Source organism: Citrobacter sp. Marseille-Q5395 (assembly GCF_947057495.1).
GTDB lineage: Bacteria > Pseudomonadota > Gammaproteobacteria > Enterobacterales > Enterobacteriaceae > Citrobacter > Citrobacter murliniae.
In genome coordinates this window covers 1-57671 of the sequence record NZ_CAMSEL010000013.1, presented here as the reverse complement: position 1 = coordinate 57671, position 57671 = coordinate 1, and the positions used below count along the sequence as shown (strand labels likewise).

Annotated in this window: 57 protein-coding genes (1 of these 57 running past the window's edge); 19 read left to right on the top strand and 38 right to left on the bottom strand. The window is 47.9% G+C overall.

The genetic code is table 11. The annotated features are described in order from the left end of the window. The 14 genes from OH663_RS15750 to OH663_RS15685 all read left to right on the top strand — a co-directional run. Nucleotides 1-1777, top strand: partial view of a conjugal transfer protein TraG gene (locus tag OH663_RS15750; RefSeq protein ID WP_001163195.1) — the 3' portion only. Its footprint begins 221 nt before the window's first position; the window shows 1777 of its 1998 coding nt (coding positions 222-1998); its start codon lies off the left edge, out of view; it ends in the stop codon at nucleotides 1775-1777. After that, a complete protein-coding gene (locus OH663_RS15745; RefSeq protein ID WP_000085131.1) occupies nucleotides 1774-2250 on the top strand; it encodes a ribbon-helix-helix protein, CopG family in 477 nt (158 codons plus the stop codon). The genes OH663_RS15750 and OH663_RS15745 overlap by 4 nt, the downstream gene beginning before the upstream one ends. Beyond that, a complete protein-coding gene (gene trbB / locus OH663_RS15740) occupies nucleotides 2247-3317 on the top strand; it encodes a P-type conjugative transfer ATPase TrbB (RefSeq protein WP_023093367.1) in 1071 nt (356 codons plus the stop codon). The genes OH663_RS15745 and trbB overlap by 4 nt, the downstream gene beginning before the upstream one ends. After that, complete coding sequence (locus OH663_RS15735) at nucleotides 3314-3700, top strand: TrbC/VirB2 family type IV secretion system protein (RefSeq protein WP_000150010.1); 387 nt, start codon at nucleotides 3314-3316, stop codon at nucleotides 3698-3700. Before trbB ends, OH663_RS15735 begins: the two co-directional genes overlap by 4 nt. Further along, the gene (locus OH663_RS15730; RefSeq protein ID WP_003092280.1) at nucleotides 3697-3966 is read left to right on the top strand and encodes a VirB3 family type IV secretion system protein; all 270 of its coding nucleotides are present in this window, start codon (nucleotides 3697-3699) and stop codon (nucleotides 3964-3966) included. Before OH663_RS15735 ends, OH663_RS15730 begins: the two co-directional genes overlap by 4 nt. 12 nt (nucleotides 3967-3978) lie before the next feature. Next, nucleotides 3979-6429: a conjugal transfer protein TrbE gene (gene trbE / locus OH663_RS15725; protein WP_000933135.1), complete on the top strand. Its 2451-nt coding sequence runs from the start codon at nucleotides 3979-3981 to the stop codon at nucleotides 6427-6429. Further along, nucleotides 6426-7169: a P-type conjugative transfer protein TrbJ gene (trbJ, locus tag OH663_RS15720; protein ID WP_003092277.1), complete on the top strand. Its 744-nt coding sequence runs from the start codon at nucleotides 6426-6428 to the stop codon at nucleotides 7167-7169. The genes trbE and trbJ overlap by 4 nt, the downstream gene beginning before the upstream one ends. A gap of 12 nt (nucleotides 7170-7181) precedes the next feature. Next, a complete protein-coding gene (locus OH663_RS15715; protein ID WP_431614247.1) occupies nucleotides 7182-7394 on the top strand; it encodes a hypothetical protein in 213 nt (70 codons plus the stop codon). Then, on the top strand, nucleotides 7391-8758 hold the full coding sequence (gene trbL / locus OH663_RS15710; RefSeq protein ID WP_023093366.1) for a P-type conjugative transfer protein TrbL: 1368 nt from the start codon (nucleotides 7391-7393) through the stop codon (nucleotides 8756-8758). Before OH663_RS15715 ends, trbL begins: the two co-directional genes overlap by 4 nt. An 18-nt stretch (nucleotides 8759-8776) precedes the next feature. Beyond that, nucleotides 8777-9481 (top strand): conjugal transfer protein TrbF, encoded by a 705-nt coding sequence (trbF, locus tag OH663_RS15705; RefSeq protein ID WP_001211312.1) that lies wholly within the window; start codon nucleotides 8777-8779, stop codon nucleotides 9479-9481. Further along, on the top strand, nucleotides 9478-10470 hold the full coding sequence (gene trbG / locus OH663_RS15700; protein ID WP_000776560.1) for a P-type conjugative transfer protein TrbG: 993 nt from the start codon (nucleotides 9478-9480) through the stop codon (nucleotides 10468-10470). The genes trbF and trbG overlap by 4 nt, the downstream gene beginning before the upstream one ends. 2 nt (nucleotides 10471-10472) lie before the next feature. Beyond that, nucleotides 10473-11753, top strand: a complete 1281-nt coding sequence (locus tag OH663_RS15695; RefSeq protein WP_003092274.1) for a TraB/TrbI/VirB10 family type IV secretion system protein — start codon at nucleotides 10473-10475, stop codon at nucleotides 11751-11753. Then, nucleotides 11750-11995 carry a DUF2274 domain-containing protein gene (locus tag OH663_RS15690; RefSeq protein WP_000108283.1) on the top strand — a complete coding sequence of 82 codons (246 nt, stop codon included), beginning with the start codon at nucleotides 11750-11752 and terminating at the stop codon, nucleotides 11993-11995. The genes OH663_RS15695 and OH663_RS15690 overlap by 4 nt, the downstream gene beginning before the upstream one ends. 374 nt (nucleotides 11996-12369) lie before the next feature. Next, a complete protein-coding gene (locus OH663_RS15685; RefSeq protein WP_015063151.1) occupies nucleotides 12370-13551 on the top strand; it encodes a tyrosine-type recombinase/integrase in 1182 nt (393 codons plus the stop codon). A 24-nt stretch (nucleotides 13552-13575) separates the two neighbouring features. Here OH663_RS15685 and OH663_RS15680 read toward each other — a convergent pair whose 3' ends face one another. The 25 genes from OH663_RS15680 to trhI all read right to left on the bottom strand — a co-directional run bounded on the left by OH663_RS15680 (nucleotide 13576) and on the right by trhI (nucleotide 35772). Continuing rightward, on the bottom strand, nucleotides 13576-13920 hold the full coding sequence (locus OH663_RS15680; protein ID WP_015063150.1) for a hypothetical protein: 345 nt from the start codon (nucleotides 13918-13920) through the stop codon (nucleotides 13576-13578). Beyond that, complete coding sequence (locus OH663_RS15675; RefSeq protein WP_015063149.1) at nucleotides 13856-14764, bottom strand: hypothetical protein; 909 nt, start codon at nucleotides 14762-14764, stop codon at nucleotides 13856-13858. Before OH663_RS15675 ends, OH663_RS15680 begins: the two co-directional genes overlap by 65 nt. 10 nt (nucleotides 14765-14774) lie before the next feature. Then, nucleotides 14775-15734, bottom strand: a complete 960-nt coding sequence (locus tag OH663_RS15670) for a DNA replication terminus site-binding protein (protein WP_015063148.1) — start codon at nucleotides 15732-15734, stop codon at nucleotides 14775-14777. After that, nucleotides 15724-16332, bottom strand: a complete 609-nt coding sequence (locus OH663_RS15665) for a hypothetical protein (protein WP_015063147.1) — start codon at nucleotides 16330-16332, stop codon at nucleotides 15724-15726. The genes OH663_RS15670 and OH663_RS15665 overlap by 11 nt, the downstream gene beginning before the upstream one ends. After that, a complete protein-coding gene (locus tag OH663_RS15660; protein WP_015063146.1) occupies nucleotides 16325-16771 on the bottom strand; it encodes a hypothetical protein in 447 nt (148 codons plus the stop codon). Before OH663_RS15660 ends, OH663_RS15665 begins: the two co-directional genes overlap by 8 nt. Nucleotides 16772-16787: 16 nt before the next feature. Beyond that, nucleotides 16788-17324, bottom strand: coding sequence for a hypothetical protein (locus OH663_RS15655; RefSeq protein WP_015063145.1), 537 nt, complete (start codon nucleotides 17322-17324; stop codon nucleotides 16788-16790). 73 nt (nucleotides 17325-17397) lie between these two features. Continuing rightward, nucleotides 17398-17655, bottom strand: a complete 258-nt coding sequence (locus OH663_RS15650; protein WP_015063144.1) for a hypothetical protein — start codon at nucleotides 17653-17655, stop codon at nucleotides 17398-17400. A gap of 7 nt (nucleotides 17656-17662) precedes the next feature. Beyond that, complete coding sequence (locus OH663_RS15645; protein WP_223203164.1) at nucleotides 17663-18199, bottom strand: hypothetical protein; 537 nt, start codon at nucleotides 18197-18199, stop codon at nucleotides 17663-17665. Between the two features lie 109 nt (nucleotides 18200-18308). Continuing rightward, nucleotides 18309-18578 carry a hypothetical protein gene (locus OH663_RS15640; protein ID WP_015063142.1) on the bottom strand — a complete coding sequence of 90 codons (270 nt, stop codon included), beginning with the start codon at nucleotides 18576-18578 and terminating at the stop codon, nucleotides 18309-18311. A gap of 408 nt (nucleotides 18579-18986) precedes the next feature. Next, complete coding sequence (locus tag OH663_RS15635) at nucleotides 18987-19943, bottom strand: hypothetical protein (protein WP_022652178.1); 957 nt, start codon at nucleotides 19941-19943, stop codon at nucleotides 18987-18989. Nucleotides 19944-20119: 176 nt separating this feature from the next. Next, nucleotides 20120-21055, bottom strand: coding sequence for a hypothetical protein (locus tag OH663_RS15630; protein WP_022652177.1), 936 nt, complete (start codon nucleotides 21053-21055; stop codon nucleotides 20120-20122). A gap of 73 nt (nucleotides 21056-21128) precedes the next feature. Continuing rightward, on the bottom strand, nucleotides 21129-22049 hold the full coding sequence (locus tag OH663_RS15625) for a hypothetical protein (RefSeq protein ID WP_022652176.1): 921 nt from the start codon (nucleotides 22047-22049) through the stop codon (nucleotides 21129-21131). 77 nt (nucleotides 22050-22126) lie between these two features. Further along, entirely contained in the window at nucleotides 22127-23062 is a 936-nt protein-coding gene (locus OH663_RS15620; RefSeq protein WP_015063138.1) for a hypothetical protein, read from the bottom strand. A 67-nt stretch (nucleotides 23063-23129) separates the two neighbouring features. Further along, complete coding sequence (locus OH663_RS15615; RefSeq protein ID WP_015063137.1) at nucleotides 23130-24008, bottom strand: hypothetical protein; 879 nt, start codon at nucleotides 24006-24008, stop codon at nucleotides 23130-23132. 77 nt (nucleotides 24009-24085) lie between these two features. Further along, nucleotides 24086-24610 (bottom strand): hypothetical protein, encoded by a 525-nt coding sequence (locus tag OH663_RS15610; protein ID WP_015063136.1) that lies wholly within the window; start codon nucleotides 24608-24610, stop codon nucleotides 24086-24088. Between the two features lie 273 nt (nucleotides 24611-24883). Further along, entirely contained in the window at nucleotides 24884-26116 is a 1233-nt protein-coding gene (locus OH663_RS15605) for a DUF7146 domain-containing protein (protein ID WP_032610499.1), read from the bottom strand. Between the two features lie 114 nt (nucleotides 26117-26230). Continuing rightward, nucleotides 26231-26452, bottom strand: coding sequence for a hypothetical protein (locus OH663_RS15600; protein WP_015063134.1), 222 nt, complete (start codon nucleotides 26450-26452; stop codon nucleotides 26231-26233). A gap of 70 nt (nucleotides 26453-26522) precedes the next feature. Then, entirely contained in the window at nucleotides 26523-28535 is a 2013-nt protein-coding gene (locus tag OH663_RS15595; RefSeq protein WP_015063133.1) for a vWA domain-containing protein, read from the bottom strand. 77 nt (nucleotides 28536-28612) lie between these two features. Then, nucleotides 28613-29740: a DUF3150 domain-containing protein gene (locus OH663_RS15590; RefSeq protein ID WP_015063132.1), complete on the bottom strand. Its 1128-nt coding sequence runs from the start codon at nucleotides 29738-29740 to the stop codon at nucleotides 28613-28615. A gap of 71 nt (nucleotides 29741-29811) precedes the next feature. Next, complete coding sequence (locus tag OH663_RS15585; RefSeq protein WP_032610391.1) at nucleotides 29812-30081, bottom strand: hypothetical protein; 270 nt, start codon at nucleotides 30079-30081, stop codon at nucleotides 29812-29814. 38 nt (nucleotides 30082-30119) lie between these two features. Next, complete coding sequence (locus OH663_RS15580; RefSeq protein ID WP_022652173.1) at nucleotides 30120-31172, bottom strand: ATP-binding protein; 1053 nt, start codon at nucleotides 31170-31172, stop codon at nucleotides 30120-30122. 59 nt (nucleotides 31173-31231) lie between these two features. After that, entirely contained in the window at nucleotides 31232-32218 is a 987-nt protein-coding gene (locus tag OH663_RS15575) for a hypothetical protein (protein WP_022652172.1), read from the bottom strand. A gap of 60 nt (nucleotides 32219-32278) precedes the next feature. Beyond that, a complete protein-coding gene (locus OH663_RS15570) occupies nucleotides 32279-32656 on the bottom strand; it encodes a hypothetical protein (RefSeq protein WP_022652171.1) in 378 nt (125 codons plus the stop codon). A gap of 58 nt (nucleotides 32657-32714) precedes the next feature. Continuing rightward, complete coding sequence (locus OH663_RS15565; RefSeq protein ID WP_040115163.1) at nucleotides 32715-33590, bottom strand: hypothetical protein; 876 nt, start codon at nucleotides 33588-33590, stop codon at nucleotides 32715-32717. Between the two features lie 373 nt (nucleotides 33591-33963). Continuing rightward, nucleotides 33964-35772: an IncHI-type conjugal transfer helicase TrhI gene (trhI, locus tag OH663_RS15560; RefSeq protein ID WP_015063127.1), complete on the bottom strand. Its 1809-nt coding sequence runs from the start codon at nucleotides 35770-35772 to the stop codon at nucleotides 33964-33966. Nucleotides 35773-35954: 182 nt separating this feature from the next. Here trhI and OH663_RS15555 point away from each other — a divergent pair, with 182 nt between their 5' ends. Beyond that, entirely contained in the window at nucleotides 35955-36827 is an 873-nt protein-coding gene (locus OH663_RS15555; RefSeq protein ID WP_015063126.1) for a hypothetical protein, read from the top strand. Between the two features lie 28 nt (nucleotides 36828-36855). Here the strand turns inward: OH663_RS15555 and trhN are convergent, their stop codons facing one another. From trhN to parM, 11 genes are all read right to left on the bottom strand, one after another. Continuing rightward, the gene (gene trhN / locus OH663_RS15550; RefSeq protein ID WP_015063125.1) at nucleotides 36856-40032 is read right to left on the bottom strand and encodes an IncHI-type conjugal transfer protein TrhN; all 3177 of its coding nucleotides are present in this window, start codon (nucleotides 40030-40032) and stop codon (nucleotides 36856-36858) included. An 18-nt stretch (nucleotides 40033-40050) separates the two neighbouring features. Continuing rightward, a complete protein-coding gene (gene trhU, locus OH663_RS15545) occupies nucleotides 40051-41106 on the bottom strand; it encodes an IncHI-type conjugal transfer protein TrhU (RefSeq protein WP_022652170.1) in 1056 nt (351 codons plus the stop codon). 11 nt (nucleotides 41107-41117) lie between these two features. Continuing rightward, complete coding sequence (locus OH663_RS15540) at nucleotides 41118-41249, bottom strand: hypothetical protein (protein WP_022652169.1); 132 nt, start codon at nucleotides 41247-41249, stop codon at nucleotides 41118-41120. A gap of 1 nt (nucleotide 41250) precedes the next feature. Next, the gene (gene trhW / locus OH663_RS15535) at nucleotides 41251-42759 is read right to left on the bottom strand and encodes an IncHI-type conjugal transfer protein TrhW (RefSeq protein ID WP_015063123.1); all 1509 of its coding nucleotides are present in this window, start codon (nucleotides 42757-42759) and stop codon (nucleotides 41251-41253) included. Continuing rightward, nucleotides 42746-43258 (bottom strand): IncHI-type conjugal transfer protein TrhF, encoded by a 513-nt coding sequence (trhF, locus tag OH663_RS15530; protein ID WP_015063122.1) that lies wholly within the window; start codon nucleotides 43256-43258, stop codon nucleotides 42746-42748. The genes trhW and trhF overlap by 14 nt, the downstream gene beginning before the upstream one ends. A gap of 278 nt (nucleotides 43259-43536) precedes the next feature. Next, on the bottom strand, nucleotides 43537-47835 hold the full coding sequence (rsp, locus tag OH663_RS15525) for an IncHI-type conjugal transfer protein RSP (protein ID WP_040115165.1): 4299 nt from the start codon (nucleotides 47833-47835) through the stop codon (nucleotides 43537-43539). A 120-nt stretch (nucleotides 47836-47955) separates the two neighbouring features. Continuing rightward, nucleotides 47956-48513, bottom strand: a complete 558-nt coding sequence (locus tag OH663_RS15520; protein WP_022652167.1) for a hypothetical protein — start codon at nucleotides 48511-48513, stop codon at nucleotides 47956-47958. Nucleotides 48514-48515: 2 nt separating this feature from the next. Further along, nucleotides 48516-48950, bottom strand: a complete 435-nt coding sequence (locus OH663_RS15515) for a hypothetical protein (RefSeq protein WP_022652166.1) — start codon at nucleotides 48948-48950, stop codon at nucleotides 48516-48518. After that, a complete protein-coding gene (locus tag OH663_RS15510; RefSeq protein ID WP_015063118.1) occupies nucleotides 48940-49392 on the bottom strand; it encodes a hypothetical protein in 453 nt (150 codons plus the stop codon). The genes OH663_RS15515 and OH663_RS15510 overlap by 11 nt, the downstream gene beginning before the upstream one ends. 564 nt (nucleotides 49393-49956) lie before the next feature. Further along, nucleotides 49957-50634 (bottom strand): hypothetical protein, encoded by a 678-nt coding sequence (locus OH663_RS15505; protein ID WP_015063117.1) that lies wholly within the window; start codon nucleotides 50632-50634, stop codon nucleotides 49957-49959. A gap of 26 nt (nucleotides 50635-50660) precedes the next feature. Continuing rightward, on the bottom strand, nucleotides 50661-51695 hold the full coding sequence (gene parM / locus OH663_RS15500; protein ID WP_015063116.1) for a plasmid segregation protein ParM domain-containing protein: 1035 nt from the start codon (nucleotides 51693-51695) through the stop codon (nucleotides 50661-50663). 372 nt (nucleotides 51696-52067) lie between these two features. On the opposite strand from parM, the gene OH663_RS15495 reads away from it, so the two are divergent. The 4 genes from OH663_RS15495 to OH663_RS15480 are packed head-to-tail and all read left to right on the top strand — an operon-like array spanning nucleotide 52068 to nucleotide 54757. Continuing rightward, a complete protein-coding gene (locus OH663_RS15495) occupies nucleotides 52068-53015 on the top strand; it encodes a metallophosphoesterase (RefSeq protein WP_015063115.1) in 948 nt (315 codons plus the stop codon). Further along, nucleotides 53015-53854, top strand: a complete 840-nt coding sequence (locus tag OH663_RS15490) for a hypothetical protein (protein WP_015063114.1) — start codon at nucleotides 53015-53017, stop codon at nucleotides 53852-53854. The genes OH663_RS15495 and OH663_RS15490 overlap by 1 nt, the downstream gene beginning before the upstream one ends. Next, nucleotides 53847-54368 (top strand): hypothetical protein, encoded by a 522-nt coding sequence (locus tag OH663_RS15485; protein ID WP_015063113.1) that lies wholly within the window; start codon nucleotides 53847-53849, stop codon nucleotides 54366-54368. Before OH663_RS15490 ends, OH663_RS15485 begins: the two co-directional genes overlap by 8 nt. Beyond that, a complete protein-coding gene (locus OH663_RS15480) occupies nucleotides 54365-54757 on the top strand; it encodes a hypothetical protein (RefSeq protein ID WP_015063112.1) in 393 nt (130 codons plus the stop codon). The genes OH663_RS15485 and OH663_RS15480 overlap by 4 nt, the downstream gene beginning before the upstream one ends. 185 nt (nucleotides 54758-54942) lie before the next feature. On the opposite strand, the gene OH663_RS15475 is transcribed toward OH663_RS15480, so the two are convergent. Both OH663_RS15475 and OH663_RS15470 read right to left on the bottom strand, forming a co-directional pair. Further along, nucleotides 54943-55947, bottom strand: coding sequence for a ParB family protein (locus OH663_RS15475; RefSeq protein ID WP_040115168.1), 1005 nt, complete (start codon nucleotides 55945-55947; stop codon nucleotides 54943-54945). Further along, nucleotides 55944-57197 carry a ParA family protein gene (locus OH663_RS15470; protein WP_015063110.1) on the bottom strand — a complete coding sequence of 418 codons (1254 nt, stop codon included), beginning with the start codon at nucleotides 57195-57197 and terminating at the stop codon, nucleotides 55944-55946. The genes OH663_RS15475 and OH663_RS15470 overlap by 4 nt, the downstream gene beginning before the upstream one ends. Between the last annotated feature and the right edge of the window lie 474 nt (nucleotides 57198-57671).

Here is a 57671-nt window from a genome sequence, read left to right as displayed (position 1 = left end):
AGGCGGTGCGATTGCGGGTGGTAGCGGTTTGTTCGCTTTACTCGTCGCCATCGCCATGTCGGTATGGCGTTCTCGGCAGTCGCGGCTGGTTACGACTTATGGTTCGGCACGCTGGGCCGATGCCGTCGACATCCGCAAAGCTGGACTGACCCTCCCGGCGGGCGTCTTCCTCGGCCAACACGACGACCAATACCTCCGACATGAGGGGCCGGAACATGTCCTGAGCTTCGCACCCACGCGCTCGGGCAAGGGCGTGGGCTTGGTGGTGCCTACGTTGCTTTCGTGGCCGGCGTCCGCCGTCATTCACGACATTAAGGGAGAGAACTGGAAGATCACGGCGGGCTGGCGTTCGCGCTTTTCGCACTGCCTGCTTTTCAACCCCACCGATAGGCAGTCGGCCGCCTACAACCCGCTGCTTGAAGTCCGGCGCGGCGCACATGAAGTGCGCGACGTGCAGAACATCGCCGACATTCTGGTTGACCCTGAAGGTGCGTTAGAGAAGCGCAATCATTGGGAGAAGACCAGCCACGCGCTACTGGTCGGTGCAATCTTGCATGTTCTGTACGCAGGCGAGGACAAGACGCTGCGCGGCGTCGCCAACTTCCTCAGCGACCCGGCGTGTCCGTTCGAGCTGACGCTGCACCGGATGATGACGACGAAGCACCTGGGCGATGCGCCTCACCCGGTTGTCGCATCCGCTGCCCGCGAAGTGCTCAACAAGTCGGACAACGAGCGATCGGGCGTGCTCTCCACCGCCATGTCGTTTCTCGGCCTGTACCGCGACCCGACCGTGGCCGAAGTCACATCGCGCTGCGATTGGCGCATCGCCGACCTGATTTCCGCCGAGCACCCGGTATCGCTCTATCTGGTGGTGCCGCCCTCCGACATAAGCCGCACCAAGCCGCTGATCCGGCTCATCTTGAACCAGATCGGGCGGCGGCTGACCGAATCGCTCGACGGCAGCGATGGCATCGCGCGCCGGCACAAGCTGCTGCTGATGCTGGACGAGTTTCCGGCGCTGGGTCGCCTCGATTTTTTCGAGTCCGCGCTTGCCTTCATGGCCGGCTACGGCATCCGCAGCTTTCTCATCGCTCAAAGCCTGAACCAGATCGACAAGGCGTATGGGCAGAACCATTCCATCCTCGACAACTGCCATGTCCGGGTGACTTTCGCCACCAACGACGAAAGGACGGCGAAAAGGATTTCCGAAACCCTCGGCACCGCCACCGAGCTTCGCGCGCAGCGCAACTACGCGGGCCACCGCCTCGCTCCGTGGCTGGGGCACCTGATGGTGTCGCGTCAGGAAACTGCACGTCCGCTGCTGACGCCCGGCGAGGTGATGCAGCTTCCACCTGAGGACGCCGTAGTCATGGTGTCCAGCGTTGCCCCGATCCGCGCGAAGAAGCTGCGTTACTACGTCGACGCCAATTTCAAGGATCGCGTCCTGCCACCGCCCGTGCTCGCAGTCGGGAGGTACGCCGACGCGCCGCCAGCCCGCCCCGACGACTGGAGCGGCTTGGCGATCCCGGCCGTACCTACGGCGCCGACCTCGGTATCCGCCGATGGTCCGGGCGGCACCGATGACGGCGGCCCGCGCCGCCAGCTCGAACTCTCCGAAACCGTCGCCTACGAGCCCGAGTTGGACGCGTGTGCGAACGACCTGGAGCTGCTCGATGACGACGACCTGGCGCTCCCGCTTCCCGGCCAGCTCGACCCGGCCATGCAGCGCACGGCCCGGCTGGCTTCTCTCGACCCCAACGACGGAATCGACCTATGAGCCAATACCGCCTCAATCTTTTCATCCAGCCCGAGCACGCCAAGCGCCTGGATGAACTTGCCGCCAAGAAAGGCGTGTCCAAGTCCTCCATCGTCGCAGCGGCCTTGGCGTCCTGGCTGTCACCCGATGCGGGCGACCAGCGTGAGGCCGCCATTGCCAAGCGGCTGGATCGACTGTCGCGGCAGACCGAACGCATGGAGCGCGACCAGAACATCCAGATCGAAACGCTGGCGCTGTTCATCCGCTATTTCTTGACCATCAGCACGCCGGTGCCAGAAGCCCACAAGGACGCGGCCCGCGCCCAGGGCAAAGCGCGCTTCGAGCAGTTCGTCGAGCAGTTGGGTCGCCACCTGCTGCGTGGCCGCAGTCTGGTGCGCGACGTGGTGGAGGAACTGCACCCCGATCCGATGCGGATGGATGACGCAGCAGCGATGGCGTCCGCCGATGAGCGAGCTGCAGAGCGTGCGTCATGAGTGCCGTTCCGCAGATTCCGCCTGAATCTCGCTCATCCGCCGCGGCGTCCCAGGATCGCCGCATCCAGATGCTGCGCACGGCGATGGGGCCGCTGATCGCCGCTGCGCTCGAAGATCCGGATGTTGTGGAAATCATGCTCAACCCCGATCGCACCCTGTGGGTGGATCGGCTGTCGTCGGGTCGCTCGCCGCTGGGCGTGGAGATGCCCGAGGCCGATGGTGAACGCATCATCCGCCTGGTCGCCGCGCATGTCGGCGCGGAGGTGCATCGCGGCCAGCCGCTCTTGACCGCCGAGTTGCCGGAAACCGGCGAGCGTTTCGAGGGCATCCTGCCTCCGGCCGCCCCGGGGCCAGCCTTCGCGCTACGCAAGCGGGCCGTGAGCATCATCGGCCTGGATCGCTACGTGGCCGACGGCATCCTGACCGCCGGGCAGGCCGAGTTCCTGCGCCGCGCCGTGCGCGAGCGGCAGAACATCCTGATCGCCGGCGGCACCAGCACCGGCAAGACCACGCTGGCGAACGCGCTGCTGGCCGAGATCGCCGCCACAGGCGACCGCGTGCTGGTGCTCGAAGACACCATCGAGCTGCAATGCGCGGCCCGCGACCATGTGCCGCTGCGCACCCGCGCCGGCGTCGTCACAATGACCGAGCTGGTGCGGGCCACGATGCGCCTGCGGCCTGACCGCGTGATCGTCGGCGAAGTGCGTGGCGGCGAAGCCCTGGACTTGGTGAAGGTCTGGGGCACCGGCCACCCCGGCGGCATTGCCACCATCCATGCCGGCTCCGCCTTGGGCGCACTGCTGCGTCTGGAGCAACTGATCCTCGAAGTGGCAGTGAATCCGCCCCGCGCCCTGATCGCCGAGGCGGTCAACGTGGTGATTCACATCGCAGGCCGTGGCCGCAAACGTCACGTCGAAACCATCTCCCGTGTCGTCGGCTTCGACGGTGCGGGCTATCGCCTGACAGATGCGCTGGAAACGCCGTTTCCCGAGCTGCCGCCGGTTCCTCTTGCAGCCGCTGCCGCTGCGCCTTCCTCGACCCCTGACCAACCTGGAGAACTGCCATGACGCACGTTGATGCTTTCCGTCTTTCCGTAAATCCTATTTCTCGCCTGTCCAGCATGGCGCGGCTGCGCCACCTGGCCCGTCCCGCAGGGCAAGGGCTGCTGCTGGCCGCGCTGATGCTGTTGCTGGCGGGCACGGCGCAGGCCGCCGGTTCCTCGATGCCGTGGGAAGGGCCGCTGACCTCCATCCTCGAATCCATCCAAGGGCCAGTCGCCCGGATCGTGGCGGTGATCATCATCATCTCGACGGGGCTTGCGCTGGCGTTCGGTGATACCAGCGGCGGCTTTCGCAAGCTGATCCAGATCGTGTTCGGCCTGTCCATCGCGTTCGCCGCGTCCTCGTTCTTCCTGTCGTTCTTCAGCTTCTCCGGAGGGGCCGTCGTATGAGTAAGGCCACCGATCTTCCGGGCTTTGAAGTGCCGCTGCATCGCTCGCTGACCGAGCCGATCCTGCTGGGCGGTGCGCCGCGCACCGTGGCGATTGCCAACGGCACGCTAGCCGCCGCCGTCGGGCTGGGCCTGCAACTGTGGATTCCCGGCGTGGTGCTCTGGATCGTCGGCCACTCGCTGGCCGTATGGGGTGCGCGCGTCGATCCGCAGTTCATGCAGGTCTTCGCGCGGCATATCAAACACCGCCCGCTTCTGGACGTGTGAGGGGAGGACGCCATGCTGAACCTTGCCGAATATCGTCAGCGCCCGGCCTTGCTTGCCGACTGGCTGCCCTGGGCCGGGCTGGTCGCGCCGGGCGTTGTGCTGAACAAAGATGGTTCGTTTCAACGCACGTTCCAGTTTCGCGGCCCCGACTTGGACAGTGCGACACAGGGCGAGCTGATTGCCACGTCGGCGCGGCAGAACAACGCGCTTCGCCGTACCGGGTCTGGCTGGGCCTTCTATATCGAGGCCGAGCGGATGCGGGCATCGAGCTATCCGCAATCCTCCTTTCCCGAACCACTGTCCTGGCTGGTGGATGAGGAGCGACGCGCGGCGTTCGAGGAGTCGGATGGCCATTTCGAGAGCGTCTATCACTTCACGTTGCAACACCTACCGCCGCAAGAGTCTCGCGCCCGTGCGGCTGGGATGCTGTACGAGAACCGGCCCACTGAGGGTGTGGACTGGCGTGGTCGGCTTGATTCCTTCGTGGCAGAGACCGATCGCGTGTTCGACCTGCTCGATGGTGTGATGCCGGAGATTGCCTGGCTGGACGATAGCCAGACGCTGACCTACCTGCATGCCACAGTCTCCACGCGGCGCTATCGCGTCGGCGTGCCCGACGTGCCGTTCCATATCGACGCACTGCTGGCCGATGCCGCGCTGGTCGGCGGCCTGGCGCCCATGCTGGGCGATCAGCACCTGCGCGTGGTGTCGGTACGAGGCTTCCCGACCTCGACCTGGCCGGGGATCTTGGACGACCTCAACCGCCTGGGCTTTGCGTATCGCTGGAGTACGCGCTTCCTGTGCCTGGACAAAGCCGAGGCGGAACGGGAATTGGGGCGCTTGCGGCGCCAATGGTTCGCCAAGCGCAAGAACGTCATCGCGCTGCTGCGCGAAACGATCTTTCAGCAGGAAAGCCCGCTGGTCGATACCGATGCCAGCAACAAGGCCGCCGACGCCGATGCCGCCTTGCAGGAGCTGGGCAGCGATCAAGTCGCCTTCGGCTACCTCACCGCCACGGTGACGGTGCTCGACGCCGACCCGGCCGTGGCCGACGAGAAGCTGCGCATGGTGGAGCGCGTCATCCAGGGCCGGGGTTTCGTGACCATCCCCGAAACCCTCAACGCAGTCGATGCCTGGCTGTCGTCCGTCCCCGGCAACGCATACGCGAACGTGCGTCAGCCCATCGTTTCGACGCTGAACCTGGCGCACATGATGCCGATGTCAGCGGTATGGGCTGGGCCGGAGAAGAACGAACACCTCGATGGCCCGCCGCTGATCGTCACCCGCACCGATGGCGCGACGCCGTTCCGGCTGGTGACGCACATCGGCGACGTGGGGCACACCCTTGTCGCCGGGCCGACCGGCATGGGCAAGTCGGTGCTGCTCGCCATATTGGCCATGCAGTTCCGGCGCTACTTCGGCTCGCGGATCTTCGCCTTCGACATGGGGCGCTCGATGCGCGCCACCATCCTCGGCCTTGGCGGTGAGCACTACGACCTCGGTGCCGATGGCGGCATCGCCTTCCAGCCACTCGCGCGAATAGCCCACGAGGGCTACCGCACCTGGGCCGCCGAATGGGTGGAGGGCCGGCTGCTGCACGAAGGCGTGACGGTCGGCCCGGACGAGAAGGCTGCCATTTGGTCGGCGCTGCGAAGCCTTGCCGGTGCGCCAGTGGAGCAGCGCACCATGACCGGCTTGTCGGTGTTATTGCAGTCCAACGCGCTGCGCCAAGCGCTCGCGCCCTATGTGTTGGGCGGCGCCCACGGCAAGCTGCTGGACGCTGACCACGACCGGCTGGGCATGGCCGACGTGCAGGGCTTTGAGATGGAAGAACTGATGCACAGCCCCGCCGCCGTGCAAGCAGTGCTGCGCTACCTGTTCGCCCGCTTCGACGAACGTTTTGACGGCGCGCCCACGCTGCTGATCCTCGATGAAGCGTGGCTGTTCCTCGATGAGCCGTCCTTCGCGGCCCGCATCCGGCAATGGCTCAAGACGCTCAGAAAAAAGAACGTCAGCGTCATCTTTGCCACGCAGTCGCTGGCCGACATCAAGGACTCGACCATCGCGCCAGCCATCATCGAAAGCTGCGCGAGCAGGATCTTCTTACCTAACCCGCAGGCCACCGAGCCGCAGATTCGCACGATCTACGAAGGCTTCGGCTTGAACAGCCGCCAGATTGAGATCGTGGCGACCGCACAGCCCAAGCGCGATTACTACTACCAGTCGCGCCTCGGCAATCGCCTGTTCGACCTCGACCTGGGGCCTGTCGCGCTCGCATTCGCGGGCGCATCCACCCCTCAAGACCAACGCGATATTGACCGCGTGCTGACGCAGGCCGGCGCTCCCGGCTTCGCCGGCGCGTGGCTGCGCCATCGCGGCCTCGGCTGGGCCGCCGACCTGCTGCCGTCCGCTCCGGCGGCAGCTTCCTTTCTCGCTTCTCAACCGCTGGAGGTTTCACCATGAAGACCAAGCCCCGTTTGCTCTCTGTCTCACTCGCTGCCGTGCTGTCGGTATCGCTGCTGGCCGTGCAGCCCGCATCCGCGCTGACGGTGTTCGACCCGTCCAACTTCGTGCAGAACACGCTGACCGCCGTGCGCACGCTGGAACAGATCAACAACCAGATCAACCAGCTTCAGAACGAGGCGCAGATGTTGATGAACCAGGCCAGGAACCTGGCAAATCTCGACTTCAACATCGTCAACCGCCTGCGCTCGACGCTCGCCACCACCGAGCGCCTGATCGCCGAGGCGCGCGGCTTGGCCTACGACGTGCAGAGCATGGATGCCACGTTCGCCCGCCTGTACCCGGAACAGTACGCCGCCACCATCAGCGGCGACCGCATGGCACAGGACGCCCGCGAACGCTGGCAGAACACCTTGAACGGCTTGCACACCGCGATGCGGATGCAGGCGCAGGTGTCGCAGAACCTCGCCCAAGACGAAAGCGCGCTGGCCGATCTCGTGAGCCAGAGCCAGTCGGCCACCGGCGCGCTGCAAGCGATGCAGGCGACGAACCAGCTCCTGGCTTTGCAGGCCAAGCAGTCGATCCAGGCGCAGCAGCTCCAGATCACGCAAGACCGGGCCGCTTCACTGGAACTGGCGCGGCAAGCGGCGGCTATGGAGCGCGCCCGCGAAGTGCGGCGGCGCTTTCTGGGCACCGGCACGCCGTACACGCCGCAGTCCGTCAACTTCTATAACAACTGACCGGAGGCGGCCATGCGATGCGCTTCCGTCCTGATGGCCGTGGGCGAGGATGCCTGCCGCGCCGCCGCTGAAGCCTTCCGGCGGCGCTTCTTCGCCGGCCATACCGGGCCGGATGAATACAACTCGCTGGCTGAACTCCCGCCGATTCCGCCGAGCTTCGATACGCCCGCAGATGAATTGCCAGAGGGCGCCGTTCCGCTCACTCCGCCCGAGGATTCGCCATGAACGACGTGACCATCATCGACCGTTTCCTCGATACGTTCTCGCGCTACATCGACTCGGGCTTCGGCTTATTGCAGGGCGAAGTGGCATTTCTCACCGCCACGCTCATCGTCATCGACATGACGATCGCTGGCCTGTATTGGGCCATGAGCCACGCCACCGGCCAGGGCGACGACGTGATCGCCAAGCTGCTGCGCAAGGTGCTCTGTGTCGGCGCGTTCGCCTACATCATCGGCAACTTCAACTGGCTGGCGAGCATCGTGTTCCGCTCGTTCGCCGGCTTGGGAATTACCGCTACCGGCTCGGCCATCACGATGGAGAACTTCCTTCAGCCGGGCCGGCTGGCGAAGACCGGCATCGACGCAGCCGCGCCGATTCTGGAACAGATCGGGGACATGGCTGGGTTCCCCGAGGTGTTCGTGAACATCGACCCTATCGTGGTTCTGTTCATCGCCTGGCTGGTGGTGATCCTCTGCTTCTTCGTGCTGGCCGTACAGCTTTTCATCACGCTGATCGAGTTCAAACTGACTACGCTCGCCGGCTTCGTCTTGATCCCGTTTGCACTCTGGAACAAGACCTCGTTCCTCGCGGAAAAGGTGCTAGGCAACGTGGTGTCGTCAGGCATCAAGGTCTTGGTGCTGGCCGTCATCGTCGGCATCGGTTCAGGCCTGTTCGCCGAGTTCCAGGTGCATCCCGACGAACCATCCATCGACCACGCGCTGGTCGTGATGCTGGCCTCGCTCGCGCTGCTGGCGCTGGGCATTTTCGGCCCCGGTATCGCCACCGGCCTGGTGTCCGGTGCGCCACAGCTTGGTGCGGGCGCGATGGCTGGTGCTGCGGTCGGGGCTGTCGGCACCGGCGTTGCCATCGGCGCCGCCGTAACGGGCGTGGGCGGCGCCGTCATGGCCGGGGCACGAATGGCCCCGGCGGCCGCAAAGCTGGCCGGTGCCGGTGCGCGTGCCGCGACTTCGGCGGCCGGCAGTGCCCGATCGGCGTTCCAGGCCGGTTCCGCTGCGGCCGGCGGCGGTGCCAAGGGCGCGGCGGCTGGCCTCGGCAATGTCGCCAAGACTGGCGCACAAGCCGCAGGCCGCAGCGTCACCTCTGGTGCTTCCGCTGTTGGGCAGAAGGTGGCCGACTCCTTCCGCGCTGGCTGGAACGGCACAGAAGCCGGCAGCGACGGTGCTGGCCCCGGCCAGACCGCAGACGGCACCGCAGGCTCGCAGAAGCAACAGCAACCGGCCTGGGCCAAGCGGATGCACCGCCGCCAGCAGGCTACCCATGCCGCGACCACTGCCGCCCACACGCTGCGCGGCGGCGACGGCGGCGGCTCCGGGCAAGGCCCGAGCCTGCGGGATTCCGATACCTAACCTTCAAGGAGAACACCCATGCGATTCAAACGACCGCAGGTGCGCTACGCCGATACGCCGCAGCCTGCCACCCCGTATCAAGCCGCCGCCCAGGTGTGGGACGACCGTATCGGCTCCGCCCGCGTGCAGGCGAAGAATTGGCGCCTGATGGCCTTCGGCTGCCTAGTGCTCGCGCTGTTGATGGCCGGCGGCCTGGTGTGGCGCTCGGCGCAGTCCATCGTGACGCCCTATGTCATCGAGGTCGATCAAGCCGGGCAGGTGCGCGCCGTGGGAGAGGCCGCCACGCCGTACCGGCCCGGCGACGCGCAGATCGCGCACCACCTGGCGCGCTTCGTGACGCTGGTTCGCTCGCTGTCCATCGACCCCATCGTGGTGCGGCAGAACTGGCTCGATGCCTACGACTACACCACCGACAAGGGCGCGGCGGTGCTCAACGACTACGCCCGCACCAATGACCCATTCGCCCGCATCGGCAAGGAATCGGTAACGGTGCAAATCACCAGCGTGGTTCGCGCGAGCGACACGTCTTTCAACGTGCGCTGGACAGAGCAGCGCTATGTCAACGGTGCGCCCGCCGGCACCGAACGCTGGAACGCCGTGCTTTCGACCGTCCTGCAAACCCCGCGTACTGAACAGCGCCTGCTCAAGAACCCATTGGGTATCTACGTCAACGGCCTGTCATGGAGCCGCGAACTGGATTCTTCCGAAGGAGCCAAACCATGAAACTTCGTTTCCGCCTTTACGTTGTTCCTTTGACGCTGCTGGCCCTCGCGGGCTGCGCCTCGCAGGGGAAGCCGCCGCCATCCATCTCGCTCGACGAGACGGTGCTGGCCCAGCCGTTGCCCGAACCGCCCAAGCCCGTCGAAGTCGTCGCCGTCCCTGAACCGCTGGCGCTGCCGGCGCAGTTGAAGCCCCTGCCGGAACTCGATGAGGCCCCCGTTGCGCCGGAGCCGGCCGACGAAAAGGTGCGCGTTTCCCGTGCCAATGCAGAAGCGCGTATCGCGCCTACCCGTGAGGGCTACGTCAACGCGATTCAGGTGTGGCCGTTCACCGATGGCGCGCTTTATCAGGTCTATGCGTCGCCGGGGCGCGTGACGGTGGTTTCGCTTCAACCGGGCGAGGAACTGGTAACGGTCGCCGCCGGCGATACCGTGCGCTGGATCGTGGGCGACACGTCCAGCGGCGGCGGGGCCGATCTGCGCGTCAATGTGCTGGTCAAGCCTATCCGCTCCGGTCTGAAAACCAATCTCGTCATCACCACCAGTCGGCGCACCTACCTGCTGGAGCTGACCTCGACCGAGAGGGCATGGATGGCGTCGGTGTCCTGGGACTATCCGAAAGACCGAATGCTCGCGTTGCAGCGCCAGGCGCAGGCAGCGCAGGCAACAACGCCTGTCGATACGGGCCTGTCGCTGGACAAGATCCGCTTCCGCTACGCGGTATCGGGCAGCAACCCGCCGTGGAAGCCTCTGCGCGCCTTCGATGATGGAGAGAAGGTCTATATCCAGTTCCCGCCGGGCATCGCCCAGGGCGAGCTGCCGCCGCTGTTTGTCATCGGCGCGCAGGGCGACGGGCAACTGGTGAACTACCGTTTTCGCTCGCCGTACTACGTCGTGGATCGCCTGTTCGGCGCGGCCGAACTGCGGCTGGGCGGCGATGGCGGCGACGTGGTGCGGATCGAGCGCACCGATGGTGTTGCACGGAGGAACTGACCATGAGCCAGGATGACACTCCCGACCTTGCCGCGCCGCAGGCGGACAAGGTGGCGCCGGAGGCAGTGGCGCTGCGCGCCCAGCCGCGTCCAGTCACACGCCTGAACCGGCGCTCGCTGGCCATCCTTGCCGGCGTCCTAGCGGTCGCCGTGCTCGGCGCGCTGATGTGGTCGCTGCAACCTCATCGACGCAGCACAGGCGAGCAGACCGAGCTTTACAACGTCGATCGCGTGTCAAAGTCGGAAGGACTGGATGCGCTGCCGACGGACTATTCCAAGCTGCCGCCGGCGTTGCTGCCTGCCGTTCCCGAACTAGGGCCACCGCTGCCGGGCGATCTTGGCCCGGCTATCGTGAAGTCGCAGCAACCGGCGACGGCTGCCTACGCGGCCCCCGGTCACGACCCGAACGATGCCCTGCGAAAAGAAGCCGAGGCGGCCGCGGCCTCGTCCGTGTTCTTCCGCTCGGGTGGGCAGAATGCGGCGCCGGTAGCGCAGACACAGGTGGCCGCTGCGCCGGGCTTCGCCGCCAATGCGGCGTTTGACCCGCTGGCGGCCGGGCCGGCCTCCACGGCGGCCCAACCTGCTGACCCGACAGCGGTGCAAAACCGGCAAGACCAGAAAGAGGCTTTCATGAAAGCTGGCCCCACTGAAACCCGTAATTCCGGCAATCTGACTCTGCCAATTTCGCCGTATCAGGTTATGGCCGGAACAGTGGTCGCAGGTGCCTTGGTGACGGGCATCAAGTCGGACTTGCCCGGCGACGTGATCGCCACGGTGACGGAGCCGGTCTATGACACAGCCACCGGGCGCTTCCTGCTGATTCCGCAGGGTTCGCGCATCCTGGGCAAATACAACAGCCAGGTCAGCTACGGGCAGAGCCGCGTTCAAGTCGTCTGGAACCGGATCATCCTGCCGGACACGTCTTCGCTCACGCTCGACAACCTGGCCGGCACCGACCCAGCCGGCTATGCCGGGCTGGAGGACGATGTGGACTACCACTGGGGCCGCATCTTTGCCGGTGCGGCACTCACCACGCTGCTGGGCGTCGGTGCCGAGCTGGCCGCGCCGGAGAACCGGCAGGATGGTGATCGCGTCATCATCGCTGGGCGCGACAGCGCGCAGGACAGCATCAATCAGGTCGGCCAGGAGATGACCCGGCGCAACCTCAACATCCAGCCGACCTTAACGCAACGGCCGGGCCTGCCGGTTCGCATCATCGTCAACCGGGATCTGGTGCTGCGGCCGTACCAGCCGCTGTTCTTCAACCGGGGGACTTCACGATGAGCACGACCAAGAAGCTGCGGCTCGGCCCGCTGCCGAAGACCGAGAGCACCAAGCTGACTTTCGTTTGCCCGACCAGCTTGAAAGTCGACCTCGACCGCTACGCCGCGCTACACGCGCAGGCGTATGGCGAGGCCGTTGATGCGGCGACGCTGATCCCGCATATGCTGGAAGCGTTCATGGCGGGGGATCGAGGATTCAGGAAGGGCACGGCGACCCGCAGCACACCACCGAAGCCGCCATGATTGCACCGCATGCTATTCAACGGCATCCATCGAACGCGCAGCCCAGGCTGCGCGTTCTTCATTCTGGATGCCGCCGAGCCTGTTGGGCTATGATGATGCGACAGGCCCGCCGTTCCTCGGCAATCCAGCACTACACAGTGCGATGCGGCTTTCTCTCCCAACGCTCCTATGTCGCTCCTAGCCGACAACGCCGCTCTTCTTCTAAGCGGCCCCGAAAGGAGCTAACCTACTGTCCCATATACGGTTTCAAGTCCTTCTTGATTTGCGCGAAAGAATTGACACCGGCACTTTTTTGTTGCCCGGAACCTGTTCATAAGCAGGTACCGCAATGCTAAAATGGCTGTAAATAAAAACAGTGTATTCAGGTGGACACAATGAATAGCCAGCCAGTAACCAGACGGTTTGCAGACAACGATCTCCATCAACAATTGTCTACGGTTAAAGTTAATGACAAGCAACTGATGCGCCTCATCCGCTATTTTTCTCACCTGAAATACCATACGGCTAAGACGTATCTCCATTGGCTGCGTTCCTGGAATGAGTGGTATCAGGCAAATGCAGGAAAGGAGGTGAACGAAGATTGGCCCGCCAGCTCTCTCCCGGTGACTGAAACTCCACTGCTGGCCTATTTAGACCATCTTCAGAAGTCACTGTCACGAAGCAGTATTAAAGGGTGCCTGCATGCCCTGAACAGTATCCAAAGGAAAGCACTCGATCAGCCTGGGATCATCACATCTGAAGTGGGTTATATTCTTGCGGCCCTCGAACAGGCTGAAGCCCGAAAGCAGAAAGTTACCCGCCAGGCTACGCCATTCATGGTGACGGATCTAAAGGCATTGATTAAAGCACACAGTACGACGCAGTCGGTGCGCAAACTCCGCGACCTTTGCCTAATTTGGACAGGGTTTGAAACACTGCTTCGCTCAGCGGAGATCAGGCGAATTCGGATGGAAGACCTTGTGCTGGATGAAAAGACCGGCAGCTTTACCTTGACGGTATACCGGACAAAATCCACTGTCAGTACCCTGCTCACCTATCATCTGACCCCTAACCTCACAGCCACACTGAGAAGGCTGATGGGTATGGTCGGAAGGGATCAATACAGCCATCCGAAGGACTATCTCTTTCAGGCCGTTAACTTTCAGGATAACGGATATATGCCACCTGAATGGGGTTTACGAAGCCAGGGTAACGAAATCAATGCGCTGCTGAGAAACCATAACATGCCCTATCTGCCTACCCGAACCCCGCTCGGGGGAAATGGCGAACCCATTCCCGTCGAGGATGAGGGTATGCTTAGTAAGAACACGCTACTCCGGGCCTTTGAAGCGCTTTGGGAAGAGCTTCATCCGCAGGAAACGGGCACCCGATGCTGGACCGGTCACAGCGTCCGCGTAGGCGGTGCCATCGAACTTGCTCATGCCGGGTATACGCTCTTGCAGATCATGGAGATGGGTAACTGGAGCAACGCGGAGATGGTTTCACGCTATATCCGTAACATTGAAGCTGGTAAAAAAGCGATGACGCAATTCATGCGCGGAGCGCTGGATGAGTAGCGCCCATGCGGGCGCTGCTGAGGGTTATTTCTTACGGAAAGGATTAAACCGGTTCAGATCCTGAAGGGCGTCTTTCGGCGGCAGCATACCTGTGCGTTTCATTTTATAAACGCCGTTAAGCTTCATAGTTTGCACACCCAAGTTTAACAGTGCCACCAGCTTAAGCGTATACAGAAACGTGAATGCCGGGGCCATCTGGATAAAAATAAACAACAAACCGGCACACATCACCCTCAGCCACGCCGCATATTCCATGCTCAGCGGTCGCTTAAAATAATGGATTTCCAGTAATCCCACCGCCTTGTTACTGATCCACACCGCTGCCAGTGAGAGTAACAACACGATGCACACCATAATGCCCAGTTCCATGATCCTCACTCCCCGTCGTTTTTATATTTTGTGTTTCTGATTTGCCTGCTTTGGTTTTGTTTTTCGCCTTCTTTTTGGGTTTGATATGGTGGAACAGGAAACAATCCACCAGCACCCAGCCATTGGCATACCGGGCCAACAGCAATTTCTGCCCCGGATAATGAGCATGAAAAAGCATTTTCACATCGGCGGTATTCATGATCTGTTGCTTACGCTTCAGCTCCTCCTCAGGCATCTCATATTCCTGAATAAATGGTGATGACAACCGCTGGCGAAGCATACGAATAGCGCTGGCATTTTCATCGTGTTTAGCCAGACGGCCAAAACGCACAAGCGCCTTATGAGACACCTGGACAGGTCCCAGATGGGAATCAACCAGTTCATACTGCCAGAAATATCGCAGATCCACTTTCACCCAGCTGATACTGTCTTCCTGTGCAGCTTTCATTATGGTTCCCGACATCGGGACCATTGTCAGTTTGGTCAGACGCATGTGAATATAATCAGCCAGGGTCCTGAGGGACTCCGGTACATTATTGTTCAGCAGAAGCTGCTGAAGCCCCGGGGTCGACGTCTGCCAGCTCAGGTTGCGGCCGTCAGGTAAAAATTCAAAGTTTTGATCCGCTGGCGCCGATTTCGCATTGTTTTCCTTCCTCATGAGAAAGTAATGGCCACACAGTAACTCGGACCGTACCTTATCCTCTCCCGGGTCATGTCGGGCTTTACTGAGATCCACCGTCAATACAACACGGTTAATAGCGTCCTCGTGGTATTTTTTCACCCAGACACAGACACGATAAAGTCTCTCATCGAGCTTCTGGCTGGTAGTGGAGATCCATTGCATGCTTTTCTCCTCAGACCTTACTCATAATGAAAATGCCAAGATCCGCACCGGGTACAAGCTCCGTGTAGCTATGGTTGATCCTTCGTGCATTTGACGGTGCGTCATCCGACGCAGGCACCCAGTTCTGAAGACCTTTAAATGCTGGCTTTTGTCCAACAGCGAAAATGGGCAGTGAGGCTTTCACCACCTTGTAATCCGTCTCGGCGTATTTGCTACTTCCACGCTCCGTGCCTTCAGGACGGTATGAGAACAGATGCGCGATCGGAACCGGGAAGGTATTGGTCCGACAAAGACGTAACGCATCCCCGTCTTGTAGGACCTTTCTTTCAAGTAATGCCTTCGCCCTATCGATGTTCGCAACCACTGTCAGGTCAGTGGTCGCTGGCGATTTGACCGCTGCCGTACGACGCTTATCCAGCATCGCGATGAGCTCACTGGCGTTGGTTTTTACCTGGTTCCGGTTTAGTCGCCAGCAAAAAGTAACTTTTTTAAGCCGTGCCTCCACAAACATAATTTTGCGAGTAGACGCCACTGTCACAAGGCCGGGAAGTTTACGGTGAACTTCCTCAAAGCGGATGTGTTTCTCATCATTTACCCTTTTCATAGCTGAGGCAAAGTCAGTTTTGGCGTCGTTGATATCGCGAATAATTCTGCTCAGCAGTTCGGCACCCTCAGGAACAATAATCAGCCCCGGATATTTGGTCGTTACTTTCGTTGAATTCCTGCTGAGTACATCGATGTCATCGATACAAAAATCCTGAAATACACGGATAATGTCATCTACAGAGGCATCAGAAATAGTACTCACCTCAATTGGGGTAACCTCTTTCAGCCGCTCTTCGTGGCGCGTGACGGCCCCCACAGTCATCAGTTCCGCCATCACCGGCTGATGGTTATTCAGAAAGGCTCTGAGCTGTTCAATTCGCTCCAGAATCCGATCACGGTAGAAAGGTAAATTTTCACTGGACATTCATCACTCCGGTTTCAATAAAACAGCGCAACACCGTTACATCCTCAACCACTTCTGAAGATGCGATACGCAGCCGGTAGCTGTACTTTTCCAACACCTTCCGCAGTTCATCGGAATTGCCTGTTGTATAAAGGGGCAGAGGTTCAGCCTGCTGGCCGTCATGCCTGAAACAACGATTAAGGTCGGACAAAAGGCCAAAACTGACAGGCCTGTGTTGCAGATTGATACGCTGCCAGTCCAGCGGTACACCGAACTTCACCCACCAGCCCAGTCCAATAAGTTCATTTCGTATACTCTGCACATTACCCAAATCCGATACTGTAACATCCGGGATAACGCCATTACCTTCCACCAGCAAATGCATCACGCTCTTAAAATCAGGCTGACGACACTTTCTGGCTTGCTTCAGAATGGTTCGGATCGAACGCAAACACTGACGAGAATGCAAATTACGACGTTCAGCCGAACTAAGCCATCTGTTGATGAGTTCATTCGAATACGCCACCGGGCATTCCCCGAGGCCTGACCTTCCGTTTTCACGGACATACAACAGACAGGAGGTAGCTGCACTCACTACAGCGTCATATTTTTCATTCATGTTTACCCCCGTTAATATCAGAAATCTGGTTATCCGGAGTCAGGAACAAAGGCTGATAATGCAAGCGCCACGGATAATGTACCGTTAGGCCATCCGTGCCAATACGGTTCAGCCTGTAGCGGCCGTTCATTCGATCAACAGACCAAATGCCGGGAACTACAGGACGGCTCCACCGACAAACCGGTAAACCTCCGAGCTGAAGGGTATTCACCAGCCCTTTATCAATCTCGGTCACGCGTACCTTCAACAAGAAGCATAACCAGGGAGAGCACCAGATAAACAGCCAGACGGGCGCTAGGACAAACTTGTTTAGCAAATGCCCTGTCATCAACATCGCAGATAACAGCATAAAACTGATGATCAACCAAAAAACCATCCATCCTAACCAGGCTCGTGTCTCACAAAGTTTCCATTCCAACAGGTAAAGTCGCTTTTTCATCCAGAGCCCCCGGAACTCAGTGAATGACTGAGGTGTGCTGCATCAAAATAGGTGTGCGTGGCAAGATCTCGTTTCGCCACAGCTCTTGCGCTGACGTCCATCCATGGAGAATTCCGTTGCCACAGTGTGAATTGAACGCCATTACCTCATCATTTAGCTGATAGACAAGCCTGTCTGGCATCTCAAGGTACTCAGGCAGAGAAAGCAGTACGCCGTGGATCATTTCGCCAGTCAGCCTGGATAACGTCTCTTCTTCGTCGAGATTTACTGTTGGCATTGCAGATAGTGGGATAGAGAAACAGCAGAGATCCATACCCACAGCGTCATAACCAACATCAAAACCATCATCATTAAGCACAAATCGAAAGATAGCCTCAGGTGCCTGACCCAACTCGGGCATCGGTGCTTCAGGCACCTCTGTGCCGGTAAAATATTTTTCGGTCCAGTTGCTAAAGGGACTGGTAAACATCCAACAGAGCAGCGACAACGCAATGTCCGTTTTGAGTACTCGTTTCGTGCCAGACGCTCCAAAAGGATGAAGATTGCTTTTCATGATTTACCTGTAGATTGCTTTATTTACAGCTATTTAAACACATTCCGGATTTTCCCCAATAGGTTGCAAAACGCTAAAATTCGCAGATGCTGGTCCCCTTCTGTTTTAGTCGATGCTCAAGATAGATGCTGGCCAGATCGAGAGGATGATTTTCTTCGAGGCATGCCCGAACGAGATCTTCAGTTGATACAGATTCCAGTCCCCGGGTTTCAAGAATTTCTTTCGCCGTCGTCAGCGCCCGGGAGGCACTTCGACTTAACTGAATTTTCACCTGAGAACTGCTTTCACACAGGGTGTCAGCTGGTACGGTCTGTGAATCGGTATTGTACATAGGGGTATCACTCCATATCAGGGATCGAATGAAAATTGACTGCAAGAGACGTCTCTGGTTCACCGTTTTCCACAGTGCTTAGCCAGGTTCGGGCAGGAAGTTGTTGCTCACAGAGAAGCAGGTAACCTTCGCCCATAAGATGCTTTTGTCCCAATGCATGCAGTAGATCCCCTGAATATGGACCCAGAGCAGTTTGGGTATAAAACAACGCGCCTGCGGGTATTTTTTTAGACAACATGCTCATTAATACGATCTTCTCGTCCTCATTTTCGGGTAAAACGAGGATTATCCTGAACCCCTTGTTAACGTGTGATTGCAGACCTGCAACCAGCGACCGAAACCTGAGCGCATAAATGACCATCCTGAATCGGGTCATTAACAGTGTTGTAGCAGCAAAAATAACGACGACTGAGCCGAATTTTGACCGGTAAAACCACCAGTTCAGGCCACCGGCCACAATCAAAACAACCAGAAGCACAATGCTTCCGTAAAAAAATGCAGCCGGGAAACGGGTTCTTTTTCCTTCGAGGAGCGCCGACGCCATTATTACGCCCGTGATGCAGTACACAACCCAGTCATAGAACGATTCAGTCATCATTAGGTGCTTGTGTCTCGTATTGTTATAAAATCGGACGCCTGCCTTTATAAAGCCCTCAGCAATCGTGTCCCATACAGCCATAGACTTCGCTAAAATTGTCGCAACTGTCTGTTGTCACAAAGAGTTCCCCACGGCCTAAACGACGCTGTAGATCGGCCTTTACTTCAGCTGCCGGTTTGAGAAAAAGATACTCCAGCTGTGAGTCACTTCCCGAAGAAAGCAGCAACTCAATACTGAAATCAACATGCCGATAAGAGAACTGGCTTTGGTCGTGGGAAAAGACCGAGTTCACAGGGATATTGCTCAGACTTATGGTGGCAGGCATAGTCACTCCTTTGTTTTAAACAGTATACAAATCTCTATCGTTCCATTTTTCGGATAAGAGACCTATTTTCGCGAAACTAAAACAAAGTAAGTAAATTTTATTTATGCAGTCTCCAGCATGTAGACTGATTGCGGCCGGAAACGGAAACACGTGTCAAAAAATTGAAACTAACCGGAGCAGGAAAGGAAGCAGCAGAAAGAGTGTAATTTTGGATTGGAGTTGATGCGGAAGGTAACGGATGGTTTATGAAGAGCTGTGACCGGAGAGCAATGCAGTTAATCATATCGGTCAATGAGTACGTTGAAATATAGCGGATTAAAGAACAGATTTGAGGAATAAAAAAAGGCACGGATAACCGTGCCTTCTTGGGAGTATAAAAAACTGAAGATATAAAACTATCTTCAGCACTCATGCCGCAACGGAGACTTTAACCTCTGTAGCGGGGATGAGTTTACGTAATGTGGAGAATACTTCATAAATTAGATCCTGACGGTCATGGATTTTAACCCGGCCACCAGTCAATTCAGATACATTCACCCCTTGGTAAAGTTCATTAACGACTTCACCATCTTGATCAAGGACTCGAACATGAGCAACCATATGAAAGTAAGATTTTGCAGCATAACTTTCATAAATATCAATAATCGATTCATTATTACGACGTAAAACTACTTTGCCGGACGGCAGCGTTGTTTCATCCATATAACAATCGGTTAATTGATCGTCGAAATCGTCCTCTTGAAGTGAAATATGCAGACTCAGTTCGTCGGTAATTCGACGTGAATATGAATACTCACTAAATGTATAAGCGGCCATGCTTATATCACTGAAAGTGCGATAAGCATCATGAAGACCGGATGTTATTTCATCTGATACATAGTTGATAAGCCCAATAAAATGCGTATTCCAGAATTGTTCCAGTGCAAAACGGGCGATTAAAACCTGTCCATCAACTTCCATCAGTTTTTTGTATTCTTCACGATCATAGCCACCAGGTTGTGTGCTATCCGCAGAAAGACTTAGGATATCACAACAGACATCATCGTATTCAAAGCGGCTAGTCGCGTAGTGTTTACCAGAGATATCCAGATACTGACCGGAAACTTGGTCGAAGACCTCAAGGAAGTAAACCAGGCGCTTCTTGAGGGTATTAGCATCCAGTCCATCCAGTTGAGTAGCATTAAGCGTTTCCGCATAATGGTCCACAGACTGTCTTAATTCACTGGCTGATATACTGCAAGAAAAAGAAACCTCGTCGCCCTGGCAGTGAGAGACATTGATATGAATCTCTGTCTCATCAAAATCAATGCCAATGTCTGCCAGTACTGCACGAACGTAGTTTTGATTATCAGTATAATTAGTCATTTTCACTTCCTCAGGAAAATTGAAAGGAAGTGCCCCATAGGGGAGCAACTTCCCCAGTGGGTGGATAAAAATATGTTTTTCTAAATCATTCTATCCTGCCAGTTAAACAGGAAAGTGAACGCAATCATTTAGTCGAACAAAGTTACTTTTTACGATGAGGTGAGAATGAGGACCGGTTAAACACCGTCCCGAAACTCTTCAATCGCTTCATGGATCAACGCTGCTCTGTCACAGATTTGTACTCGGCCACAAGGTCCCACAGAAGAGAAGGTTCCGTGCGAGGATTCACACTTAACACTCCCATCACTGCCAGTGAAACGAACGTTCATCATAACCGGCACATCGTGTCCGGAACTTACGCAGGTATAAAGACGAATGAGTTTTTCATCATCGCAATACGCCCCCGTCGTGCCTTCAGACTCATTGAAACCAATGTAAAGATCAGGCATGCAAGCCGGGTATTCATCAGTGTTCAGCTCAAGATGCAACATCAGTTCATGATTTACACGACGGTGATATTGATATTGACCTAAACTATGAAATGAATTTTTAACAGACTTGATAACCTGAAGAGAATTAAATAGACACTCTGTTATTTTTTTCTCAAACTCATAGATAAAGTCGCCAAAATCAGAATGGAAAAATTGCTTCAGTGCATACCGGGCAATAAGAACTTTCCCGTCAACACTCATTCTATTCTGATAAATTTCCTTTCTGAGACCTTTCTGAAATTCATCATATTCAGGCAACGATTCTGAGGCCGCCAATATTGATGTTGCTATATCGAAAAATTTCATAGTGCTATGCGCATTATGATAACCACGAATTGTTATTTTCTGAAACCCAGACTTTTCATATACTTTAAAAAGGTATTTGATTTTATTCCGGAGAACTTCGGTTTCAGAATACGGCGCTTTATGTTTTATCAACTCTTCGATATATGAATCAAGATAGAATAACAAATCATCAGTCGCCACTTCTGCTTTGAATGAGAGTTGTTCAAAGAAATTAGACTTATCAAACAGTTTAATATCCTGTTGAATTACTGTCAGACCAAGTTGTTTTTTAAGCATGGCGCTAACAAAATTTATATCATCGTTTTCATTAAACATATCTACTTCCTCTTGAAAGAATAAAGGAAGCATCCCCTAAAGGGATTGAGCTTCCCTTAGGGTTATTTATTAATTACATGTAAAGCAGATCATCCGAATGCTCTGGAGCATACGAATTGATTTGCTTAAGCGAGTTATTTATAGCCTTTCTGTACAGCGATGAAGAATGCGATTGAACCATTTTGTACTCAGTGACGAGAAGAGGTGAAGTAAAGCAACCTAGATTCGCGTCGAGAGTTAAAGGGCCATCGTTGCAAGATTCAATAACAGCGTAAATGCGCCGCTTCATCACCCTACCCGACAGGTAACGATTAACATGGTTCAGGAACTTGTCAGCCCCAGAAATACTACTCACATCCCAGTTGGCAGAAATTATCTGGTCTGCAACTGAAACGGGTACCGGTTCAACTACTATCTGAGTATTGATTTGATGGTCAACACTGAAGAACCTGGTTAACACTTGTGGAACTGAACTTTCCGCAACCTTTTCTGTAACTGCGAAAATAAGCGGAAGAACCTGAGATAAGCGTGACCGTAACTGGCCATGAAGATGGCTGATGAAATTGTGACCGTTTTCAACCATACCAAGGATTAAATCCTTGTCTGCATTGCTGGAACGATAATAGACATAGTCCAGTTTTTCACGGTTCACACCTTCATTCAGCCAGTCTGGCTCAACATCAACAAGACGCAGGTGAGCTGCTGACACTGAAACCTCAAACTGCAAGGTTTCAAGAGTGACCGGCCCAGCCTTCAACAACGCAGCTCCTGAGCAATATTGTGCAACAGGATGGTTATCCACGTCAGGGCCCCATAAAGGCTCCCAGTCGCGCAGATAACGCATTAAATGCGGTTTTAAAGTCCGGACTGGAATATCAACCTTCACAACAAGACTCTGAATGACTCCGGTTTCCAGATTGACACTTTGGATCGCAGCACCTTCAAAACCCATCTTCACCAGCATCGCTTCAATTAATTTATAAATAGCTTTCATTTTATTGCCCTCGGTTAAGAGGGAATTCTCCCCAAGGGAAGAGTTCCCTCAGGGATTAGATAAGTTGAAAATAAGTTTTAATACCCGTAACGAATAGCGTGTTGTCTTTCTTGAAGGTAGGCTTCGTATTCATCTTTTCCGGATGCGAAGCACTCTTTAACAAAGACACCGCAAAACATTTTAAGATCATCTCTGGCATGCATTTCTTTATCTGACATGACTTTAGCATAATCAGACGTGTCGATATCCGCTAAGCGCCAACCGTACTTCATGTAAACACGATTACTGTGGGCAAAGCCTTTAAGATAGCGGCGTGCATTTTTGATGATCTGACGACTACCAGACATGTCAGATGACAAAAAGTCAGGTGCGATCATCGTTTCCAGAATATCAACTGGCAACCCCTTACAAAATATTTGAACATTATAACTATTGTAACAGTCATGATATTTAAAGTCCTTTATAAGACGGTCAGGTTGGTCAGTTGTTATCTTATTTAAAACATCAAGTGCTAAACGAATACCTTCCTTCATAGTTTCATGTAATTCTACATTCACAAATGAAAAGAAGGGACTCAGTCCTTCTTTGTACGTGAGATAGTCTTCACCAAAACGTCCATGTCGAGTTAAATGCAGCAATCGTTGCTTGTTATATTCACTATCAGTCACGTCGTAACTACCACCGCGCTGTAGAGTGAATCCTTCCTTGACAGTAACCGGGAATCTAATATGGTCAATAAAGAAAGACCGATTCTGTTTATTTTTCACTACATCTAACTGACGTTTAACACAATCCGTAATGTTCTGGTCTTCGAACCCAGGGAACGGGATATCTAAAAATATTGAACTGTATGCGTTAGCATACGAATGAAGAAAATCAAATGAAACATCGGCGTCACAACGTATACCAGTAAATTTACCGTCACAACCAGTTAAGCAGATAACATTGCTGACCTTCACAGCGTGATTGCGTGACATCAGAAATGCATTAATGATTTTCTCGATAATTTTCATGTAATCCTCTCGTTATAAAAAGGGATTACGCCCATCAGGGGAGTAATCCCCAGATGGGTAGTGTTAATCAGAAATCAGAAAGACCTAAATCTTTATTTCGCCCTGATATCGTGGAAGATATAAGACGATTTACTCGTTTCTGTATACTGTATTCAGACGTCTCACTTATAAAAAGTGGTAATGACTTACCAAGAGACTGTCCATTTCGATAATAGTGACAGACTATATAACCATGTCTCCACCCTGTACTGATATAAGACTTAACACATTTGATAAAACCCGAAGCTGCCGCTTCTGTTCGTAAAGAGGTAAATGATTTCAGATACCGGTCCATTGAACATAGTGCAATAGCTTTAAGAGTTACCTCCAGCATTTCATTCCCGTACTTCACTCTCTTAATTAACTGATCTTCATTACGGTGCAAGAATGCATTCCGCAGTCCGGCAATCAGTATTAAAACTTCTCTGAGTAAAGTACAGAGTCTATTACGCACATATCTCATGAAGTCATCAAAATATAAAAGCCAGAAACAAGCAGCCTGGCTAATCAAGAGATCATGGGAACAAGCTAGCATCTTAGCCAGCTCGATATCTTCGGAACGAAGAGAAAAGTTACTTTCCTCAAACCGTTGTTGCTTTGAATTACACGTATAGAGTTCTATCCATACAGAGATAAATTCAAGCGATTCCATGTCTTCGCAGAGCAATTCAGCACTGCTGATACACTGCTGAAGTTCAAGGCCGATATCATACGATACCGGACAATCTTTCAGAGTCTCGACATAGTCAGGGACGAACCGCGATAAATGCGTTGTTTTCAGGTACAGGCTGAGATGCACTTGTGTCAAAGGATTTACAAGAGACTGTACAGGCATCTCAGTAATGGAAACCGGTACAACACCATCCTTTATCAGAACTGCATTGACAAGATCTGTAGCTAATTTCATAAGGCCTCCAGGTTAAATGCTGAGGGCCCCCCCGATGGGATTGGCCATCAGGGATGTAGTTAAAATATGTGATATGTTTATGCGCAAAGAGCCATGACATTGTCGATATAACTGACAAGAGATGGTCGCTCATCCTTTACTGCAAAATGACGAAGTCCATCCAGATTATATGCCGGTAGAAAATCGGCATAACCACGGGTACGAAGATCATCAACCACAAGTTTTAAATAATCAAATCTTCCAAGAGAACCTCTCAATGGGGGCCTTCCCGGTTTGGACAAAACTTCTAAAGCTTGTTGCCACGTGATATCTTCCGCTTTTCCTGTAGCAAGATTAAAATGCACATAAATGAATGCTTTATAATCTCCACGACAAGTAAGATAGTAATTCGGAAAAAAATATTTATCACAGCGTAACAAACATGTACCTGAAGGGCGAATTACATACAACAGGTTTTTGTCCTTATCTATTATGCTGTGTTTTAAAATCGTAAGGTCAACTTCACTATCATGAAGATAATAGCATGATGATGGTTGCTCAACGATACGAGATGAAATCACAGCAGCAAACTTATTAAATAAGTCTTGATTTTCAGTTTTCATAACAATGCTCTCTTATATTAAACGATGAGCATCACCCTAACGGTAATACTCCCGTCAGGGGTTTTGAGTTATATGGATATACCACGTCATACAACCGACCGTAGCCAGATGTACCGCACATTTATTTAACTGAGCAAGCATCTCAGCCGTAAAAAAAACCTGAATAACAGGTGATTTTCACGAAGGAAATCTAATTATCTGTTTAGTATTTATGAAATTAAACACTAAAGAGATAACCCCCCCCGACCTAAAAAGGCGGGGGAGTTATCGGGTTTAAAGCTGAGCAAGACATTCAGGAGCCCATTTTACTGGGAAGCCATCAGGTCCTGTTAATTTCAATACTTCGTTCCAGTCGATTCCTTTCGTCCCTTCAGGAATATCGAAATCTGGTTCAAAGACTTTAATTGTCAGCTCTGAAGTGGGATATCGCTTTGCAAAAAACTCTTCCATTCGGGCCTGAAGTCGTATTGCTGACTCCATACCCGGGCAAGCGCCTCTTGAATTCACAACATCCTTATCCGCCCAGACGTAAAACTGTATTTCTTTCACATCCGGAGGAGGCAGTAGACTATCCGGCACTTCAACGTTTTCAAGACACCAGGCAGAGCTCGCAGCCCAACACGGTGTTGAAGTCGCTTCAGTTACTGACAGCGCGTTTTCTATGCCTTCAGCCACACCTAACGTCCAGGTACGGGTACCTGAGTTGTAGTGTGGGTCGTACAGCTGAATTGAGCCGCCGGTCATATCGGCAGGCGGTTTCATCATCAGTTTCGGATTCTCTACCCGAGCCTTATCACCATTTTTCTCTACGAACGTTCTATGGATTGTCAGAGGACGTCCCCGTGTATCACGATAAATTGCGATCATTCCCGGGTAAGTTGACGGTTTCTCTAGTGACTTATCCATATAGTAAAGTCGGTTGTTCAGACCAAGATCCTTAGGCAGATTACTCAGAATTCGTTTAAGACCACGATTTCGGAGATACATGCCCACAGGACTCCCTGGCTTGATTTCACCTGTATAGTGATATAACACTTCAAGTTTACGCAGCCGTTTTTCAACTTCATCGCTATCAAGCGTTTCGGTTGCACGAACTGTTGATTTATAACGCCGTTCACTTTCGAGATCCGCATCAGTTAACGGAGCGTACAGATCCATACCAAAGAAATCAGTCAAGATCTTCTTACAAGTCTGGGTTTTGCTCAACTTGTAATACTCTGCCAGCACATCAATACCGTCACAAAATGCATTCACAGGGAAATCATTGTGAATAGCACAACCGGTATAGAGGTCTTTTTTTCGGAAACGGAACTTTGATTTCCCGTCCCCGGTGAAGGGGCAAGGAACCTGGCTAGGTGCTTTATCACAAGCATCTTTAAATGCCGGTATTCTATCGAATACATAGCGCCAGCCAGAGGCTTCCGCAACACGAGCGTGAACCATTTTAATAAAGTGCTCAGATACTTCATGTGGTGTACGCTTAACAGCCGGTGATGCATAAGTCATTTTGTTCTCTCTTATCTGGCATTGTGGGTTTCTCAATGCCCTCTGCGATGCAGAAAACAGGGAGAAACCCACAACGCAGAATCTAAGAATAAGGGCCATAATGGCCCTTAACAATTACGCTTCAGACTTGAAGCCATTATTTTCAAGACGCTGGATAAAACCATCAACCATTGATGTTGCCATTTTTACATTACCCTCCGGTATAGATACATCCCGGAGAATTACTTCTTTTGGCAATTCACTTTTGACAACTTCACCCATGCGACCAAAAATACGGACACGATGCATCATCCCGACTTTTTCATACTCGACACGGTAAGTCTTTATCTGAGTCATATATTGCTCCTTAATCCTTCAGGGAGCAAAACGACCCAACCGGGCGTCATTTTGCCCCGATTGGGTAGAGTTAATTAGATAGAATTTGATGTACTAATTTACTGACCACATTCGGCAGTAAAGAAATATCATCAACATTTACGAAGGTGCCCTCATCAAAACCAATTAACTCATCAGTTTTAATGCCTACACCAGCGATTTCAATACCGTTACTTTCAGCTACCGTAAGAACATCACTAATGGTGTAATCAGACTCTGTCGGATAACCATCAGTAATAAGGAAAACAATTTTCCTGTCAAACTGGCTTTCAAGTAACAATTCTACAGCAGCCATTAAGGCGGAACCCGTTGGGGTATTATTCCCTTTACAGCCGAGTGAAAATTTTGAAAGCGTCTCTTCCGCGTTTTCATCAAACGTTTTGATAACTTCAAAGTCTTTGTCGACAAACGGATAAATCACATTAGCAACGTGCATTTTTGAATTAGCTTCAATCGCCAAAGTTAATGCAAGGTCAGTCTTAATTGCGTGGATATAACGGTGATCCAGAATCATAGAACCTGAAATATCACGAACAATAACCAAGCCGACGTGGCCCCGGTTTTTAGATTCGCTTTGCGACCGGAATACATCCCTCACACCCATCGGAGACTGGATCAATCGATTAATGTCGAATGACAAGCCTCTATCACGGGTTTTAAATTGACCACGCATTTTTACCTGCTGTAAAACAGATAAGTCTGCCCCAAGAGTCTGACTGATATTTAATGCTTCATTGTAGACATTCAGATCAATAAGCAAATCTGGAAGATCCCACTCATTTGCACCAAATTCAGCTTTAACCTCATCCGACACACTGGCAGCAATTACGGAGATTTCATTTGCAAGAGCCTCATGAAAATCTTCACTTTCCTCATCGCTGTTAAGAAAATCATCCAGCAATTTGGCAAGGATACTCCACTGCTCAGGAGAAAAGTTACTTTCCCCATCGGAAGGATTTCCATTGGAACTGTCGATTTGGGAAGGAGTTCCGTCAGCATCATACGAGTCAGGGTTAGCCGATTCATCGGTTTCGGGCTCTCCATCAGGTTCACCGTTACCGCTCTCAGCACTTTCTTCATCCCCTTTAGATTGCTCTGACGGCTCATTATCTTCCATAGGTGCTTTACCATTACCAGCATCATCGTCTTGCTCTTCGGAATCTCCATCCCCTTCACCCTGGTTGTCACCATTGGTTTCGGAATCAGGTTCATTCTCAGAGCCAGATGAATTGTCTGTGTCGTTTTGCGGGTCTTTATTCTGATCCTCTTCTTGCTGTTTCTCTTTGGCTTCATCCCGTAAACGCTCTAAAAGAGCCAAGGTTTTACGCGCCAGAGAATCGCAATTTTGCGTACTTTTGCAACTTAGAGCCTGATGAATAATCTCATCAACTTCTAAAATTACAGGCTCAAGGATTTTCTTTGCATAATCGAAAAATGGATCAAGCGTTTCTTTATGCCCTTCTTGCTGGAGAACGTTAACCCGCAATGTATTAAGCAGGAACATTTCAATAAACTGAACAGGGTTTTGAGGGCTTGAAGAAACATCAACCGTCATTCGCCCAGCTTCAACCATCAAGGCATAACTTACCGCGAGGCGCTTTTTTGCCTCCTGATAGTCAATACCCGTTTTCTCTTCCATCTGGACATCATCAAAGAGATTAATAAGTCCATGTAGACGGTAAGCCCGGGCATATGCGATTTTCTTTTGTTTAAGGGTTTGAAATTCAGCGTTCAGCTTATCATCTATACTGATGAAGCCATCTGCATTAATCAGTTCCCCAACAAAAGCTTCACGGTATACTTCATGTTCTGTATAGCGACCGTGTCCAGCTTCATGACATATAAACCCTTCAATTAGCTTGACGAATTTCTCATCGCTATAATCACCATTAGGTAATACACAAACGTTCTTTTCGCTGTTGAAATAAGGTGTATGTACCTTATTGTCTATTACAACATTAAGACCACTTATACCGCTTATCACGCTGGCTATATTCGTCAGGCGTTGAATATGGCGGGGTGAAGATTTCAAATCAAATTTCATTTGAGTACCTTTAATTAATAAAGGGTACTCACCCAGATGGTGAAGTACCCATCTGGGGTTATTTTTACAAGACTAAATCACCAGCCGTTCAGTTCGAGTTCGCTGTTAAAAGCACTATTACTACCACTGGCCTGAAGGGAAACATCTTCTTCAGGGACAACAGCAGACAAAGGTGCAGTTACTGCGTTTTTCTCAACTTCTTCAAGCGGATCTTCTCTGAACACATTTGCTGAAGAAAAAACATCATCCTCAAAAGCATTCTGAGAGTTAGCCGTATTATCCTGTGAATCAATATTGAATGACCGGGTAATGGAATCCAGCCAATCTGTTACTTTCTGCTCACCAGAAATAATACGTTTCAGCATTGACGCATCACTCATGAAATAGAACCATTGCTTTAACACCGCAACATCACGGGGAGAAGAAATGGCGCCTTTGGGTAAATTATTCATGACGTGCTTGATAGCTTCTGCAAGAACAACCGCCTCTTTATGAATGAACATAAAGCTAATGATTTTATCTTGCATCTGTTTTAATCGGTCAATCGTGCTGGAACGCAAATTATCATTTTTACTGATTTTTGCATAAACCTTCATAGCTTCATCGGCCAAATCGATTATCAGTTGTTCCTGATAAAAGTCCTGTGTTTCATCCCCCTCCACACTAATCGGTGAAAACGGAATGAAATGCGCCAGATTAAACCGGAATGATTTAATAAAATCATCTTTCGTTAATTTCAACTGGTCGATTAAATCTGACATCAACGGACTGCGATCTTTCTCAGCCTGAATATGAGTGTCATAGTTATCAACCACATTCTGGATACCGGCTTGAAATTCACGTTCAATTTCTTGTGCCTCTTCCAGAAACTCCTCCATTCTTTCGACAGGCAAAATCCACATATTGCTATAGCGGATACACAACCGTGAACAGAGTGTTGAAATTCGACTAGTGATAGTGCTTTTGAAACTCAGTGCCTTTATGTCTATCCAGCGAACTTCACTTTTAGACACGCTCTTCTGGTCCGTTATATCATCGCCGCCATAGGACAGTTCGATTTTATCGGTACGCCGAGAGCCCTGACAACCACTGATTTCGATTTTTGTTATAACAGCACCTTCCAACAAATCAGGATGTGCTTTTACAAAGTTATCACAGATTTGCTTAGCGGAAACTTTATTAAGTTTAGAAGTATTGAAAGTCATAGGTTTTCTCCAGATTAAAAAAATGGGAAAACCTCCCTGTCGGGAAAGATTTCCCGATAGGGTTAAGATTATTACTTCTCAAGTGTTGTTAAAAGAATTCCAGGAAATTCACTCTCGACAGACGTCGATTGAATACTTCCTTGATACATGAATCCTTTTGATTCAAGGCCCTTAATCATGGCTTCCATATCTTTGTCACAATCTTGATAACAAATAAATGAATAGTCATTATTGTGCTGCTTAAGACCTATATATTGATTTCCTTCCTGTGCAATCGCGAAAGTTTCATCCCCGTCTGCACTCAAAAAACCGTAAAACGAAAGATGAGCAAAGTCTGTCACAAGGCATTCAGCCTTCTGATAACTCGTCCCATCTATAACTACTTTTTTGCAGTGTAATACTCCATTGTACGGTTCTTATCGTCACCGAGTTTTAAATCGATGGCTTCCAGCACCATACCACTGGCATGTGCAGGCAGAGCCGACGCAAAAGCAATTTTAAACGTATCCAGTAAGGACATGGTCTTTAACGTCATCGACGTTCCAACCCATGCCACAAGCTGACGAATATCCATTACACTGTCTTCAGTTCCTATGTTGTTTACTGCAACGGCTACCGAAACGAATTTTTCAATTACCAGCATAGGCAGGCTATTGTAGCGTTTAAGCAAAACGTTGGTTAATGCAACCTCTGAAGGCCTTTCCATCTCCACAATCAGGAAGCGTTTAATAAACGCTGCATCCTGCCGCTGTGATGAAACGAACTTACGAGATCCCCCACTCATGTTTGTGTTTGCTGTACCCATAAACCGCGTAAACTTATTGGCATTAACCACTTCGCCACCGTTGGCGGCTAGTGACCAGGGCTTACGCTCTATAGGCATATGCAGCTTCGCGGCGGTATCAGGGTCAATCTTGTCCACTTCATCCAGAAGAATGAGGTGGCCTTCCTGAAACGCCGTTACAAGCTCGCTGGGCACAAAACTGGTGTTTCCGTTAATGAGACTACGCTCACCTTCAAGTTCATCAGCACGAATATTACTGTTGATTTGCTTTATGGTTAGCGGCCAATTCAGCATATGGCTAATGTACATTGCCATTTCAGTCTTACCAGAACCAGACTCCCCTTTCAGGCATACACTTAAATCTATATCGTTACTTACGAGCAATTGTACTACTTGCTCAAGTATACGAGCATTCGGTATATAATCCTTATTCAGGTTTGCACGATGTGGAGATAAACGTTTAAATACTGGAACTATCATATCCTCGGACATTTCAGGAATACCAAACAAATCTTTGGCCTTAACCAGGTAATATTGTTCCTTATTCGCATATGCTTTTGTAGATATAACATTTGCGGGTAACAGATTACCAATATTTTCTTCCAGTAATGAATTTTCGGTTTCTAATATAGTTGCGGCGTTAGTCATTTTTAAAACTCCGGTAAAATGCAAACACCGCCCGCTGGCAGATGTTTGCCAGTGGCATATTAGTTGAAGGTCATCTTACACGCTGTAACCATCTGTTTTCTGATAGCATCAACGTTGTAACCAAGATGAGTCCCTACAATTTCGAATACTTCAGATTCAATCCATTCGAACTGGCGCTCAAATGTAGGGTTTACGATAACCCAACCTGATGTATCCCTTAATGTTAACTTGTTATTTACGACAAGTTTTTCAAACAAATTAATTGTTGATTTAAATGCTTTAGAATAGACATCCATTATATCCCGATCAGTCCATTTTACTGCCAGTTTATTTTCTGCCAATAAATAGTCACGGTCGAAAAAGATATCCCATCCCATATCTTCTTTACAATCATGCAAAATAATCTCTTTATCCTGATGATATTGAGATAATTTAACATTTTCACTTTCAAAACTGTGCGTGTATTCATACAAGCTTTTTTTAAGCTCTGACCTAAACTCAATAGCATCTATACCATGAGTGGCACATGTAAGCTCAAATGACTGCGACATATACCAACGTGTTTCTGCTTCAAGAAGCGGATTCACTTTGATATTTCCGAATTCATCAGTTGTATAGAGTGATTTTGTAAAGACAAGATATTTAACGTTTTCCAACGACTCTTCCATTGCGACGACGTATAACTGATATACATCTTCAGGAGCCCAGTCGATAACCAGACCACCTAATTCTGCATTGTATTCTTCTAAAGTGAAGAGATAATCAGTTTCAGAAGCAAAACTAATTCCATGCAGAATTTGATTGTTGAGTAATTTGGAACAATGACCTAGCAATGCAACATCATCCGACACATGAGGCACCAGTTCCGGGCCAGAATGTTTTTCTTCTGATTGCATGCTTTGCTTTTGGGCTATTGCATTATTTATATATTCAAGCGGAGACTCAACTATGGGTATTATTTCATTTTCCTCTTCTTCAAAATCGAATATAGAGAAAAAATCCATTTGTTTACCAATAAATGATGTCGAGCTAATTTTTTGTTTCATGGGGCCTCCAAAGGGAGATCTCCCATGAAGGGATTTCTCCCCTTTAGGGTGGTTTAAATGTCAGATCTGTCTAAAGCTACTTTGCCCAAAACCCTTGGGGGGTTTAGGTATGTGAGCTAACTTACTTGTTGCAACGACTCTCATGTAGTCAAGAGGGTGCTCTCTCCCTTCCAACGTGACAATATCCACAACAAGATAACCGGAGACCATTAACTCATCACCTTGATTTATACCAGTGAAACAGCCTGAATACATTTCTGGTGACACTTTGATTTGAATAGAAAATTCTCTCTCAGCGATTTCACCATTAATTTCAGTCTTCATTCTGTTTTTGAGCTTTATTAATAACCCAACGTTACCGTCAGTCATTTCTTTCTCCATTGCACTGATAACTATCCCGGACACTTTAACTTCATTAACATATTCAAGATGTGACATTTCTTCTCTCCTCATTTTAATCAAAGAGAAGCCCTGTCAGGGTTCCCCCTTAACAGGATTAAATAAATTTATTTACAATGAACATCAATGACATCATGCCAAGAACAGCAAAACAAAACGTCTGACCAAAAGGTCTTGGTTCTTTAGCTGTTTTAGCGCTATTGGCTTGAGTCAAAAGTTCATCAATTGTTAACTGCCGTTTTTCTGCCTTCATTTTGTCATCTAAATATTGCGCTTCTCGTTTTGTGAGAAATTCAATTTTAGATTTGATAGCATGGTCCCAGCCTTTGGAATCGAAAACGCTCAATTCACTAAAGGTATGTAGCATGAGTTCATCAGGAAAACCTAATTCTTTCATTAAGGGACGGACGGCTGCATACAATGCATCTACAGTTTCATAATGTGCCTTTGTCACTTCATTAAAGCGATTACGCAATGCTAATTTATCGCGCTTCACAATAATTTCAGAAACCCAGGCAATCAACTGATCATTTTTTAACTCTCTGGATTTATCGAGTGAATAATCTAGGTCATCCACATCAAGGAATGTGTTCAACCCATACTTTTCAAACTCTTCATTTAAAAACTTATCCAGTTCAGCTAAAGTTTTAAACATGGGAATTGCAGGTGCTTCTTTGAGTAGCTTATAAGCCTTCTCAAAGTCAATTGGATTGACATGAATTTGCTGCATTTCTACATGATAATAAGTTGAAAAAGCTGAAAGCTTTTGGGCCAGCATAGAAACCGATTTTAAAGAGTTCAGTTCAATTATAGTTGGTCCGTCTTCATTCAAAATAACAATAAGGTCATTATCATGCCCTGAGTAAATAATCAGAGATTCCAATAACTTCTTGTTAACTGCCTTGTCCATATCCGGAATCAGATCGGCGAAGGCCAGAAGAAGGGCTTTACTGCGTGCTTTGCTTTTAGACATTTGGGGTCACCTATATATAGTAAGAAGGAAGGAATAATGGAATATTCCAACACAAAGGCAAAGCCTGTCATTCATCTCCCGTAAGCTATGAACCGCCTGATTTATACTTTCTGGCATTAGAAGTACGCAACGAAAATAGCTCAATCAAGAGCTAAATTAGTTACGATTTGGTAAATTCGGTTTGCCTTTTTACGGGCATAGGAAAGGCACCAGCGACAAAGGTGACATTTTGCCGGTGGTGCCTTGCAGCTTAAGTAAGCTGGCCGCTTTTCACGGCTGAATCCGCGCTTAATGCGCAAAGTAACTTTTGTCAGTTACTTGAAATGTGGGAGCGATAATACAAAGCTCAATATTCTTATACAACATAGAGTCATTATTGTAAATACTGATTGGAAAATTCTTCTGTTAAATTTGATTCTATTCTCATATTCGCTGCCTCTTTCAATTTTTCTTCGGCGCATTCGCTTAAAAAGAAGGACGGATCACCGTACCACATTACATGCAGCTGTTGTTCTGCTCGTGTAAATCCTACAAATAGAAGTCTTCTCTCTTCTTCAATCGCTTCCTGCCCCACTGATCTCTTGCTTGGGATCTGGTCAGCATTGCAACTCATAATAATGACTTTTTTCCATTCTAGCCCCTTCGAACCATGCAATGTCGATAAAACTACTTTATCCGGCGTATATTCCTCATCCTTCTTTTTAGGCCCCAAACACATCGCCGCAGCTCGATTTATCATGTTTTGCCAGCCATTTTTCTCAGCCCATTGCTTACAGGTATCTAACGCAATTCGTGTCAGTGAAGGTGAACCTTTCTGAGTCCTCATTTTTATTGATGACAATTCCATCCATTTAATCAGATTTGCGAAGCGCTTTTCGATTTCAACTTTATCCCGAGTCTCCTGTGTAAACCGGGTGAAGTTTGAGTGAAGTGTTCTTGTTTCCAGGGAACTTGCATCTGGGATGCTCAGTTCACCAAAAGTTACTTTTCTCCCTTTCATGCTAAATGCTGTTTGATCCAAAACTTCTTCATTTTCACCGAAAAGCGCCAGCACCCTCTTCATTAATCGAACATCGTTGGACTGCCGAAAGAAAGCCATCAGATGCAGTACGTCGCTCGTCTCTTTCTCATCCCAAAAGGACTTGCCTCCATAACGAAGAACCGGCTGCTCTATGAGGCTTTCAAGCTGATCAAGATGTGCATTACCTCTGCTAAGGATTGCCCAGCCATTTGGGTCTTGGTTAATTAGATTGAGGATGCCTTGAATCTGTTCATCCATATCAACATATGAGCGGAAATTAACTTTTCCACCACCACTTTTAGCTGAACGCAGATCCTTAACGTATCTGTAAACATTTTTTTCAATCAATGCCCCTGCAACCTTAAGAATTTCTGGTTCACACCTGAAACAGGTATTTAGATAAAATATGTTTGGCCTGAATTGTTTTTCAAATTGCTGGAATATTTTTACCCCGCCGGAGGCCCTGAAAGAATAGATTGCCTGATCATCATCCCCTACGATGCTCGTGTTAACACCACCCCTTGTATGTAGTGCGATCCAGGCATACTGAATCGAGTCGGTGTCTTGCACCTCATCTACAACTAAATGCGTCAAATTTAGTGGCTGCATTTTTCCTGAGTGCATCTGGCCCACGACAAAACGTGAGAGTGCATTTAAGTCAGCTACGTGGTCTTTCTGACATATTGCCTGGTATGTGTTGAACAAGTGGATTTGTTGACGCGTATGGCGAACTGAAATGATGTCTGTATCCATTTCCCTTCCAATCGCATCAATAGCAAATTCAGCTTCCGGGTAACGGAAAGGCGCGCCTGACTCCTTTAACGCACGATGAATTACAGAACGCTGTGCCGAGCTAATCAGCATCTTGCCCTTCCAGTTGACCATGTCCAGTTGCATCCGGATAAAGCCGTGGAAAGTATTTACCAGCACCCTATCCTGGTCTTTTTTACTTAACCGACTTTTCAGCTTTTCAGCCAATGAATTTGTTGCAGCGCGAGTAAATGTGACCATTCCAACCTTGGCATATGGGAACTGCCTGAGGATTGAGATCACAGCCTCGATCATCGTAAATGACTTCCCAGACCCTGGTGCTGCAATAACCATATTATTTGCGTTTGCATTTTCAATGATGACCCTTTGCTCATCTGTTGGTTTACCCATAAAAGCCTCTGAATATTTAGTCCCACTGATTATACGATTTAATTTAGAGGGATTTTTCTTTACAAGACTGGTTTTTGTTCGCTTCACATTTTTTCATTTTTTCTGCATTTTGGTTGTTTGAGAAACTGACGAGTATGAAATAATGCTTCTAGACAAAAAAATCATTCAAAGAAGGGTCTCAAATGAAAACTAAACGTTTTGTATCTCTGGTTTCTGCTTTTGTTGCCAGTGCATCGCTGGTTGGTTGTGCCCGGGATGCTGGTAAAACCCCGAATTCTGCACAGCACAGCGACACTCATGGGCTCTACTGGCATGCTAATTCTAAAGACTCGGTAGCCAAAAATGCTTACTCTTTGGCCGGTTTTGACGTTACTTTTAATGAAGAAACAGTCCAGCCGGGTGGCGATGCAGATAACTTGCTTTCCAAACTGCTAATTAGTGGCTCTATGGGCTATGTTACAGGAGGGCTCAGTGGATTAAGTATTATGAGTTTGGGATCAATGTACAGCTCCTCTGACGCTGAATATATCCAGGTTAACCAATACGTCGTCTTTGTCCCGAACCCTAAAAAACTTCCTTATAACGATGAAAGCTTAGTACGTGCCGGTGCTGCATATGTTTATAATCACACCAAAGAGTCACAGGTGGCACTCGGGTTCAATCCTTCGAAGCAAAGTGCGGCTCTGGCTTCATGCAAGATTGATATGGCAGTGATGAATAAATGGAGTACCTGCGACCTCCCTTCAAAGCCAGCTGCCGACGTAATGCCGACTAAGTCCATGTACAGCTTCCAGGTTATTCGCCCAGCGTCTGGATCTGAAATCCCTCAACTTAATCTACCTGCCGGTGATTATTCAGTAGTTCGTTACGTATTCATTCCATTTAAAGGCAATGAATCTAGTACTAACTTCTCAGGTATTATTTTCCGTTCTGACAGTCCAAAATTCACTACCCCAGGTGGCGTTGCTGCATCTATTAACGGTAAAGATTATTATCTTTTCGCAGGAGAATATGGTCAGAAGGGTTTCCCTGAAAAAACTCTTAAAGCAAAATAAAAATAAAGGGGCTTTACAGCCCCTACATTTAGTATTTTGGTAATTCCTTCCCAGTAATTGGGTCTACATAAGTTGACCCAACTTCACAAATCGCGGGCCGTGGTAGATAGCTACAGTCCACATTCTCCTCTTTAATTGCCTGATTATTTTCCTGTCTAGCTTTTATCATATTATCCTCACCACCCATTGATTCTTTCGTTCTTTGGGATGGAAGTTGGTAATTTTCATTTTTAAATGGCAAATTTTCTGTTATCGATGACTCGGAGAATGTAGCGTACTGATCAGGAACTTCTCCGACCTGGACGGCATCGTTAATCCATTCAGTTAAATCGATCTTATCAAAATCTAATCTCTGTATTTGACTAATTGATAATCCAACGCAACTCGAAGCAACCGGATCTATTCCAAGTTGAGGATACGCCTGCTGCATAATCACGCGAGATAACATTGAATTGTAGCAGCACATGTCTGTTGCTTTTTTAACACACTTCTTTGTAAATCCCATATTGAGATATTTAACACAGCGTTCAGTATCCAGTGTGAAACAGGATTTCTGATTTTTATGAATAGACGCTTCCATTTCTTTTTGATCACAGGCCACAAGCATTTCAAGCAACATTTTTGTTATTTGATATGCGGTATAAATCCAGCCAATGACATTTAATGCAAGCATAAAGTTTTGAATTGCTGCTGAAAAGACTACTTCGCCACCCGTTGTCGCTACATTTTTAAAAACGAAGTCCCTTACTGTATCGGGAAGCAAGTCATATGCTTTTTCCATGGCCATCTTCTTAAGGGTACCAAGCCCGAAAGAGCTCATTGTCTCCTTAGCAAGTTGACCACTTCCACCAGCAGTGGATGAACCTACTGTTCGCCCAAGGTTACCGGCCACATTTTCGTAGACGCTGGTTAGCGAACTGGTGACATTGTTCCACATCTGACCAACAGTTTTACCTGCCGATGCTGTCCATTCACCAACCGAGTTAGCCATTGAAGCCCAGGTTCCACTCTCCCCACCGGTCCAGCTTACCAGCTGAGCATTCACTCGTGTCCAGTTCGTGTTTCGGATCATCGACCCAGCCAGCATAATCGCCTCTAGTGAGCCAGCGGTACCCTGTGGCTGTTCGCAGCAATCTGTTTTGGCCAGCCCGTTCACAAAACCAACGGACCTGCCGCACCATTCTGCTTTCCCCTCAAAGACGGAGCAGGAATTAGGGTCGTTGGGATCTTCGCATTTTGCCTCACCCTGCATGTACTGAACCATGTTTGAGTACGCGGCCACTTTCCCAAAATCATTGTTTTCCTCTTTTGGGCCGGTTTCGCATGTTCCACCAGAACATGGGATCATACCTACACAGGCGTTAGTCTGTGACTCTACCTCTCTGACGACGTCCTTACCTCTGTCACACGTATATTTCTGCTCATACATGTAGCATGTATTTGTGCCTTCATCGAACCAACCTTCTGCACAAGTCTGTGTATCGAGCACACACGCAGCATCATTTTTATATGTGCCGCAAGCGTCAGGCATATTTTTAATGTCGTCGTAGTTGTAGCAGAGGTCTTTTCCTGCGGCGTCTTTCATGATGTTTCCCTTCGCATCATATGAGCACAGCTTTTCCTTCGCCAGGGGATCACAGAAGTAACCTTCAAGGTTTGTTTTCCAGGTTAAGAACCCGGTATCGCCTTTATAAAGCGGTGTGGCCATTTTAAGCACAGTTTCCGGGAGCCGCTTTGTACCGACATCCATGTTCACAAACCGGTCAAACCGACAGAATGAATTCGGCGTTTGTACTGCATCAAAACAACCTGCGGGTTCCTGTATATGTTTATCCTCCAGCTTCATATTTTCAAAAGTCAGCTCAACTTCAAAATAGCCTTCCCCACCGCCACCTACCCAAACACGTGACGCCATTGTCACTTCACGGTCCACCTCCTGATATACAGAGTTTCTTACCTGGTCGGTAATATCGTAGACTTTGTCAAGCTTCCATGATTTTTTCAGCTCCCATGGCCCTTGTGGTGATGGATAATTGCTACTTCTATATTCTCCATCTATGTGAGCAAAAATCTGCGTTCCATCAAGCGTGACCCTCATATGATCATCCCACTCTGCATTAATTATTTTCGCAGTTGCAAGCTTTGCATCAGGATGAAATTTTAAGGTTAATGAGTTGTCATATACTCCATCGTTCCAATAGTTGTCGTCTCTTCTGCCGAACCAGACCCTCACACAATTATCCCCGCACATAGACATATCACCATTACCACCTGAGATATAAACAGGTACGGAAAAATCACGAGTTATTGTGCAACTATTAAAGTTATCTTTCTTGGGTGAGTTGCAGTAAAACTCTTTATAATCTGGATAGTGCGTAGTAATAGTTTGTTTTTTTGTTTCCGTATTGCAACTCTGTAGCCAGTTGCCTGTACCGGCTACAGCATTACCAATTTCATTTCGGCCAGCATTGAACATAGGGTCGTTAGGTTTAATATTAGATGCTGGGTTGTCTTTATTTGCATTCACCAGTGTACGGTAGGCAACCCCATCGTAACTCTGCGCTTCAAACAGCTGACTTTTTCGATTTTTGATGTCATTGATGAATCCATCCTCATCTCCATACCGGCCACCGGAATTAAACTGAATATCACTGTGCTTCTGCTCTGAGCTGAATAGCTCTCCTGTACTGGTTTTGGTTCCTGCCGTTGTATTCGTGTTGTTACTTATACCAATGTTACCGCTACTGTCTCTGGAAAGTAACTTTGCCCCCTCTTTCGTATAATTAGAGTTGATCGTACCGCCCGTCATGCTCGGTAACTGTACGGTCTTACCGATCGACTTGCCGTCAGATGCAGCATTACTCATAACACTTTCGTTTGAGTTCAGCGCCCCGTACTTCCCAACGTCTAAGTTTATTGAATCTGCTTTACCTACATATTTATCTGATATTTTTCCGCTCAGGTTTTCCCCGGAATCAGCATTCTTGTACTTCTCTACAATATCCTGAGCACTTGTTGTTGCATTTCGATTTGCGTTGGGGTTCGCAAGGTCAAAATTGTTTTCCAACTGATCAAATATCGCATCAGCTGCGTATATTTTTGGTGTCATAACCATGTTAATGAGCGAAACGTAAAATGCCCAACTCATAGTATTTGCGAGCATAGACGCAATAATTGTTGAAGCAATTAATTTCCTAGTTTTCATATTAAAAGCCTCCTGCAATTAAGCACCGGGATTAAAACGGACGCAACAGTCATTATATCTCCATAGCATATAGACATAATTATCTATGCCTATTTTCTTTCGTCCACCTTTCAGTGTTGACCAATCATGTACGGAGTCACCAAGCCTATGGCAGCAATCAGGCCCTTTAGCTTCTGGCGTTGGGTAAAGCATTGAAAGTCTATATTGTGAACGAGGAGTGAAGTATTCCCATGTTTTCTCACACATTGCATCTGCTCCCATTGTTCTCATTAGCATTCCTTGCCGATGTAACTTAGTTAGTAGTCGTTGTGTAATAAGTGAACTGGTTCTGACGGCATCATCATTCGCATAGACGTGCCCTGTAAGCGGGTACAAGTTACCATCACAACCGGCACAAAAATAGGCAGCCAAATTATCCTTTCCGGCAGTCACTGCCACGCAGTCAGCAGCACATACCATTGAGGCAATAGGGTTTGCAAATACCACAGCTTCGGGGTTCAGCACGAGCGTCAACAGATCACTTTCCCACATTGGATCAACTTCGCTGATATACGTCAGACTGGCATCAATATAAGGTTCTGCTGTACATTCACCGATTATCAGCAATTTCAACATTGTCATGATCGGGAATTCCCAGAGATGTACGTCGTAGAATCCGGCTTCTGTAGCAGTCATAGGCTGGTTAGTATTGCTCTTGCCAATATCGAACTGTGATTTTTGCAACATGGTTCCCTCCAAAAATGGGCTGCACCATGGGCTTTTCACTACTTCTACGATTTTAACTGGCTGGAAAAAACTTAACTGCCATCCGATTTCTGGTATCCCATTTTGGTCTGTGCAATAGCAGCCGGGGCGTGAGGGTGCGGCACCTTCAGGTGCCGCACCAATTCCCATGATCCGCATCGGGAAGATGCAACTCCAGCAGATATTTTTGATTAGTCCCTGCCACACACCAGCTGACTGGCACATTGCTCCCGGGACGCCGGTATCTGCGGCCATGGTCATTGCAGGCAGGGAAAATGACAGCATGACAGCAACCAAAATTTCCAAAAGTAACTTTTTTAGCTTCTTCACCGGCACGCTCACTATTTAGTAATGAATGTTGTCACGCTTTCCATATACGTAACCACTTTGTTGAAATACTCTCTCATCAGGTCCGGGTAATTCAGAGTCAGCCATGTGGCCAGCAGCGCCCCTAAAATAAATCCGATCTTCATATCAGTTCTCCTCTGCCGAGATTTTTTCTCCAACACCACGTATTTCAGCTTCACTGAATTGCGTTATCCGGAATTTATCTTTTTCAGTTGAAATCAACACTGGAGTGTTTTTAATCTGGAAGCGGGAAATAATTTGCTCATTGACTTTGAATACTTTCCCGTTAAATTTCTCGCGCAGATCATTCAGATGGTCCCAACCATTTTCCTGTTTAATTCGCGTAAACATCGGCATAACCTGTCCGCTGCCAAGAAGTTGGCGATATTGCTTCTCAGCCCAATCAAGCTGCCCCGGATTCAATGGGTCAAAAATTATCATGGTGAGGTTCTGCGGGAACCTGCTCAGCGGGTTAATCAGCTCGCCCGCAGAAGCAATGACGCGGCCCTGCTTATCTTTCACGTCCTGAGTGACCCTGATAGTCGGGTCAATTAACCATTCCTTGTGCTCCTGAGCCGGAGGCAGATTAACCATGAATTGGTTCTTCCATGTGTCTGCAACAGCTCGCTTCTTGGCGCCCTCCCAGTCATACTTTTGTGCTCGCTCTTCGAGCTCTTTAATAATGCTTTTCTCTTCGACCGGATAGGTCGTACCAGCATTAGGTAAAATATCCTGATCGGGATTTCTGGCCAGTTCTCGCTGGAAGAAATCAACGTTAAACGAACCGACCATTTTAGCGAATCGGGATTCCTCACGGGAGATAATTGTCGGGACCTGCGTGACCTGGTACTGGTCAAACGCATCAGGGTCAATCGTAATCAGTGGAGAGTCAAACTTCCCCTTCACCACCAACTGATTGATTGCAGCCTGAGTCTCCGGAAGACGCGTCGTGCCTTTCTTCAGACCATTAAAAACCACTCTCGCCTTATTTTGTGACGCGGTACGGAGTAGATCTTCTAGGACGTAATCAGGCAGGCTAAATGACGCAAAGATAGTGATACCGTTTTCTGTCGAAAGCACCTCTTCCCGTCTGCTATCTATTTTTCGTTCGAAGTCAGCGGCGGTGATCCCTGAGGTACCAAACATTTTTTCGATATTCGTCGACTGGCTGCGCATTACTTCTGGTTTATTTTCGACAGACTTCAGTGCTGAGTCGTTCAGCTGAATATTTCCCTGAATTTCATCACGTCTGCGAATAATGTCATTAACTGCTTCAGAATTATTATTCTGAGCGCGTATAGCCTGAGTATGATCGATAACCGCCTGCACACTGTCAGCATTCATACCCGGTACATAGCCCCGATTCGTTGGCTGACTGATGTCCCTGTTTTGCTTCAAAGCTTCAGCCTGGCGGACGTACTTCTGGACATCCGGAGAATCCAGAGAGCCTGACGAGAGCGGGCCTTCTGCTGTTTCCGGCGGCGTTGACTGAGCGCCCAATACTTGAGCTTGCCTAGCAATGTCGTCAGCAACCTGTTGATACTGGGGGCTAGCCGTAGCGGTGGACATCAAGGCGTAAAACGCCAGGCAGGTGGCCAGAGGCTTAATCGTTGTTTTTAATTCAATAGATCGCATATGTTTTCCCAATAACTGAAGTCAACTTAACCGGCCCCCAAAATCGTGAGTCCCATGAGTGATCCGTTTGGCCAATTAAAAAAACTTCTCCTTTCGGAATAGTTAATTCTCTTTCAATAGACTCAGCAGGTATGTTGTATTTCATTGAAATACGTCTGGCATTAGCTTTATAAAACTTGCTCCCGTTATAAACGCCATCCATTGTGACTCTTAGGCGATCTCCGCCTACCCCCGCCACAATTTTAATAACCTTCTCATTTTCACGTATAAATCGGACTGATTTTGGCATATGAAATGCAATGATGTTTCCTGCCTTGACAGATTTATCCTTCAAGTCAATCATGTAAAAATCAGCAGGTAAACAACCATTTAATAGCCCATGTCCAAATGTAAATCGAGTAAAGAAGATGGCCAGTACCAGTATCAGAATTGCCAAATTGATCGGCACGTACCAATCAAAACTCAGTAACCCACGCTTCTTAGGTATGTATTCGCTCATAACCTGCTTCTCTCAGATACCGGAACCAAAGGACTAATTTTTACATTACCTTAATACCTATTATCCATGTTTTGGACCGTCATTATTTCTACAAAGCCAGTTATTTCTGATAATTTACGCCCCTCTTTTTCTTTCATTATTGCCATTGATTGGTGATTCATGAGACTTGTATCACCGTTCATGCAAAGTAACTTTTCCGACGAAATCAATTCAAAAGACCAAAGACAAAAAGCCGGGACATTACTGTCCCGGCTTCTATTTCAGTACATAAATTTGTCTTACTGCGATGTACCAGTTGTTTCTACAGCCTTTGATTTTTCCTCATCTGGGCCATATACGACCGTGCGCTGTGTTGCTGAATCTCCACTATCATCATATGCGACTACACGGATATCTTGCTTCCCACGATTAAGATTTTTCGATAGTGTCGCAGTGCTGCCAAAAACATTCCTTAGTTCATCATTGATATACCATTCATAACGAACCAGTTTGCCATCAGTATCGACACATTTATTTGTGAAACTCCAGCTCATATTGGATTCTGTATGGCTTAGCACACATTGCGGAGCGGCGTTTTTTACAACATCAAAATCTACTGATGCTGTACCACGCTGTCCCATTTTACTGACAACATCCAGCGTGATTTCATATTTTTTCTCAGTAAGACCGGGAATTCCCTGAGCCCAATAGTTTTTACTACCCTGGACAACCTCTCCATTTACTTTATACGTCACCGTATCAATACTGTCAGCAGAGTGCGCCAGTTTAATATTAGATCTTAGTGTGACATCAAGAGGAGCCCTCATGAACTTATTAGAGAATTTTGGGGTCATTTCAACAGTCATCGGAGTTTGCTCATCGACGACGAAGGTATTTTCAATACGCTGTTCGTTATTACGATTATCGCGGAAAACGATCATCAACGTATATTTACCCGGCTTCGCAATTGCAAACTCTTTCGTATCTCCTTCATCTTTTGAAATGGAGATATTTTCCTTATCGTAGATCCACTCCCGTGAATAAGTTACTCCCGGATAGTCACCGTCTTTTATTCCGGTCAGGGCGACGTGTAAGGTCGACGGGGCCATAGTGTATTTTAGCTTCGTACTGACTTTCATTTCAGGGAACTTATACACCCAGGACTTAATCGATACTTTCCGCGTGGAAATGGTACTTTCCTTGCTGTCAGCGAGCCATGCACTGTATGTAAATGCCGCATAGCCTTGCTTATCCAGCATCTCCTCTGTCAGCGTCATCGACAACTTAGGCCCTCTGATTTTCTGTCCGTCAGGGGCAGTCCATTCTTCAATGACGTCATTTCCGTTCTGGTACCGACTGTTCGGGTTGGAGTATTTACCATCTAAAGTAACTTTACTTCCCACCTCTACCTTTGAAATGCTGCTCACTGAAACGGAAAGGCGCTTGGGTTTAGCGACCGTTAACCGCGCAGACGTCTCTTTCCAGGAGGACTCTTCAGCCAGGTCGTCTGAATCCAGATAGCGCATCCGGGCGTAGATAGTTGGCGGAAGCTTCTCAGCGGCAGTCACGGTATAGGTAGTGTCACCCGCGACCCAATTAATTTTATCTTCCGACCACATTACTTCAGCCGTACCCTGCGGAATCGGCTCATCATTATCCAGCAACGAGACTGGTAAATCATCGCCTTCAAGAATTTCCGCAACATCAATACTTAGCTTAGGCTGTTTGTACGTTACAACTGTCAGCACGTCGCTATAAGACACTTTTGACGTAAACTTGTTGGTCATCTTGGCCCTGTAGAGCCACTTACCGACGTCAGTTTTTCTGATTGAAATACTTCTCTTCCCAGTCATGTCCGAAAGCATCGTCCATGTCTGCCCATTGTCTGACGACTCCTGCCACTCGGTAGGAGCAAGCGCATCAGAGTTAGCTGTGCTGGCCGATTTGAAGTTCACAAGCGTACTGAGCGGGATACGGCCGATAATCAGGCTCTTTGAGAGATTACCCTCCAGCTCTTCACCCTTATACACACGTATGCCGACCGCACTTGTTTCCCGGGTCAATTCAAAATCAGCGAAAGGCGAACGGACTTTAGCTATCCCGACAAGACGCATGTTCCCAAGGTCCATATTCTCGATTTTGATTTTTGTTTCGACTACCCCGGCATCATTCACCGGCAATGCCTCGGTTAATGGGGTACGTTCATACGTCGTTTTAAAACGGCCTGTTTCTGGATCTTTACCATAGATACTTTTCTGAGCGTAAATGGTTACATCCCAGTCACCCATTGTCGTCCGGCTAAATGAGCTTTTGCGAGTTGAATTGTTATAGCGCCCAACTGACACCTTCAACGGTAATTCCATTGTAGTAGCCGTCTTTTTGTCTTCGACTTCCATCGTAGCCCGAATGCTGAAGTCGGGGACCGTATACACGTTAAGTGTATCGGCGGTCCGCATTGTCGGGTCCTTCGAGTACTCTACAGCAATGTCGAATACATTTTTCGTCCACAGTGGGGCTGCGGCTACTTTCAGACGCTGAACGAATGTAGTTGCATCGTTGTTTGATGAACGGTTTTTAAACGTCGTTTTTGTGTTCTCACCCCCGTTTTGCGAAACATAGACTGTCACATCAGCAGGTACCACTTTTGCCAAGAGGCGAGCAGCTTCCCCACCTGTCGTGTACGCTAGTGCAGTGTTAGGGTTGATCCCAGTTACCAACTTATTTTTCTTGTAAGTAAGGATTGGGTTATATGGCAGTTGAGTTGTCAATACGCGGCGGTATTTGGCCGACACAGCTTTAGAGCCTCTACCGTTTATCATATAGACTTGGTAATCGAGCAGGTTTTCGCCAGTTTTATTGAAGAACCCCGTAAGTCCTGGCGTCCTGCCTTTAAAGTAAAATTCAAGCCCGTCCGGTACATTGTTCCACTGAGGGTAACAGGCAGTGATATCAGATTTGCCGCCATACCACTCAAGATAAGCCTGCGCGTTCTCTTCCGTAGTAAAGAGAGTGCATTTATCACCGGCTGTCTGACTCATCAGATCGGTATATTGCCGAACGCGAGAATACAAGGTGACGTCTTTTTCTAAGTTTTTAAGCGCAAACCCTGTCGGTTGATACGTGAAAGTGGTATTGAATGTCACAATCTTGCCATACAGGTTTTCCGCCACGACTGTGATTTCGTGGTCAGCATTCACATCTAGATCATCCCCCACCGGCAGATAATAAATGCCTTTGTAGTTCGTTGGGGTGAGTTCAACAACTTTGTTATCGATAGTAACGGCTTTAATATCCGCAACCCCGGCCTGCCCCTGGAATGCGGCAACAATAATTTCATTTAAGAAATAAACAGGTGCTCGTTTTGCCAGCGCTGCCCCATCCTTAAGTACCATGAGTGTGGGGTTATCAGAAAGCATCAGTTTGCTTTCGGGCTCATTGTACGTAGACGTATTCTTGCTAGTATTCTCTATAGTGAACGTGGCGGCATAAGAGCCATTCGTCAGGTCTGTTAAGTCAAAGATATACAGATACTCATCGCCGACCTTCTGGGGTCCGCTCACGGGCTGGAGGGTACGGCGTATCGGTGTTGCCCAGGATTGCTTAAAGTCGATAACCGTACCGTCATCCAAAGTTACTTTTGTTGTCGGCTTGAAAACCCCGTCCGGCACCATCGTCAGCGTCATAGCTGTTGGTAGCCACCACTCGCCTTCAGTCTCTTCCTGGGGCACTTTGACGACTACAGCTACCGTTTTAGCGCCGGTATAGATTTGCTGACCGCCAATACTGATAGTTTTAGCTTCATCAGTGAAATTCCAGAGAGTATGGTCAACAACAGGAGGACGGTAGTCCCAGGTCAGCGTAAGCTTTTGCGCTTCAGGAGGGGCAAAGTAATTATTTTTCGAATTAGCGGTGACAGTTATTTCCCGTGAACCTATCAATAAATCCGAATCACTTACTTTAATACTTCCTACATCGATCGTGCAACTGGTCCCACCAATAGGGACTTCACAGGCAGAACCCGATCCGATAGAAATATATTGCACAAAATTGCGGGGTTCTACTGAGACGGCAAAACTCCTGATCACTTCATCCTTAATATAAGATTTAAGTGTGTAACCCTCTTGAACCAGCCCATTCATAGACGACTTTAGGCCGGTGATCGTCGGTTTAACCGGTACGAGAGCATTAACTGTATACTCCCCTTTCACTACTTCTACTTTTTGCCTTTCTGTACCGGAAAAATAGGAAATTTTGTAAGGGAGTTTTAGGTCTCCTGAGCTGTTTGGAATCCCGGTTAACGTGAACCCGTTAGCAGTAAATCCAGAGCTATTTGGAAGCCACTCAAAGAAGCAGACAAGATTATCCACCGTTGATGTCGCACGATCATCAACCGTCACATTACATGCGGTTCCAGAGCCTGAGGCAGTAATTATATTATTGTTTACGAATGCAACAAAATCGCCCGGGCCGGGATTAAACGTGACGGCAGGCATATCAGCCTGGAGTTTTCCGGAAATCATAATTGCCTCGGCATGTACCGACTTAATCGAGGCAATTAAAGAAAACAACAGGGTTAAACATAAACCTGATTTTCTCATGACGAACACCTGTTTTTTTTACGCAGAATTAAAATTACTCTACGATAAAAAAATCTGAAATCTTGTTCGTTAAGAGGAAAAAAAATATTAATTTTTTGCTAAAAATTGAAGATTTTTAACTCACTGACAGCTTTTCGACTCCGAAAGGCGCAGAGCAGTTATTATCGATTCTGAGGATACCCATGGCATCTTAAGCGTCAAGAATCCAAGCAAAAAAAGTCCTGTTGAAACACAATCCATTTGCGTTACGGGAAGATTATAATTTATGGGTTTAAATGAACCCCTTTCGACCGGAACAATGCCTGACGTGACTAACAAGCCCCCACGGTCATTTGGGCCGATAGTGATATTTTTGTAAGCCTGGTGTGTGCGATGCGTGGTTTTTCTCTTTTCAATTTTAAGTGTAGGTTTAATTCTCAGGAAGACAGAAGCCAGCGCCATGGCTTCGTTTTGGGATAGTTTCATGAGAATACTTCCCTCTGAATTCCACCCATATTCTCTATTGTCAGCCGGAGGGGCGAATTGGAGAGTAAGGTAATATTTTTCAGCCTCGCTTATGAAGGCTGAATTATCAGCAGACCGACTTATGTCGACGTTCACTTCAAATGCCATCGCCACTGACTGGCTGAAGACCCTAGCCCGTAGAGCCTTCGTTCCAATAGCTTCCAGTTCTTTCATTGCTATGCTCTCTTCTTAAAGAACCATATACCGGAGATGACTTCATTATCCTGGATGCGTATCAAATCCGAAATAACAAAACCACCTTTTCCTTCCGAAATTATCATGGTGTAAGAACTCGTATGCACAAGCCGAGCATTTTTGATTGGTAACCCAGCACACTTAACAGAAATTTCATCAGGCGAAACTTTTTCAACAAAAGTAACTTTTGATGCAACACCATTGATATGTATGTTTCCGTTATCTGCAATTTTAACGTTTAACGAAGGTGTGGATTCTTTATCACAGGGTTGGAAAACAGACGTGGCTTTAAGAACTTTGCCAGTAAAATCGTACAAGTCGGGCTCCGCCGGTCTTGCGTTGAAAAGCGAGTAAGCCCCCGCAATTGTTAAACCGAGCACTACAAGAGGTAATAGTTTCTTGTAATTAACTTTCATCCTCCAGTTCCTCTCCAATCAGGTGTAAAGCACTCACGCACATAAGCCTAAGCTGATACAGCAAATTGTCGGCGGTGATACCACCAACAAATGTCACTGTACGGCGTATCGATACACCACCAGGCTCGCATTGAATATGGCCAATACCCGCATCGCGAAGAAAATCATTCTCGGCGCTTACGAGGTCTGCTTCCGCAGGTGGAATGACCACTTCGATGAGTATTGTATCAATTGGAGCCCATTCCCAGTCGTACTTAAGGGAGGAAATTGGAGCGATAGAAACATGAAATTCATCAATATTAAAAATTACAGGTTTTTTGCCCGTTGATTCAGGCTGAATGAAGGGATTCTCGACCAGGACAACTGGGAATTCAGAAATAGACAGAACTTCGATTAACTGATCTCGACGTAAACCATGTATTAGTGAGTTGCGTGATAACATTCAGTCAGCCTTCATTATAATAATCAAACAGTTACACATGATGCCGTTAGTTTCTTTACGCTCATCCAGATTGCACGGCAGAAACTCTTAGGATCATAGGGTGCTAGGGTAACAAAAAAACCTAACTTGACCAGTAAAGCATAGAGATTTTTTACATAAAATAATAAATAAGTACCAATTTTAGTAAGATATTTCTTACTTCAACCAATACTTTAGGACAAATCTGTACCCGTTTTAACACCTGTTCTTAAATCGTGCAAACGAACAACCATAAACAGGAGCTAAACCACCTTTTTTTTAGTAGTATACATAACTAAAATTAGGTTTCATAAAACAAACTGGTTAGACCTGAAACAACCAAAGAGGTTCATAATGAGTTTTTGAGTTGGATCTATAATTCTACGAAATTATTTAACTTGCTATGCAGCATTGAGTGTTCCATTAACTACATGTAACCGGTTCACCATCCAACCTCATCTACTAATAATATACCAACAAAAAAGCCAGCTGGTAAGCTGACTTTTTTGAGAGATTACAAATTTTAATCAATTGATACTTCTATATTTACTTTGCAAGATTTGCGAGGTTTGCATTTGCCCTTTTCTTCTGCTTTGTTGTCACACCCTGCACTTGCGCTTGTTCACTGAGCGCCATGGTTTCGGTTTGAGCTAAGTTAACGTCCGGAGAACCATGATTAGTTTTTAGAACTGAATCATTCTGATTTGCGATCGCAACAGGCGGCAAGGTCTCTACAGTCACAGGCATGGAGTTTTTGGCCAGTTCTGTAGACATTAATTCCAACCGCTGTTCCTTTGCTGTCTCAGGCTTTACTGCATCACTGACATCAGTTTGACAATTAGTTGAAAATACAGCAGCAGGATTCTTGCAATTATTAATCTTTAAAATTAAATCGTTGAATTTCGAATCAAGCATAAGACTTATTTGTTCTTTCAACTGTTCATTACTTAAATCACTCTTTTTAAATTCATCATTAAAAAACCGATTTAGATCAGCAGCCGTTAATCTCTCATTCAGTCCATTAATAAAACTTGATAGCTCGGGGAAGAGGTTATTTAGCACTAACCCCGTAGTGATTGCAGACCTTATTATGGAAAGCTGTTCGCCACGATGTGTTAAGTCACTTTTTTTTAGAAAATTATAGGCATACGGAGATTGCCTTTCCGATAACCAAAACGCGCTAATCTGGATGCGATCGTTTTCCTTCTCAGTTTTTTTTGTCATACCCCCCCCCCTTTACAAAACCATCATCACGCAAAAACAGTATCTGCAATAGCCAGTGAGAGAGCGAATTGCGGATTATCTACCATGATGATTTTCGATTTATCAAAATGTTCACGCACTGCCGGTTCAATCAGGTAAGAACCCCCACCGACTAGGAATACATTGTGCGGACGTTCTTCCACCTGAGTGACTGCTTTGATCACTTTTTCTTGAAGTTGCGCTACGGCACTATTTACGGCTTGGAAGACACCATCAAGATCATCGGAAGAAACCTTTAGTGAGGCTTTGTTATCACGATTGTCGACCAAGTGTTGAATATACGCGTAGCTTGCGTTCAGCTTTGAAGAATCCAGATAACGACGGACTTCATCATATACGATAGAACAACCAATACGGTCAAAACCCTTGACTCGGGAGATCTGTTCCAGCTGACCAGTAATGCTTGCTACATCAAGTGTTGTCCCACCTAAATCGATAACCAGGCTTGATTCAAAAGATTCAATTAACTCAATTTCATCTGCACGAGTTACCGCCGGAAGTGACTCAGGAAACACGGTAACTGAAACAACATTAAATGAAACACGCTTACCATCAATATAACGTTCAACCGGCTTCATCAGGTTGTCTTTTTTCCGTTGGATGTTTTCGTCATTGGTTTCACCCAAAGCGGTATAAAACTGACTAAGTGGCAATGTTACATAGAGATGAACATCCTGCGGCTCTAAACCAGAGGAATGAAGAGCATGGTGAACATTCAGACGACTGATCTCATCGTACTGATGCGCAACGTCGGTAGTTTCAAGGGCATTACTAGATTCACTGTGATGAGAGAATCGTTGAAGGCCATCAATAAGGTAATTAAACGGAATAAGCCCGTCATGGCTTACCCGGAAATCTGCAACGAAACTATTTTGAGTCAATAAGGGAACAAGGTCACCTTGATTGTTAACACAAACCAGTTTTGCCGCTTTACTACCATCATCAATAACAACTTTAAGTGTCTCTAATTCAGTAGAGTTTGATTCAGCTACAGCCAGTTTTGTTTTTACTAATTCAGTCATGCAGAACCCCTCGAATTGGTTTAATTAACCCACCACTTTTGATATGGAATTTATACACTAATGGTTGCTTTAGGTCAACAAAAACGAGGCAAGAAACACACGTAAGTTATTGTTAAAAAAGAATCCTTCGTTTTTAAAAATTGTCTTGCTCTACTTTATGTACACTTGATAAAAACACACATAAATGACGTTTTCTTCAGCTTTACGACACTAAAAAATCCTATCCAAAGACGGCACTTAAAAGTCTCTCTGTGCGGATACTACAGATGAATTCAACTTCTATTTTGCCTAAGCGCAGAAATTAGCCCTCTTAACGAAAATATTGCCGACACTCATCCGGTATTATTACTGTACTTTCTAGAAGAGGCATTTATGGCATCTGAGCACGTCCAGACAATTGACCTGACTAATTATTCCGGAAGGGTTTTCTTTCTGGCAGATCCCCATGGACATTATTCGACGCTTTGTAATCTTATCCATTCGATATCGAGCCCAGATGAGGAACTAATCATTTTCCCTACCGGGAATCTCTTTGATTATGGTCCTGAGCCCATGGAGTTAATGACAGCGATAAACACTGGTATTTTTGATGGACGTTCTGTGCGAGTGTTCTCAGCAGCCGGGGCTGGTGAAGAGATGATGAAGAAGCTCTTACCCACAAATAATGATCGTAGGACTTATTACCCAAGCACATTTCTTAACGAACGGTGGTGTGCAAGAGGCGGACGTTGGCATAAACAAATTAACCGCAGTTATCTTGAAGAGGAGATCAGCAAACTGCTCTCCACCCAGCTGGCCACGGTGATGAAGGTGCTTTTTAAAGGAAATATTACTATCGGTGTTTGTCCATCCGACTACACGGACATACGACAGGGTTTCGACAATACCTATAACGCTCTCCTCGCGTTTAATCAGGCAAACGTGAATATCTTTCAGAGTCAGTTTCTTTTTGGTATGGATCACGCAGTCAGCCCAATGAATATTAGCGATGTCAACCTCGTTGTACTGGGTCGGAATCCGGTCAATAGCATCAGAAAGGCTCATGGGTTACCTTTGACTAACTTACCTGTACTCGTCGGCAACTGTCTCCATATCAATACTGGCTCGCTGTTCATGTCAGCAATTAGCGATCCAGCACTACTAGCCCCAGGTATACCTCGTACTACAGTTCCGGCAATAACGCTGGTCGAGTTGATACTGGCCTCAACACCAACCCTAATTTGCCACCAAATGATCCTTAATAAGAACGGCATTTACACACAAAACACAACACCACTTGACCTGGATTTAAAAGATAACAACATAGAGGCTGCTTTATAATGCAGAAATTAAAACTGATAATTTTACCGGTGCTGGCATTTGTGTGGCCATCAATCAATGCAACCGCATCGACTAAAACACCAATGCCTACTTCTCAGCAGTCAGTTGCTAAATCTGAGGCTAACTATGAATTTATTTCTATTTCTGCAAAATATGTCGACGGTATGTGGCTTGTTAATGGTCAACAAAGACCTGTAATTAAAACAAGCATGACTAAGCGTAACTATCTCCAGATCGCAAATCAGTCAACACTTACGCCTTTGAACCTTGTGATACCCAAAATTGCATTTGACGTTATAGCCAAAAATGGCGTTTTGTTATCAAATATTGTATCCCTGGATGAAGATGCAGCCGGTAAAAAAATTCTATGGTTAGAGCCGGGTTCCAGCCTGACAATCTCTTTCGTCAATGACCTATCCAGTACCCCATTACAGGCGATAGTGTCCGTAAGTAAATTGAATAAAAGCGTTATTGCGATTTTTGGACCAGACCAGGGTAAAAAATTCACCCTCCCCCAAACTTCAAAATCACAGGATTTTTCAAAGGAGTATGACCCTTCACCAGAAGTCGCACTACGTCTCAATGTGCCCAAAAAAATTCACTCTTCCGTCACAATCCCAGATGTCGCGACTGCATCATTACCGTCCTCACATACCTACGAGATTATAGCGACTGATAAACTCAGGTCTTTTATGTTTTCAGAGTTTGTTTGGGTTGGTAAACGTAACAGCTTCCTCGTTGGTTCTAATTATTTCTCCAAAAATTTGACGGTTTACCCAGGTGAAGAATTCGATATCAGCACCATACAGAAAACGATTATGAGGGCTAGTAATGATTAAAGCAGCCGGAGTGATTTTTATCTGTCTTTTGACTGGCTGTCAGTCGGTTGGAAGCAAAATTGCAGACCTCCCCTCAGTAGGTTTCGACCCTGTGATGAGCAACAAAAGTGAATCCTATACCGACGGAAAAGTTACTTTTCTGATTGAGAGTTCAGGCACTGATGTCTGGCTGCTCGCCAAGAATGGTACCAAGGAATTTATTGAGTTATCGGATCTAAATCTAGCCGGAAGCCGTTGCACCTATTCATCGCGTGGGAAACTGTTATTAACACCTGGTTCAGTTTCATTGTTTACTGTTCCGACTGTTGGTTTACTCGGCCTTTGCTACGACAACACTGACCAATTAACGTTTATTAATAACGCATTTACCAAAATTTCACAAAAGTCGAGTGATGGACCCACATTGCCATTGTTGTTCAGTATTAGATATGAATTTCCCGGCTCGGGTGAAACAAACACAACGCTAGTTACGCAATCATTAAGTCTTGCATTTTTGGAACAGGAGCAATCATGAAATCTATATTGGCCGTCATCTGTATTTGCTGCTGCGAGGTGGCTTTTGCTTATCCTTATCGCATCTACACAGCACCTGATGGTGCCATTGTGAAAAATATACTGACCAATGAAGTGATCGGTAGGACACCGGTTGAAGTTGATGTCAGTAATACTGAAGCAGGCTCCACGTTCGGGATATCTATGTATCGGCATGAGAATGTTGCAATAAAAATATTCACAGTAATGCCAAGCGCGGAAAATAACTTTACTGTTTCAGGTCCCGACGTTGCAACAATGTCTTTACCAGGTAAAGCCCCTTTAAACGTAATTAATGACAGTAATGCAGCAGCAGTTCACATAGATCTCAGGCCTTTTCTTTCTGAACCTGCACATCAACCCATTCAATAGTTAATTTAGGTCCCTGTCATGGGGACCTGCAATCTCATTTATAAGGATATTTGTTCTAAAGATCATGCAGTTACACGCATCTAGAATGATTAAGGCTTTACAGTATTGATAATGGAGGGAATGAAATTAAGGTCAACATAGTAATAAATCCGCATCCTTGCGATGCGGATTAATGCAAAATTTAATTATTCTTTTTCTTTCAACTTCGATTTTATAAACTCCTCAATTTCTGCGATCAATTCGCTATTCATTCTATTAAATTCAAACCTAATTTTTCTTCCAGACGCATTTTTGCTAATCCTTGCATATTTATCTTTATTATCAAACACGGCTAATTCACGAGTTTCCCACCCCTTGCTAGGAGGTTTTATGTCAAGCTGTTCAACTACTGTAGTAATTTTATCTATTACTGTCTTCTGTGCTTCGGAAATATCGGTTACATCCAAGCTCCTTATTTCCTCCCGAACATTATCTACAACTTCCTCAAGAGAGAATAAATTCTTTTCGACGTACTTCTGTAGTCGGGATAAGCGATTGTAATACGAGTTAGGAATACCTTCATAGTCAGGAAAGAGAGCAATAAGAGAATTATCTATCTTCGCCGCCTGGATACGCTTAGAAACAGATACATGGCTGATTCCGAGATAATTAGCAAGCTCTTCATTAGTTGCAAATCCAAGGTCTTTCATTTTCTGTAAATACTGGAATCCAACTTCACGGTAAGAAAATCTCCGTGATGTCTGTGCTGCTGTAATGATGGAATTAATATCTTCCGGGGATAATTCATCCGGCAACACCCATAGTGGCAAATCCTTCGCAGATTGAATACAACAGAAACGCCTACGACTGCCCTCTATAAGCAGATACACCCCATTTCGTTTGACAGCAACGCCTTCTGTATCAACACCACGTACCTTAATTTGTTCCAGGATATCTCGAACTGCATTTACAGTGAGAGCTTCCTGGTTTCGTGGGTTCATAGGGTGTACTGCGGTTTCCAGTTCCACCTTCTCAGCCGGTACAATAATGTGTTCAGCTTCCAGCTTACGTCCATTATGTAAAGCAAACAGCTTCCTCAGTCGAGGCTGTGATTTCAGGCCTGGAAGCCCGGAGCGATGGCTGACTTCAGTACGCTTAGGTGCATTAATATAACGGGATTTGTCATTCCCGATATGCTGCTCATCACTCATGCGTTACTCCTTTCTTTCACAGAAAAACTCTTAATCTCATTTATAAATTGCTGGTAGACCGCCATTACAGATTCTTCAGCCACATCAAGCTGCTTAGGTGAGCAAAGCTCTTCAGACTTTTTAATATCCAATACGGTTCTGCCCCTTGATGCTGCGGCTTTAAACGCTTCGGAATTTTTAATATTTGCAGACATAAAGAGTTCCTGCACTGTTCTTACCAGTTTATCCAGAACAATTTTTTCATATGGACTCTTATCGTCTACGTTAACAGCCAGCACTTTGAACCACCTCAGATTTTCGCCCTTGCTCGGCGATTGTTTGAAACGCTCGCTGATGGTCAACATGAAATCAGTTGTGGAAGCATAATCGTATTCACGAGGTGATACGGCAACAAGAATGCCATCAGCGGCTTCATCAGCTGCCCAAGTGATTGGCGAATCCTCTGGTGGAGTATCGATGATAATCAGGCCGTATTTTTTCTTCAAAACAGGCAGAATAACTTCTTTGAATCGAAGTAATAGCTCTGTTCGTTCTTCTCTGGAACACTGCCAGTATTTATCTTTAAATCGCGCATCTGTAGGAAATGCTGTAATAACATCAAGATTCGGTAGGTGTGTCGAAAAAGGCATACTCTCAATGATTTCTTCTTCCGAATACCCTAAATCAAGGTATTTTTTGTAATCTGAGTCCTCTTCATAAACCCCTAAGATGGCGTCAATAGCAGTGAGGAAAACATCATCTTCCGCTACACTTTGTATCATCCCGCTACCAATTGAGCCTTGTGGGTCCCATTCGATCAAAAGTGTCCTTGCGTTTAGATGCATATCAAGCGCTGCGGCTACAGCAAGAGCCCCTGAAGTTGTACTCTTACCCGTGCCGCCCTTATGGTTCTGCGTTACGATTGCACGGCTATGGTAATAGTCGCTGTACCGAGGACAGCCCAGAGCATCCATGATTTTTTGGACGTCCCACCTGGTATAGAGATGGTTTTTGTTCTGAAAGATAGGAGCACCAACCAGACCTCTATCTTCAAGATCGGCAAGGATTTTATTAAAGGTGACGCGTGACTTGCCAAAAAAATCTGACAGATTTTTTTTATTCAAACAATGGTTATAGATGAGGCGATCTACACCTTCAACACTATCATCCGAGACCGAAACCCTTGAAGAGACCAATAATGACTCCTTCAGGGAAATCTGCTCGCTCTTCATTCGTTGACCGACAAGGGCGATCTTATCAATTAGATTCATTCTCTTCCGATCCCTTTTAACCTAAATAATGAAATTAAACGCATATATGTACACTTTACGCATAATGCGTACATTCGTGCCTTATGCGTTTAATTGTAACCGTAATTCTAACTATACGCTAACGTTCTGTTTCTTTTTCGTCGATTATGGGATATCAGCCTCATCGGTTTACTTTGTTATGTGTAAAAAGAGAGTTATAAGGAATGACTTTCAACATTGGCGATAGCAAACTACCGACTTAACAGGAGTCAGCTATGTGGCAACTAACGTCAATTCCCCGGTATTCAAAAGCATCTCTTTTTGGGCTGGCGATTAACGGGGTTAAATGTTCCGGCACTCAAACAGCATCCCTCCCTTGGCTGGCGATTAAGGGGGTTAAATGTTCCGACACCCGGACAGCGTCCCTCCCTTGGCTGGCGATTAAGGGGGTTAAATGTTCCGACACCCGGACAGCGTCCCTCCCTTGGCTGGCGA

Excerpts from the sequence above, each read along its gene's own strand:
- trbF (WP_001211312.1), top strand. The coding sequence starts at position 8,777 with ATGCGATTCAAACGACCGCAGGTGCGCTACGCCGATACGCCGCAGCCT.
- parM (WP_015063116.1), bottom strand. The coding sequence starts at position 51,695 with ATGACTGAATTAGTAAAAACAAAACTGGCTGTAGCTGAATCAAACTCT.
- OH663_RS15650 (WP_015063144.1), bottom strand. The coding sequence starts at position 17,655 with ATGTACAATACCGATTCACAGACCGTACCAGCTGACACCCTGTGTGAA.
- OH663_RS15610 (WP_015063136.1), bottom strand. The coding sequence starts at position 24,610 with ATGAAAACTGAAAATCAAGACTTATTTAATAAGTTTGCTGCTGTGATT.
- OH663_RS15695 (WP_003092274.1), top strand. The coding sequence starts at position 10,473 with ATGAGCCAGGATGACACTCCCGACCTTGCCGCGCCGCAGGCGGACAAG.
- OH663_RS15540 (WP_022652169.1), bottom strand. The coding sequence starts at position 41,249 with ATGAAGATCGGATTTATTTTAGGGGCGCTGCTGGCCACATGGCTGACT.
- OH663_RS15680 (WP_015063150.1), bottom strand. The coding sequence starts at position 13,920 with ATGGAACTGGGCATTATGGTGTGCATCGTGTTGTTACTCTCACTGGCA.
- OH663_RS15590 (WP_015063132.1), bottom strand. The coding sequence starts at position 29,740 with ATGACTTTCAATACTTCTAAACTTAATAAAGTTTCCGCTAAGCAAATC.
- trhN (WP_015063125.1), bottom strand. The coding sequence starts at position 40,032 with ATGAAAACTAGGAAATTAATTGCTTCAACAATTATTGCGTCTATGCTC.
- trhI (WP_015063127.1), bottom strand. The coding sequence starts at position 35,772 with ATGGGTAAACCAACAGATGAGCAAAGGGTCATCATTGAAAATGCAAAC.
- OH663_RS15470 (WP_015063110.1), bottom strand. The coding sequence starts at position 57,197 with ATGAATCTAATTGATAAGATCGCCCTTGTCGGTCAACGAATGAAGAGC.
- OH663_RS15715 (WP_431614247.1), top strand. The coding sequence starts at position 7,182 with ATGCGATGCGCTTCCGTCCTGATGGCCGTGGGCGAGGATGCCTGCCGC.
- OH663_RS15685 (WP_015063151.1), top strand. The coding sequence starts at position 12,370 with ATGAATAGCCAGCCAGTAACCAGACGGTTTGCAGACAACGATCTCCAT.
- trbJ (WP_003092277.1), top strand. The coding sequence starts at position 6,426 with ATGAAGACCAAGCCCCGTTTGCTCTCTGTCTCACTCGCTGCCGTGCTG.
- OH663_RS15480 (WP_015063112.1), top strand. The coding sequence starts at position 54,365 with ATGAAATCTATATTGGCCGTCATCTGTATTTGCTGCTGCGAGGTGGCT.
- OH663_RS15670 (WP_015063148.1), bottom strand. The coding sequence starts at position 15,734 with ATGTCCAGTGAAAATTTACCTTTCTACCGTGATCGGATTCTGGAGCGA.
- OH663_RS15555 (WP_015063126.1), top strand. The coding sequence starts at position 35,955 with ATGAAAACTAAACGTTTTGTATCTCTGGTTTCTGCTTTTGTTGCCAGT.
- OH663_RS15605 (WP_032610499.1), bottom strand. The coding sequence starts at position 26,116 with ATGACTTATGCATCACCGGCTGTTAAGCGTACACCACATGAAGTATCT.
- OH663_RS15735 (WP_000150010.1), top strand. The coding sequence starts at position 3,314 with ATGACGCACGTTGATGCTTTCCGTCTTTCCGTAAATCCTATTTCTCGC.
- OH663_RS15645 (WP_223203164.1), bottom strand. The coding sequence starts at position 18,199 with ATGGCGTCGGCGCTCCTCGAAGGAAAAAGAACCCGTTTCCCGGCTGCA.
- trbB (WP_023093367.1), top strand. The coding sequence starts at position 2,247 with ATGAGTGCCGTTCCGCAGATTCCGCCTGAATCTCGCTCATCCGCCGCG.
- OH663_RS15495 (WP_015063115.1), top strand. The coding sequence starts at position 52,068 with ATGGCATCTGAGCACGTCCAGACAATTGACCTGACTAATTATTCCGGA.
- OH663_RS15615 (WP_015063137.1), bottom strand. The coding sequence starts at position 24,008 with ATGAAATTAGCTACAGATCTTGTCAATGCAGTTCTGATAAAGGATGGT.
- trhW (WP_015063123.1), bottom strand. The coding sequence starts at position 42,759 with ATGCGATCTATTGAATTAAAAACAACGATTAAGCCTCTGGCCACCTGC.
- OH663_RS15510 (WP_015063118.1), bottom strand. The coding sequence starts at position 49,392 with ATGTTATCACGCAACTCACTAATACATGGTTTACGTCGAGATCAGTTA.
- OH663_RS15745 (WP_000085131.1), top strand. The coding sequence starts at position 1,774 with ATGAGCCAATACCGCCTCAATCTTTTCATCCAGCCCGAGCACGCCAAG.
- OH663_RS15565 (WP_040115163.1), bottom strand. The coding sequence starts at position 33,590 with ATGTCTAAAAGCAAAGCACGCAGTAAAGCCCTTCTTCTGGCCTTCGCC.
- OH663_RS15580 (WP_022652173.1), bottom strand. The coding sequence starts at position 31,172 with ATGACTAACGCCGCAACTATATTAGAAACCGAAAATTCATTACTGGAA.
- OH663_RS15595 (WP_015063133.1), bottom strand. The coding sequence starts at position 28,535 with ATGAAATTTGATTTGAAATCTTCACCCCGCCATATTCAACGCCTGACG.
- OH663_RS15665 (WP_015063147.1), bottom strand. The coding sequence starts at position 16,332 with ATGAATGAAAAATATGACGCTGTAGTGAGTGCAGCTACCTCCTGTCTG.
- OH663_RS15520 (WP_022652167.1), bottom strand. The coding sequence starts at position 48,513 with ATGAAAGAACTGGAAGCTATTGGAACGAAGGCTCTACGGGCTAGGGTC.
- trbE (WP_000933135.1), top strand. The coding sequence starts at position 3,979 with ATGCTGAACCTTGCCGAATATCGTCAGCGCCCGGCCTTGCTTGCCGAC.
- rsp (WP_040115165.1), bottom strand. The coding sequence starts at position 47,835 with ATGAGAAAATCAGGTTTATGTTTAACCCTGTTGTTTTCTTTAATTGCC.
- OH663_RS15490 (WP_015063114.1), top strand. The coding sequence starts at position 53,015 with ATGCAGAAATTAAAACTGATAATTTTACCGGTGCTGGCATTTGTGTGG.
- OH663_RS15575 (WP_022652172.1), bottom strand. The coding sequence starts at position 32,218 with ATGAAACAAAAAATTAGCTCGACATCATTTATTGGTAAACAAATGGAT.
- trbG (WP_000776560.1), top strand. The coding sequence starts at position 9,478 with ATGAAACTTCGTTTCCGCCTTTACGTTGTTCCTTTGACGCTGCTGGCC.
- OH663_RS15570 (WP_022652171.1), bottom strand. The coding sequence starts at position 32,656 with ATGTCACATCTTGAATATGTTAATGAAGTTAAAGTGTCCGGGATAGTT.
- OH663_RS15620 (WP_015063138.1), bottom strand. The coding sequence starts at position 23,062 with ATGAAAATTATCGAGAAAATCATTAATGCATTTCTGATGTCACGCAAT.
- OH663_RS15485 (WP_015063113.1), top strand. The coding sequence starts at position 53,847 with ATGATTAAAGCAGCCGGAGTGATTTTTATCTGTCTTTTGACTGGCTGT.
- OH663_RS15640 (WP_015063142.1), bottom strand. The coding sequence starts at position 18,578 with ATGCCTGCCACCATAAGTCTGAGCAATATCCCTGTGAACTCGGTCTTT.
- OH663_RS15600 (WP_015063134.1), bottom strand. The coding sequence starts at position 26,452 with ATGACTCAGATAAAGACTTACCGTGTCGAGTATGAAAAAGTCGGGATG.
- OH663_RS15660 (WP_015063146.1), bottom strand. The coding sequence starts at position 16,771 with ATGAAAAAGCGACTTTACCTGTTGGAATGGAAACTTTGTGAGACACGA.
- OH663_RS15475 (WP_040115168.1), bottom strand. The coding sequence starts at position 55,947 with ATGAGTGATGAGCAGCATATCGGGAATGACAAATCCCGTTATATTAAT.
- trhF (WP_015063122.1), bottom strand. The coding sequence starts at position 43,258 with ATGAGCGAATACATACCTAAGAAGCGTGGGTTACTGAGTTTTGATTGG.
- OH663_RS15635 (WP_022652178.1), bottom strand. The coding sequence starts at position 19,943 with ATGACTAATTATACTGATAATCAAAACTACGTTCGTGCAGTACTGGCA.
- OH663_RS15730 (WP_003092280.1), top strand. The coding sequence starts at position 3,697 with ATGAGTAAGGCCACCGATCTTCCGGGCTTTGAAGTGCCGCTGCATCGC.
- OH663_RS15625 (WP_022652176.1), bottom strand. The coding sequence starts at position 22,049 with ATGAAAGCTATTTATAAATTAATTGAAGCGATGCTGGTGAAGATGGGT.
- trbL (WP_023093366.1), top strand. The coding sequence starts at position 7,391 with ATGAACGACGTGACCATCATCGACCGTTTCCTCGATACGTTCTCGCGC.
- OH663_RS15675 (WP_015063149.1), bottom strand. The coding sequence starts at position 14,764 with ATGCAATGGATCTCCACTACCAGCCAGAAGCTCGATGAGAGACTTTAT.
- OH663_RS15505 (WP_015063117.1), bottom strand. The coding sequence starts at position 50,634 with ATGACAAAAAAAACTGAGAAGGAAAACGATCGCATCCAGATTAGCGCG.
- OH663_RS15515 (WP_022652166.1), bottom strand. The coding sequence starts at position 48,950 with ATGAAAGTTAATTACAAGAAACTATTACCTCTTGTAGTGCTCGGTTTA.
- OH663_RS15655 (WP_015063145.1), bottom strand. The coding sequence starts at position 17,324 with ATGAAAAGCAATCTTCATCCTTTTGGAGCGTCTGGCACGAAACGAGTA.
- OH663_RS15690 (WP_000108283.1), top strand. The coding sequence starts at position 11,750 with ATGAGCACGACCAAGAAGCTGCGGCTCGGCCCGCTGCCGAAGACCGAG.
- OH663_RS15630 (WP_022652177.1), bottom strand. The coding sequence starts at position 21,055 with ATGTTTAATGAAAACGATGATATAAATTTTGTTAGCGCCATGCTTAAA.